We start from the raw sequence: 57671 nt of genomic DNA on the forward strand, positions 1-57671 counted from the left end.
GATGGAGAGAAAAAAATTGAGAAAATAGTTGTTGATACTTGGGAAGGGAAATTGGTGTCAGATGAAAGAAATGAAGATAAGATATTGACTAAAAAAACTGTTGAGGAAATTATTACAAGATATCAAACTGAAAAATATTATGATTTAGGGAATTTTAAAGATCAAAAAAATTATTTTTACAAAGAGTATAAAAGTATTTGCAGAGGGGAGGATGAAGTAGGTGATGAGGAAGAATAATATAATTTTAAAGGCTAGTGCAGGAACAGGGAAAACATACAGATTGTCGCTAGAATTTATAGCTAACTTAATAAGAGGTGTTAATTATAAAAATATAGTTGTAATGACGTTTACAAAAAAGGCGACTGCTGAAATTAAAGAGAGAATTTATGATTTTTTGCATCAAATTGCTTTTAATGAAGGAAATAGGGTAGAATTAGAAAAAAACTTAAAAGAAATTTATAAATTTGATAATTTGAATAAAAAGGAATTGCAAAATATTTATTTTGAGATGATAAAAAATAAAGAGGATATTCGGATTTCCACGATAGATGGTTTTACAAATCAAATTTTTAAAAATGCGATTGCACCGTATTTTAATACTTATAATTATGAGATTCTAGATAAGGAAACTGATGAATTTTATTCAAAAATTTTGATTAAAATTATTGAAAATAAGGAAATTTTTAAAGATTTTGAATTTATTATTGATGAAAAAAAAGAGAAGAAAAATATTAAAAAATATATGGAAATTATTGAAGAGATATTGGGGATGCAGTCTAATTTTGTTTTGGCTAAAGATTTTGAGATGATGGAAAATGAAGAGAAAGTATCGTATAATTTTTTAAATAATCTAGATGATATTGTGGATACATTAAAAAAAGCACATGATAAAAAGAAAAGTAAAAGCATATACAGAAAAAAGTATGAAAATTTCTTTTGTGAATATATAAAAATTTTAGAAAACCAAAAGTTAAATGAAAATGAAAAATTAAAAGAAAAAATAAAATTAGTTGAACAAAATGATGCTCTTTTAGTGATGGTTGAAGATAAAGAACCATATTGGATAAATGCTGTTGTAGGTGATACTAAAAAAATAGATATGTCGGATGAAAGGGAAAGTGCTGAAAAAAGTAAGGATCAATTAAAAGAGAGATTGTCTAAATATATCTATTTAACAAAAATTTTGCCATTAGACAAAAAATTAAAGAATATAGCCCAAATAATATTTAATATCGCTAAAAAAATAAAAATTTCTTCCAAAAGACTTACTTATAATGATATTCTAGTGTATACGTATGAATTTATTTTCAATAAAGATTTAAAATTTGTAAAAGATGATAAGGTAACGGAAGACTTTCTTGAATTAATTGGTGGAAAAATAGATACGATTATGATTGATGAGTTTCAAGATACGAGTGTTTTACAATGGAAAATTTTGAAATTGCTGATGAATACTTCGGAAAATATTATTTGTGTTGGTGATGAGAAACAGAGTATTTATAACTGGCGTGGCGGTGAGAAGGAGCTATTTGAGAAATTGGAGACGATGATCGAAGGAAATGTTCAGAATTTGGATAAATCGTATAGAAGTTATAAGGCTATTATTGAAAATGTTAATAAAATCTTTAATGGTTATGATGCAAAATGGAATTATGCTGATTCAAATTACAGAGATGACAAAGAGTACCAGAAGGGATATTTTGGATATTTTATTCAAAATACAAAAGAAGAAGCACCAAGAATTTACATGAAAATTATTGAAATGATAGAAAATGGTCAAATAAAAAATTTAGGAAAAAGTGCAATCATTTGTCGTACGAACACACACCTGAAAGAAATTGCAGATGTGCTGAATGAGGCGAAAATTCCGTATACACTTGAAAGCAAAACAACAATTTTAGAGTATAAGCCAATTGTTCCGATGTATCAGCTAATTAAATTTTATGCATTTGATAATTTCAAATATCTGTTGGAATTTATGAGAAGTGATTTGATAGGTGGATTGAATAGCCATGTAAAATATTTGCTTGAAAATAAAAATGAGATTATTAAGTATATTAATGGAAATAGCTTTGAGAAGGTTAATAAAAATTCAAAAATAATTAGTTTTAAAGAGTTTATTGATATGCAGGAAGATGAAAATACAAAAGAAGAACTTTTGAAATATGAAAGAATTAATATTCTAGAAAGAAACGGCTTGATTTTTGAGAAAATTCTTGAAAAAGTTAAGGAATTGAGAGCATTGTCGATTGACTTGAATAATAAATATGAAAAGGAAAATTTTTCGAGAAAACTTGTTGAGAACTTTGAGATAACGAAATTTTATTCGACAAATAGTGATTTAAAGAATATTTTCATATTTTTTAACATTTTGAAGAAATACAGTAATTTGTATGAATTCATTACGTTTATTGAGGAAAGAAAGGACAATTTTAGACAGGTCAGCAGTAAGGATATTAATGCAATAAATTTGATGACAATTCATGCTTCAAAGGGATTGGAATTTGATACGGTATTTTATTATAAGCGTAAATCAAACAAGGGAAATAACGATAAAGAAAATTTAAAAAGCTATTTAGATTTTGATGAAAAATTTTCTGATGTGAAAAAATTTATATTATTGTTTTCAGGTTATGATAAGAAAATGATTAAAAATGACTTGAGTAAAATTATAGATAAAAATGCTCAAAAGGAAGAAATGGAAGAAATTAATAACGATTATGTCGCATTGACTCGTGCCAAGAAAAATTTGATATTGTTATTCGATGCTGAAATTACTGACAAAAATGGATATACAGATACTCTAGCAAAGAGAATGATTGATGTCTACGGAGATGAGAATAGATACAAAATAGGTGAAATCGTAGAATCAGAAATTCCTGAAGAAACAACAGATACTTCAGATGTAAAAATTAGCAATAGTTTATTTAAGACATATTTTGACGATGATAAGTTTATTGTAAAAACATCGCTAAATACGTTGGAAAATGAGTTTAAGCGTAAAAAAGGTCTTGCAATGCACTATTATTTCGAACATATTCTGAATGATTTAGAAAATGAGAAAAAAATAGCAAAATCTGCACTTTTGAGCCGATATGGGAATATGCTGGGGAAAAAAATTGTGGAAGAACTGATTGTCAGAATGGATAAATTTATTGAAAAGAATAGCGGTATTTATGATGAGAAATACAAAGTTTATACAGAATTTGAAATCTATGATTCTGATGGAAAAAAGCGTATTATTGATAGAATTAATATTGATGAGAATAACAGGAAAATTTATATTTATGATTACAAGACTGGATTTGAGCCTGAAACGAAAAAAGAATATCAGGAGCAAATTGAGGAATATAAGAATATTTTAAGGGGAAAAGTTTCAGAGGATTATGAAATTGATGTAAAATTATTGGAAGTTTAAAAATATACTTGAACCCATTCAAAATTAAATTATTAAAAATTATATAAACTTAGGATTTGAGTAAAATAGTCATAGTTTTTGAAATTCAGTTTTAATTCAATTCAGTCTTACTATAAATTATAAAAGTATTTGATGAACTAATTAACAAAGAACGAGAACTCTTGCTTTAGAATATCTATTATTTTAAGTTTTTTTCAAAAAATGGCTTTTTCTATTTCAAAAATAAGATTAATAGGTTATAATAATATAAAATGATTAAAATTTAGGAGGAAAAAAATATGTCAATATTAGTTTTTGGACACAAAAATCCAGATACAGATACAATTTGTTCGGCAATTGCTTATGCGGAACTGAAAAATAAATTGGGAAAAGATGTAAAGGCTGTAAGACTTGGGGAAATCAATGAAGAAACTAAATATGCCTTGAATTATTTTAAAGTTGAAAAGCCTGAATTGGTAAAAAATGTGGCTGGAAAGGAAATTATTTTAGTAGATCATAATGAAAGAACTCAAACTGCTGATGGATTTGAAGAAGCAAAGGTTTTGGAATTGATTGATCATCACAGAATTTCAAACTTTAATGTGGATGAACCATTGTACGCAAGAGTAGAGCCTGTTGGGTGTACTGCAACTATTATTTTAAAATTATTTAAGGAAAATGGTCTTACACCAAGTAAAGAAACTGCTGGACTTATGTTAAGTGCCATTATTTCAGATACATTATTGTTCAAATCTCCAACTTGTACACAATGTGATGCGAAGACTGGAAAGGAATTAGCTGAAATTGCTGGAGTAGATTTAAAGGAATATGGACTTGAAATGTTAAAAGCTGGAACTGCACTTGGAGATAAATCTGAAGCGGAACTTCTTAATATGGATATGAAAATCTTTGAGATTGACGGTGCAAAAATTGGTGTGGCACAAGTTAATACTGTAAATGAAGCAGAAGTTTTGGAAAGAAAAGAAAAATTATTAGCTGAAATTGATAACATTATTGCAAAAGAGGGGCTAAAGTTCTTTATGCTTGCAATTACAAATATTTTGACAAATGATTCTGCTGCTTTAATTTCTGGTGATGGAAATGATATTGTTGAAAAGGCATTTGGAGAAAAAGTTGACAGTAATTTAGTAACTTTGAAAGGTGTAGTTTCAAGAAAGAAACAAATTATTCCGCCATTGACAAAAGCAATTCAAGGATAAGATTACAAAAATAAAAAATAAGGATTTTAAAAATGGCAATAATAAAATTTAAAAAAAGGGAAGAGCTAAAAATCTTGTTTGCGATAAAACTTCCAATGATAATTTCTGAACTTTATAAAGAAGCTAGAAATAAAAGAGAAGCAAATGAAATAATAAGAAATTCCCTTAACATGAAAAAAAATAGAGTAATTAACACATTGGAGCTGGTTGACGGATTTGGAAACCAGTTTTCCGTCCTTGTAATTTATGATAATATTATGGAGGAAAAGGAGCTTCTAAAATATAATCTAGATGTAGAGGAAATTAATTTTAGGATTTTAGAATTTGACTTTAATAATAAAATTGAAGTTGAAGAAACTATAAAATATATAAAAAGGACACGTTAGTTTTTTGGATAATTATATAAATTTTAAAAATATTATTTAGCAAGGGGCGACTCCTTGTTATGATGTAAATAAAGTTTAAAGTAGCTAATAATAACAATTTTTGTTAAATTTAGTATAGGCATTAAGTAGGTCATTTATTAAGGTTATAAAAAATCTTAATAATAAACTTGAGAAATAGAATTTCTTGAAATTCTCGTTTTTTAAGAACTGTAATTTAAAATAAAAAAGTGAGGGAGAATAGTGAAGAAAATAACGATATTGGTTAGCATGTTAATGCTTTTAATGGTTAGTGTTGTGAATGCTAAAGGACACAGAAATCAGCAAAAAAAAGAAGATAAAAAATTTGAGAAAGCAATGAAGGATTTTCAGATGGAAGCTGTAATGAAAACTACAAAGGGGGATATTACATTTTTTTTGTATCCTGAAGCTGCTCCAAAAAATGTCGCAAATTTTGTATTTTTAGCAAAAAATGATTTTTATAATGGTTTGAAATTTTTTAGAGTTGTTCCAAATGGGCTTGTTCAGGGGGGAGACCCCGCTGAAAATGGAACTGGTACAACAGGATACCTTATTCCAGATGAAATAAAAAAATGGTTGAATTTTGATGTTGAAGGAATATTAGCAATGTCGAATTCAGGTCCAAATACTAACAGCAGTCAGTTTTTTATTACTATGCAAGCAATGAAGGAATTAAATGGAAAATATACAATCATTGGAGGAATAAAATCTCGTGAAGATTTGAGTATATTAAGAACTTTAAGAGAGAATGACAAAATATTAAATATTGATATTAAAGGAAAAAAAATAGACAAGTTCTTAGATTATTTTCCTGATGAAGTTAGTGAATGGGAATCAAAATTAGAAAAAACATCAAATCAATAAATACATGAAACTCCTGATTTTGATTGGGAGTTTTAAAAATTTTTTATTTATTCCAAAAAATGAATATTCTTGATTTTCATCAGTTTGATATTAAGAAAGGTTCAGTATAGAGTTAAAAATTCTTGATATATTTAAAAAAAAATGTTAAAATTCTAGTGTAAAATAAAATAATGAAAGGATAAAAAAATGAATGAATTAAGAAAAATGTTAAAAAGTGAAAAACTAAGTTTATCTCAATATTTTGAAGAAGCATATAAACTTTTTAATGAAATGATTAGAAATGATAATAAAGATATGATAATTATTATAGTTTTATCATTAATATCAATATTGTTTAGTAAAATTCAGTCATTAGATTTTATTGGAACTTTAGTATCATTTGCTACTTTAATCAGAACATGGATTTTTTACAGAAAAGTTATTTTTAAGATTGAGGAAAAAGAATACGAAGCAGGTAATGTAACTGTAAAATCATTCATATTGCTTGGAATCGTAATATTAGCAGGATTTTTGTCAGCTCTTCTTCTGCTTCCGTTTATGGGCGGAATAATAGGAATGGCATTATATGGTAGAGCAGGTATTGGATTTTTAGTGGCTATAATTATTCCAATTCTTATTCTAATAGCTGTTTTTATTATTATATCACTATTTATATTATATTTTATACCTGCATATATGTCTAGAAGAGGAAGTATTGGCGAAACATTTAAATATAATCTTTTTCTTTGTCGGGGAAATAGAATTAGAATGTTTTTACCTTTGGTCATTTTATCTGCTATAGGACTTTTAATAGGAGTTATATTGGGGTTTTTAGGAACTATAGGAACTATTATAGGAACACTTATAAGTTCAATTGTTAGTATACTTCAAGTAATAATTGTTTCAATAGTTTATTTAAATGTAGAATATAATACTGAAATTCCTTCAGAATTTTATTTTGCTAGAGAAAATTATGAAAATGAAGCAAATAAAGTGGAAGATGAAAGTAAAAGAATAGAAACACAGTTATTAAATGAAAAAAAAGATGAGGAAAATAATTAATAAAAAAAATACTTGATTTTATGAAAAAGCTGCTTTGACTATTTATTAGTGAATTAAGGTGGTTTTTTTATACTGAACTTTACTTGAATAACGAATATATTTAGATCAAACCTAATATTTATTTTCAAATAATTAAAATAAATATTTGCTTTTTAAATGGGGAATAGTATTAATTATATCTATTCTTGACATTCCTAATAATTGAAGGTATAAATACATATTTAGGATTGTATAATTTTAGAAATATAAAAAAGCGAGGTAGAAGCTTATAAACAGAAATTTTGACAGTATGGATGATCTTTTTAACCAATTGATGGGAGGTATGGGGATTCAATTCTGAAAATCGTCGTTATATGATAAATGGAAGAGAAGTTACACCTGAAGAATTTGCACAGTATCGTGTAACTGGAAAGTTACCAATGAGTAATGAAGTACAGGTTCAATCACCGAAAGGTCAAGGTGTGAAAAAAGACGTAATTCTTGCGCTTGGACGTAATTTAACACAGGAAGCTCGTGATGGGAAATTAGATCCAGTTATTGGACGTAATAAAGAAATTCAAGAAACGGGAGAAATACTTTCACGTCGTACAAAATTTCCGTCCAGAATTTTTAAACCGTTTTAACGCTGTGATTGAATTTTCTCATTTGAATAAAAAAGATTTATCACAAATTGTTGACTTAATGCTTATTGAAGTAAATAAAACTCTTTCTAAAAAAGAAATTGATTTAGCAGTTTCTGATGCAGCAAAGGAATTTTTAACAGAAGAAGGATGGGTGTACAGCCATTACGTCGTGTTATCGAACAACAAATACGTGATAATGTAACTGATTTTCATCTTGAAAATCTTGATGCAAAACATCTTATAGCTGATTTGGAAGACGGAGTTTTAGTTATTAAAGAAAAAAATTAAAAATCAGAAGAAAAGAAAAAAGATGAAGTTAAAAAATCATCAAAAAAGGATAATTAACAGTAAATCATTTGAAAGGAAACATAATAAAGACTCCAGTTAAGATTAACTAGCTGGAGTCTTATTATTATATTATTATTGGGGAATAGTATAAGATTTTTTATTTGTTTTCTCAAAGACAAAAAATTTGAAACATTTTGTTACTTATGATATAATAAAAACAATAATTAAGTATGTCAAATACGGATGATTTTGAACTGGAACGGTAAAGGAATTAAGGAATTAAGGATGTTTTCTAGAATAATATAAATAGCCAAAAGGCTTATTGATTTAATTGTAGCAGATTCAAAACATAGAGGTGTGATATAATTTTAGTGATTGATAAGATATTATATAAAAAAGGTTGAAGAAATGAAAAGAATGAAGAAATATAAAGTATTGTTTATTTTGCTGTTTTATATCATACTTTGTGGCAAGCTGAACGCTGCTGGGGAAGTAATAGATTTGGAAACAGAAAAATCTAGAATAAATCTGGAAACAGAAGAGATAGAAACAGAAGGTAACGTTACTGTAAAATATGGAGATTATACAATAAATGCTGATAAATTAAAAAAGATTGCTAATAAAAATATTCTTTCAGGTTCTGGAAACGTTGAATTTTCTCAAGGTTCTCAAATAATAAAGGCTGATAACCTTATTTTTGATATGGATACAAAGCTAGCGAAAATATTTAATTCTGAAAGTTATAATGCTGACCTGAAATTACGTTATGGTGGTGAAGAAACTTTAAGTTTAGGAAATAAGGCAATTTTTATAAAAAATGGATGGTTTACTACGAGTCCTTATGAGAATCCAAGTTATAAAATAAATGCAGAAGAGTTGGAAATTTATCCAAATAGAAAAGCTGTTGCAAGAAATATCGGTTTTTTTGCAGGAGGAAAAACTTGGTTTAAATTACCATATTATGTAACTTCCCTAAAGCCATCAACTCAAAGGGCTACACTATTTCCTTATGTTGGGATGGATAGCGACAGAGGGCTTTTTGGAATTATGGGATTTGACTATGATTTAGGTCCACTTGCACAGGGATTTGTTGATTTTGAGCTAAGTACAAAGCAAAAGCTAGCTTTAAAAATTTCAAATGATTATTCTTTCTGGGGGAATAATTCTGGTAATATATTTGTAAATAGGGTTGTTGTTCCAATTGGAAATCATAAAAAGGAATGGGATTTTAAGTGGAATCATAAAGTTATAAATGTACCCAAAAAGGCTAAAGAAGATAGAAAATTTTATGATGTAGGTTATGGAATCTGGAATTTAAATTATCAAAATATTACAACTAATTTAATGTATGCGGTTGATGGTGCAAAATTAAAGGATGACTATACGGCATTTGTAGATAAATACAGACATATTGGTTTCTGGGATATGAATATTAATCAGGAGCTTGGTCAGAATGGAGAATTTAATGCAAAATATTACTGGACACAGGATAAACATGCATTAAAGGCATTGACTGATATAAATGACAAGATTATGAAGGATGATGATCTTGATCCACGTAGAACAGATGTTGATTTGTTTAAGAGCATAAAATATACAAATGGTAATAAAGATGTGGAAATAACAGTAGATAATGAAGATTTTCGAGATATTAATCCTGGATATGTTGGAGATTTGAATTCGTATAGAAAGAAAAGGAATTATGGAATTAACTTTAGAGGTCCAAAAATAAAATTTGATTATCTTAATACAGATAAGGATGAATATGGTGAACTTTTAGGAATGCGTGATCGTGGCGATGATAAAACTATTCATTGGGTTCAAAATATTGCTTATGATAAGAGAAAGGAATGGGGATTGACATTTGGAAATTATTATCCATTTAGAGAAAGTGACTTTTTTGGATATCAACCTCGTACTGGTTATCAAAATTTAACAAATACATTATATTTTGGGGTACAGGCAAAACAAGTTGAAATAATAAAAAAAGAATATGAATATGATTATACAAGAGATAATGAAAATTATAATTCACTATTTTTAAATCCAGCAACAACTGATGAAAGCCGTATTTATAAAGTCTATGAAGATAATGGGAAAATACGTCGTCCTAAAAAAATTGTTTATGAAAAATATAGGGCACAAAAATTTAATATGGGTAATGACAGAATTGATATTCCATTACGAAATTCATTTATTGGGTATAACTTAGCATTTGAAAATCGTGATTATAGCAGTTTGCCAGTACCTGAATTTAGAAATGGAAGAAAAATAGAAGATTTAAATTCAAAAACAGGATATAAAGTTGTAAGAGATGCAAGTGGAGATACGATAAAGCAAAGTCCATCAATGAAAATTTTTACATTGGATACAAGATTATTTACAACAATTTTTGATAATACATCTAAAAATAATAACAAGTATGATGTAAAAATTACAAATGATGCAACAATCAGTTTTCAGCGGACAACTGCTGATAGTGCAACTTATGGAGGATATGACATTGTTGAAATTCCGACAAATGCGATTGGACTTAGAAATGATTTTAATTATCATATAGGAAATATAACATTTAACTATAATTTATCAATGAGAGATGATAGACATTTCATGGATCACTGGTTAAAAAATAGATATGTGAGAAATTATTTTAAAGCAGATATCGCAAATAAACGTTTTGTAAGTCTTAATTTTGAAAATAATGATGAATATGAATTTAAAGATTTTAAATCTGAAAGAGATTTTAATAGGGAAATTCAATATGGATATGTATCAGATGATGGAGATAACTTCCTATATAAATTTTCTGATAAAAATAAACAGTTATTTCCGTATAATACTAGTCTCGGATGGAATCAGAAAATATACAAGGAATCTCTAAAGGAAAGAAGTTTTGGGGTTAATTTTAATGAATGGGGATTTGAATACACAAATACATTAAATAAAGTAAATGATATTTATGGAAATATTGCAACATTTGGATATCCAGCATTAAAATTAAAAACGAACTATCATAAATTAGGATTTGTTTATGATACTTCAAAAATGAAAAATAAAAAATTTGAGTCAGACCATTATTTTAGAATAAATCTTGGATTTGGTAAAAAAATATACAGAGATTTGAAAAATACTCCAATCATTACTTCAGACGATAGATATATACGTGGAAATGACTATACTACAATTGGATTTTTATATAAATATGAAAATAATGCTAAACCTAGATATGCTGCTGATTTAGATAAAAAGGAAAAAGATAGAGGAGCAGAAATTGTAAAATCAGAAAATCAAATTAAAGATATAAATATGGTAAAAAATTCAAATATACAGGAATTTTCTATTAATAACGCCAATAAATCCAATATAGATAATATTGTCGTAAATAGTGATGATAGACTATTTTTAAGTAGTGAAGAGGAAGAAGCATATAAAAGTTATGTGGAAGAAGAAAATTATCGTCAAAATAAGTTTAGTTTAAATGATTTTAATGCTAAACTTCAAAATTTGAGAAGTCATAAAAAATATTTTCAAATTGGGATGGATATGCAAATAGATGGTTCTGATGCGGCTAATCCTAGTGGAATGAAGGGATTTGACAAAATTAATGATTTGACTTTTAAAGTTGAGGCTGGATATTTGGAAAAAATGTTTGTGAGATATGCTTTTATAATGGAAAGACCAGATAGAATATACCGTAGAGATTCGACTCGTAACAGTACTTTTGACTTTAGAAAACATGAATTTGAAGGAAAATATATGTTTTCGCGAGATCCAGATAAGCCATGGTGGGTTGGAGGAAAGATCCAATATGTGCAAAATGGAGCACCAAAATCTTCTGATCCTGAAATTTATGAAAGTTCATGGTATGCTAAGAAAGTTAATAAATTAACTTTGGGAATGGCAACACTGACACATAGATTTGAAAATGTCGAATGGGAAATTGGAGCAGGAATGAAATGGGATAAACCTAATAATAAAAAATTAGGATATTATCCAGTAGTTTCACTAAAATTTGGAGTAACTCCATTCCCAGAAAAAAATGCACAGTTTAATTATTCTGGAAAAGGATTTGAATTTGGAGCAGGATTATAGTCAAATATATTTATTGTTTAACAAGGGACTTTGGTTCCTTGTTATTTTTTTGCAGTAAAATCAAGATGTTTTATAAGGATTTAATACTATTTCCCATCTAAAAATCGAAGGTTTGTTTCATTATTTAAAAATAAATATCAGATTTAACCTACTAAAAAGATTTATAATAAATTCATTATTTAAATAGGGTTATTAATAAATATAAAAAAACGCCAATTACCATTGTAATATAGGTATTTTGGCGTAATTTGATAATCGTATGGGATATTAATTTATAAATTGAATTTCAATACGTCTATTTGCAGTTCTGCCTTCTTCCGTGTCATTTGAAGCTATTGGATTGCTATCTCCTTTTCCTTTTGTTTCAATAACTTTTTCAGGAGGAAGTCCAAGTTCAATTAATTTTTCTTCAACACTTTCAGCTCTTCTTAAAGATAATTCTCTATTGTACTCTTTAGTTCCTTTAGAATCAGTGTATCCAGTAATTGAAATTTTACAATCTTTAGATTCAATATAATCTTTTAATTTTTCCAATATAGGATTATATTCTTCTTTTATTGTGGCACTATTAAAGCCAAATTTCAATTTACTTGTATCTAATATGACAACATTAGGATCATTTTCACTTTTTGATATTTCCAAATCATCTATGTTTGTTCCATCAACTTCAATTGCGGTTGATCTCATTGTATTGTCACGTAGATTTGATGTTGTAATTTTTTTAGCTGTAGTTGGAGCTGAAACTAATAATACAGATAACATTGCTGTTATTTTAGATTTTTTTTCCATATTAAACCTCTCTTCCTTTTTAATTTTTTGCAGTATATTAAATTTTAAAAATCTGATTTTTTTTATAATTTTTAGTAATTAAATAAAAAAGTATAAACATATTTGAATTATACTTTCCTTTATTTAGTATAACATATTTTTTTTAATTTTCATAGATTTTTTTTTGATAAAAGTTTCAGAAAAAGTAAAAGTAAAAAATGAATTGCCTTGTTTTTTTGTATAGAATATGATATTCTAGTAATATGATTTTGAAAGCATAATTAAATTTATTTAAAATCAAATTGATAAAAATTAATACTATAATGTAGTGTTAAAATAGAAGAGGGATGTAAAAAATATGGAAAAATCAAAAATAATTAGAGGTACAAGCAAATGTGCAAGATTTTTTGTTTGTGATACGACAGAAATTGTGAGAGAAGCAAAAAAAATACACGATCTTGATCCAATAGCAACTACAATTTTTGGAAAATTGCTGACTGCGACTGCTATGATGGGGAAGGATCTGAAAAATGAAAAGGATTTGGTGTCGGTTAGAATTAATGGGGACGGGCCTTATGGAAATATGCTTGCAACTGGGAATATAAATGGAGAAGTAAAAGGTTATATTGCAAATCCTGAAGAAAAATTTCATCAGATTGTGGATGAAAATGGTAATTTTATAAAGGATGAAACAGGGCAAATAAGATTTATTGGAAATGGAACAATGCAGGTTATAAAGGACTTGGGATTACGTGATCCGTTTTCTGGCGTTACTAAAATAAATGGAGAGGATATTGCTGATATAGTTGTCCATTATTTTCTTTTGTCTGAGCAAATAAAATCCGTTGTTACACTAGGGGTGAAATTGGATGAAAATGGCGAAGTAAAAAGGGCTGGCGGTTATTTAATCCAGTTATTGCCAGGAGTGGAAGATGGATTTATTGATAAATTGGAAAATAAATTACAGCAAATTAGAACAATTACTGAACTTTTAGAAGGTGGAATGAGCCTTGAACAAATTGTGGAGCTGCTTTATGAGGATATTTCAGTATTTGAAGAAGAAACTGATGTTGATGGTGCCCATAAAAAAGTTTATGTGGAAGATTTTGAAATTTTGGAAAAATCAGATTTGGAATACAAGTGTAACTGTACAAGGGATAAGTTTTACAGGGGATTAATTACACTTGGAAAAGATGAAATTAATAAGATTTTGGAAGAAGAAGGAAAAATTGAGACTGAATGTCATTTTTGCAGAAAAAAATATGAATTTACAAAAGATGATTTTAATTGGGATTAATTATAAAATAAGAAGGAGATGAAAAAAATGTCAAAATTAAGAGTAGGTGTAATACGTGGGGGAGTTTCGACTGAAAGGGAAGTGTCGCTTAAAACAGGAAGTGAAATTGTAGCAAATTTAAATAGAGATAAATATGAAGTTTTTGATATTGTTATTGATACTGAAAAGGAAGTTTATGAAAAAATAAAAGACTTGAATCTAGATTTTGCGTATATTGCTTTACATGGTGTATTTGGAGAAGATGGAAGAATACAAGCAATTTTACAAAGTTTTGGAATTGCTTACAGTGGACCTGGAGTAATGTCAAGTGCGGTTTGTATGGATAAGGAATTTTCAAAAAGAATTGTTTCTGAATACGGAGTTAGAATTGCAAAATGGAAAAGTGTTCGTGTAGGAGAAACAGTTGATTTTGAAACAGTAAAAAAAGAATTAGGAGATCATCTTATAGTAAAACCAAATAACGGTGGTTCAAGTATTGGAGTAAGTTTTGTGGAAACTGAAGAAGAATTGAAAAAAGGGCTAGAACTTGTATTTGGAATGGATAAAGAGGCTTTAATTGAAGAAGTATTGCATGGAGTGGAAATAAGTGTGCCAGTAATTGGTGGAAAAGTTTTCCCAACAATAAGAATTGAAGCGCTTGCTGGAGATTACTTTGACTATGAATCAAAATATGCAAAAGGTGGAGCAAAAGAATATGTGTTTGAATTTCCAGAAAAAGTACAAGCTGAAATTAACAAATTTGCACAAGATAGCTATTATGGATTAAAATGTGAAGGATTCGCAAGAATTGACTTTATGGTAGTAAACGAAGAAACACCATATTTCATGGAAGTAAACACATCACCAGGAATGACAGCTGCAAGTTTATTGCCAAAAAGTACAGCTTCAAAAGGATACAGCTACTCAGAAACACTAGATTTATTAATTGAATCTTCGTTAAAAGTGGAAAGATAAACTATAGTAAATATTCATAAAGCAAGGGGTTTTATCCCCTTGTTATTAAATATATCAAAAATATGGAGGAGAAAATATGGAAAGAATAGCAAGTTTTACAGTAGATCATAAAAAATTAAACAGAGGAATCTATGTGTCAAGAATTGACGAAATTAATGGAAATTACATCACAACTTTTGATGTGAGAATGAAGTTGCCAAACAGGGAACCAGTAATAAATATCGCAGAACTTCACACAATGGAACATTTAGGAGCGACTTTTTTAAGAAATCATCCAACTTGGAAAGATGAAGTTATATATTTCGGACCAATGGGTTGTAGAACTGGATTTTATGTAATTTTAAAAGGAAAATTAGAATCAAAGGACATCATTGACTTAATGAAAGAACTTTACAAATTCATGGCAGAATTTAAAGGTGAAATCCCAGGAGCAACTGCAATTGAATGTGGAAACTATTTGGATCAAAACTTGGCGATGGCTAATTTTGAATCGAAGAGATTTTTGGAAGAAACTTTGGAGAATTTGACGGAAGCGAATTTGGTTTATCCTGAGTAGAAATACTATGAGCATCTTTAAGAAGTATTTAAAAATAAGGTGGTAAAAGGATGGAAGAACTAAATACATTTGAAAAAACTTTACTAGATAAATTGGATTTTCTAATTAAATTGAAGCAATTTGTGAGTTTAGAAAAAAATAGTTTGGAAAAAGTTAGTTTAGCAGTTATTTTTTTAGAATTAATGCAGAAAAATGGAAAAAGTGCAGAAATAAAAAAGATTAATGGACTTGAATATGTTTATGAAAATTTAACAGGATATTATTTTTTAGTTAGCTCAAAAAAATCAGGAAATTGTTATGATTATATTATAAAAATTTTTCATGAAAAGTTATTTCCAAATGGAGTAATTGATAAAATAATAGGAGATTATTTTTCTTTTGATAGTATAAAAGAAAGAGCAGAATATTTGTTAAGTAGATGGATAGAAATTGGGAAATTAGATTTTTATGTTTCATTACTGGATTTTGAAAATATAAATTTAAAAATGGAAAAATTAAAAGTTGAAAATAAATGGAAATTAATTATATATGAAAATATAAAAACTTCATACATTAAAGATTATTATTTGGCTACAGAAGAAGCACTGTATTGTGATATTTTTTTGGAAAAATTAAAAATAGAACCTTTGTATGATAAAATTCAATATAATGAATTTTTGAAAAATATATCTCCTTTATTGAAAAAGGAATTATTAGATACAGCTGAAAATTATGAAATTGAAATATTAGTTGACAAATATCCGATCACAAATAATAAAATGCAATTTTTAGATGATGAAATGGATATTTATATTACTAAAAATGATTCAAATATGCATCCTTTGGAAAGTTATCCTGAAATATATTTTAGAGATACAGTAAATTCTTGGAAAAAATGTGAGATTGTAAAAAGCCGAAAGCAAAAAATATTTATTCTAAATATAGAGCTTAGTGATGAAAAATGGGAAAAATTGCCAGAATTTAAGATAATGCCTAAAATAGAGCATAAAAATGTATTCCCACCTGTTTTTAAAAAAATAGAAAATAATATTTTCGATATAGTTTATATTCCTAGAGAATGGGATGATGATGACCTTGGATTTAGTATATCAGAAGAATTATTAAAGAAAATGATAGGATTGGGTTATGATGTTGAAATTATAAGTAATAAGGATAGGTTTTTTAATACGCATTCACCATATAAACTAAAAACGGAAAAAGATATTTTATGGATTTATGATTATGAAAATAATTGGTATATATTGCCACTACTGGATTTTGATACATTAGAACGAAAGGTTGTAGATGGAGAAGTTATAACATACACGACTACCTCTGTACAAGTATATCATGAAAAATATTGTCCAGACGGGAAGTTGTATTTTCAAAAATCAGAGATAAAAGATTATGGGATAAGCGATGCAATTCATTTGGGATTTGGTGAGTGGGTCGTTAATGAATATCAAAAGCTGATTGAAAGTTATAAAAGTAAAATTTAACAAAAAGATAGCAAGAAGTCGTAGGCTTTCTACAAGTGGGAGATGAATTGCTTTTTTTGTAAAAAAAATTGAAAAAAGGATACATCCATGATACAATTTTTGTATAAAATATCGAAGAGAAATCACTAATGATAAATTTCTAAAGAAATAATTAAAAATAATATTCAAAATCAAAAGGAGGTGTAATTTTATGAAATATAATTTAGCATTCAGATACAGAATTTATCCAAATAAAGAGCAGGAATTATTGATAAATAAGACTTTTGGATGTGTTCGTTTTGTTTACAATACGATTTTGTATGCTGCAAATAAATTTTATGAAGAAACGGGAAAAAATAAAATAATTACACCTGCCAGTTTAAAAATTGAAAACCAATTTTTGAAAGAAGTAGACAGCTTGGCACTTGCAAATGCTCAATTAAATGTAAAACGATCGTTTATGAATTTTTTTCAGAAGAGAGCGAAGTTTCCAAAGTTCAAATCTAAAAAGAATAATATTAAAAGTTACACAACAAATTGTGTAAATAATTCGATACGAATTGAGGAAAATAAATATTTGGTTTTGCCAAAATTGAAAAAAGTAAAATTGAAATATCATAGAGAAATACCAAAGGATTATAAAATAAAGTCGGTAACATTGACAAACAGTAATGGAAATTACTATGTTTCTGTTTTGACGGAATTTGAAAAAGAAATTCAAAAAATGCCAAGTAATGATAAAGTGATTGGACTTGATTTTTCAATGTCTGAATTATTTGTCAGTTCTGAAAACCAAAGGGCTGATTATCCAAGATATTTTAGGATGTTGGAGAAAAAATTGAAGAAATTACAGAAATCATTGTCAAGAAAAGTGAAATTTTCTAAAAATTGGTATAAGCAAAAAGCGAAAATATCAAAATTGCATGAATATATCAAAAATTGTCGAAGGGATTTTTTGCATAAATTATCGAAAAAATTGTCTGAAGTGTATAATGCTGTGGTTGTTGAGGATTTGAATATGAGAGGGATGAGCCAAACATTAAATTTTGGTAAAAGTATAGGAGATAATGGGTGGGGAATGTTTTTGAGGATGGTTGAGTATAAACTGATATTTTTAGGAAAGCAATTTTTGAAGATAGATAAGTGGTTTCCATCATCGAAAATTTGTAGTAAATGTGGAAATGTTAAAGAGGAACTGAAATTATCAGAAAGAAGTTATAAATGTGAGTGCTGTGGAATTGAAATTGATAGAGATTACAATGCGGCATTGAATATAAAAAACATTGGAAAAGCGATGTTGGAATATTAAGAAAATAAAAGAAAACAGGGCAGGGACTGCCCGAAGAGCTTGGTAAATATATTTGGCTAGCAAAAGCAGATACTTCCCAAGAAGCTCCCGCTTCTAAAAGCGGGAGTAGTTCACTTTTCTAAATTAAATGAAGTAAAAAAAGAGCATCTTGTTGAGGAATTGAAACATTATAATTTTTAAGTTTGATTTCAAAAGTGAAAAGGAGAGATTTTTTATGAAAAAACTAATAATTGTAGTTGTAAGTTTAATGGTTACAACTAGCAGTTTTGCTGGTTATACGAGTGATATGATTAATAGAATGGAAATTAAAGAGAAAAGTGTGGAGAAATCCTTTGGAGGAAGTAATGCTGAAATGAAAGAAGCGACTTCGGTTATTTTGGAGGGGTGGGATAGCGAATTGAATAAAGTTTATAAGTTGTTAATGAAGAAATTATCAAAAAGTGGGCAGATAAAACTTATAAATGAAGAAAAATTGTGGATAAAAAGTAGAGATAATAAGGCAAAAGAAATAGCCAATGAATTTTGTGACACTGTAAATGGAGAAAGACTTTGTGGAACTGGTTATGGTTTGGCGTACACGCAATCATTAGTAGAGTCAACTAAAGATAGAGCGGTTGAATTGTCAAAAAGATATGAAAAATTGAAATAAAAATATGATAGGAATTAAAAATTTTTTGTAACAAAGGAAGGATTGAAATGGCAAAGATAATAGACACACATACACACATTTACGACGAGCAATTTGCAGAAGATTTTGATGAAGTTTTGGAACGGATTGAGGAGCAGATGGAAAGCGCTGTTGTTATTGGATGTGATTTGGAAACTTCGCTTACGAGTGTGGCTCTTGCGAATAAATATCCGTTTATTTATGCGGTGATTGGAGTTCATCCTGTGGATATTAAGAAGTATAATGATGAAGTGGAAAAAGAATTGGAGCAACTGGCTTTGAATGAGGAAAAGGTTGTTGCGATTGGGGAAATTGGACTGGATTATCACTGGATGGAAGATCCAAAGGATGTTCAGATTGCTGTGTTTAAAAAACAGATGGAACTTGCTGAAAGGGTTAAAAAGCCTGTTGTGATTCATACGAGGGAAGCGTTGCAGGATACGATTAATGTTTTGAAGGAATATCCGAATGTTGGCGGGATTTTACATTGTTATCCGGGATCGCTTGAGGCAGCGAAACCTCTTTTGGATAGATATTACATCGGAGTTGGTGGGACTTTGACATTCAAGAATAATAAAAAGACGAAAGAGCTTGTGCGAGAACTTCCTTTGGAAAAGATTGTCCTGGAAACAGATTGTCCGTATTTGACGCCAGTTCCTTTTAGAGGAAAAAGAAATGAGCCGATTTACACAAAATATGTAGCAGAGGAAATTGCTAGAATTAAAGAAATTTCTGTGGAAGAAGTTATAAAAGTGACTACGGAGAATGCAAAGAGAATTTATGTAATGAAATAAAGGAGAGATGAGTGAAGAAAACAAGATTTTCAATAATTCTTGCAAGTATTATTTTAAATATAAATATATTTGGAGCAAAGTTGGTTTATACTGATAAAAAAACAAAAGTATCTGATTATGATGTAAAAGAAAATTTGGTAAAATATCAAAAAAATGAGTATAGAAAAGGTAAAATTTATTATGCTATAACTGATAATACGACAGGCTATGATAATTGGAAAAAAGAAGTTGGAGATGAAATGCCACGAACTTATCTTCCTGAAAATTGGGAAAAAATAGCAAAACATTCGTTAAAGGATCAGGAAGGTGAAGATCATACGACACTTGCCACGAAAACTTTTCTTGAAACAACAGGATTTGATGCGGGTCAAGTAATAAATTATGGTGCTGAAAATGAATGGAATATGTTAGAAGGAATATTTTCCTATAGTACAAGTACACCATATTATTCGCAGTATTTATTAACAGACAATGCTTGGTATTTTGGAAATGTAATAAATGAAACACTTTTAAATAATTATATGCCCAGACTTGTGACAACGAATACAGATGATAGAAATTTATTGGTATTGGCTGTTCCTAATGCACAAAAAAAGGAAAATAATTCTAATGCTGAAGTATTGCTTAATGATGCAACTGCAAAACTTCCCTTGTATAGCGATGAAGTAGCAAAATTGTTTAGAAGTCAGCGAATAATGGTTGATGCTGCAAATTGTTTTGTTTATGGGAAAAAAGATGTGACAAATTCTGTTTTGCTGAATGAAAGTTACAAAGGTGGAAAAATATCAGATTTTTCAGAAAAATGTACAATGTCTCAAACAGATGATGAAGTCAGTGCAGATGCATTATATGCACGAAGTAATACAGTAGTAGCACTTGGTAACATATATAGTAAAACGGAAGAGGAAGATAAATTTGGAACAAGTTTTGCAACACCTAGAACTGCTGGATATGCGGCACTTATTTTGAATAAATTTAAGGGGCTGACTTATCATCAGATTAAAGAAATTCTTTTGACAACGGCTTATCGTGAAAGAGATAGGCTTGACAATCAGATGGGCTGGGGAATTGTGGATATAAGAAAAGCACTTAATGGTCCGACAAATTTGAATGCGGGATTGATTGAAGAAAATAAATTTTATACTGGAATGTATGATAAAATTTTCAATAAAAAAAGTAACGATATTTATTTTTGGGCTGAACCTGAAACTGACTGGGTTTGGACTAATGACATAAACAGCGGATTAAGCGATAAGCCAAGTGGGACATCTACTTATGTTATGGCTTTAGATAAAGATGATAACAGTAAAATTGGAAGAGTGACTATACAAAATTATTTGCCAAGTGAAGAAAATTTTTACAAAGAAACTAGTAAATATGTGCCAGGGCTTAGAAAAGCTGGAAAACATAAGTTGACTATAACTGGGGATTTGCTTTATGGCGGAGAAACTCAAGTCTTGGAAGGAACGCTAAAACTTACTGGAAATATACCTGACAGTAAAATAGTTGTTTATGAAGGGGCGACTCTTGAACTTTGTGGAAATGCGAATAAGGTTGTACTTGCTGGCGGGAAAATTGAAGCATGTCCGAGTGCTAAATATATGCTTGTGAATGAAGACAGGGAAGATATTGAAGTAAATAAAACAAAAGTGATTGATATTCCAAAACTTTTCTACTTTACTCAGAGTAATAAAATAGAAACTAAGAATTTTAAAAATTATGATAAATATAATAAATTTTTAAATAAGCATTACAATCACATAAAAAGTAATTATAATTTTGGAAAAATGCCTAAAGATGAATTTTTTGCTGGGAAAAATCAAGTTTATGCACACGATTATTCTTATAAGCTGACTGGTAAATGGGATTTTATTGATACTTATGAATTTTATAAATATATGAAAGGAAGATAAAAAATATAATAAATTAAAATAAGAAATTATACTGTTCCCCATTAGAATAATAAATTTGTCATAAATTCTATTTAACAAGGGGTCTTAACCCCCTTGCCAGAAAATAAATAAAATATATTTTTTAATTTTTTAAATTTCTTCTTTTAATTTTTTTAATAAAGCCTGACAGCCTTTTGTAACATCGACAAATGTTTGCTCAAAATCCCCTGTAAACCAAGGATCAGCAATATCACGGGCCTCTCCGGCATATTCTAAAAGTCTTTTGACTTCTCCTGTTTTTTTGTCATTTATAAACGAATTAATATCTTTTATATTATTTTCATCCATTCCAATGATATAATCGGAATCTAAATCTGAATCTTCAAGAGTTCGAGAGTACATTCCAGCAGTTGAAATTCCTTCTTTTTTTAGTCTTTCACGAGTACCGTGATGAACAGGATTTCCGTGTTCCCAAGAACTTGTTGCCGCAGAGTCAATTATAATTTTATCTTGTAAATTCTCATCTGCAACCATTTTTTTAAAGACAGCCTCAGCCATTGGAGAACGGCATATATTTCCAAGACAGACAAATAATACTTTTTTCATTTTTTCTCCTTTTGATTTTATTTTTACTTTTCGTTATTTTTCATAAATTAGATTTCATAAATTAAATTTTTCATTTTAAAATCATAAATTTTAAAAATAAAAAATAAAATTAATTGTTGTAGGTTTCACAACGATTTAACCAGCCTCTAAGCCATTTTTGCTCATTCTTTGCACCAGAATTTTTTACTCTTCTTTCAAGCACAGATTTTGCCGACTGACTAAATTCTTCAAGTGCCGCTTTCCCAGTTTGAGAACCTTTCATATTTTCCAAAACTTGCAGAAGTCCCCATCCTTGCCCATTGTAAGTTTCTGATGGCAAAATTCCTTCACCTTTGAAATTTACATAGTCAATTAATGGATATAAGCCATTTGGCGAGTTTGCAACACGGTAAAATTGCTTTTTGACATTTTCTTTATTTTTTGCAACTTTTAGCATTTTTTCCAGCGAATCTTCCAGACGGTTGAAAATAAACTCAATTTGTGTATCCTGCGTGTTGTAAAGAAAATTAATCAGTTCGGTAATTTCTGGATTATTATTTTGTTTTAATTTCAAAAACTCTTCTCGGCTTTTCCAAGGTGCAAATTTGTTATCTTTAATAATTTTTGGCAATTCAATATTTTTAGATTTATAAAATTCCACAAGTGGCGGAAAACTTTCTTCAAATTTACCTTTTTCACCTTTTTTATACCAAATAAAATGCCCTATCCCAAGCGATGGGAAATTTTCTCCGCTATTCCAAACAACCAAGTCATTTTTTTTCCCCGCGGCTTCATTTTGAAAAATTCTTTTAGCCACACGGTTAAGTTCTTCTTTTGAAATTGACAATTTTGGTCTTTCACTTAAATTTTGAGAGTTTTTATTTTTATCTTCATTGTTATTGATATTTTTATTTTGATTCAAATTATCTACTTTTTTAATATTTTCTTTTTTTGTTTTCGGTGATTTTTTGGAAAATCCAAAAGATGTCAAAGAAGCTGATAATGCTCCAAGTAAAATAATTGTTTTTATTTTTTTTGATTTCATGACCTTTCTCCTTTTTTAGTAATTTTATCATATTTTTAGGATTTTATAAAGAGAATGTTTTTTGTTGTTATTCAGTTTGAAAAGTGATATAATCTTGTTAATTCCTTTTTATTTTTTAAATGGAGGTTATTTATGAAAAAAATTATAATAATATTTTTATTATTTAGTAGTTTAAGTTTTTCTTATACACGAAAGGAGCAGATTCAGGAAAATTTGTCAAAAGTTGGGATAAAGCAGGAGATAATTGATGAAACTCAAAAAATGGATTTTGAAATTAGAGATCTTGTGACTTTTGAGAATAACGAAAATGTGATTGGAGAAAAATTAAATAGACTTCTTGCACTTTTGAAAAAAGATGAACGGAATTATATTGTATCAGAAGATATTATTACAATTTATGAATCAAAAATTGGAAAAGATTATGAGAAATATTTAAATTTATTTACAAAATACACTCCTTACGATTATGAAAAACTGTTTGCAAAAATGGTATATTATCGTGGAATAGGTGAAAAAGATAAGAGTGACAGTTATTATAGGGAAATAGAAAAAAAATATAGCAATACTCCAATTATGGAAGTTATAAAAATTTATAATACTGCAAATGAAAAAGATAGATTGCTTCAAACAAAAAAAGTTTTAGATATACTAAAAAATGAAGAAATAAAAAGACAATTTGGAATTCCAGATGAAGAAGTTCATTCAATGAATTTAACTTATACTTTGACAGAAGTAAGAAAAAATTATAATAATGGTGAAATTGAAAAAGCAGTTTCAGAATATATAAACAATATTGTAAATTCTAATGTTTCAAATGAGGTTCGCGAGTATAATCGACGAAAAGAAATATTGTTATTGTTAAATGTTTTGATGATCAATGAAGAAATCACGAATAAAAAACTGCGTGAACAAAATAAGAAAAAAATGGAAGGTACTTATATTTCTAAAGAAATAAAAAAAGAAACTATGAAAAATACAGATTATTTAGATAAATATTTGAATGAAATACAATGAAGTAAATTTTAGGAATTTTATAGAGTATTTTTATTTATCTAATTTTAATAAATTTTATTAATTTTTTTTCAAAAAATTGAAATTTTGTTTTGAAAATCGGAACACATTGTGATATAATTAGAGTTGAGAAATGCTATAATAAATAAATTTATGGAGGTAATTAGAAATGACTAGAATTGAAGATATCTATGCAAGAGAGATACTTGATTCAAGAGGAAATCCAACTGTGGAAGTTGAAGTTTATTTAGAAGGTGGAGCAATGGGAAGAGCTTCTGTACCGTCTGGAGCATCAACTGGAGTGCACGAAGCGGTTGAATTAAGAGATGGAGACAAATCTAGATATTTAGGACAAGGTGTTTTAAAAGCAGTTGAAAATGTAAACAAAATTATTGCTGAACACTTAATTGGATTTGACGCATTAGATCAAGTAGCTATTGATAAAGCTATGATCGAATTAGATGGAACTCCAAACAAAGGAAAATTAGGAGCAAATGCTATTTTAGGTGTTTCATTAGCAGTAGCTAAAGCAGCAGCTAATCAATTAGGTATACCTTTATATAGATACTTAGGTGGAGTAAATGCTAAAGAATTACCAGTACCTATGATGAACATCTTAAATGGAGGATCTCACGCAGATTCGGCTGTTGACGTTCAAGAATTTATGGTACAACCAGTAGGGGCTAAAACTTATAAAGAAGCTTTAAGAATGGGATCTGAAATTTTCCACCACTTAGGAAAAATCTTAAAAGCAAACGGAGATTCTACTAACGTAGGAAATGAAGGAGGATATGCACCATCTAATATTAATGGAACTGAAGGAGCTTTAGATGTAATTTCTCAAGCTGTTGAAGCTGCTGGATACAAATTAGGAGAAGATGTTACATTTGCAATGGATGCCGCTTCATCTGAATTTGCTACTCAAAACGCTGACGGATCTTACACTTATACATTCAAAAGAGAAGGTGGAGTTGTAAGAAGCTCTGATGAAATGATCGAATGGTACAAACATTTAACTTCTAAATATCCAATTATTTCAATTGAAGATGGATTGGCTGAAGATGACTGGGACGGATTTAAAAAATTAACTGAGGCTCTTGGAGATAAAGTGCAATTAGTAGGAGATGATTTATTTGTTACTAATACTAAGAGATTAGCTGATGGAATTGCAAAAGGAGTTGCAAACTCAATCTTAATCAAAGTTAATCAAATTGGTACATTAACTGAAACATTAGATGCTATTGAAATGGCTAAAAAAGCAGGATATACTGCAGTAGTATCTCACAGATCAGGAGAAACTGAAGATGATACAATTGCTGATATTGCAGTTGCTACAAATGCAGGACAAATTAAGACTGGATCTGCTTCAAGAACAGATAGAATGGCTAAATATAATCAATTATTAAGAATCGAAGATGATTTAGCAGAAGAAGCTATTTATGAAGGTAAAAAAGCATTCTATAACATTAAACTTAAATAATAGACTAGTAATAAGATTACAAAAATTATATTATTATAAATTTTCAGGGTAGGGGCATACCGAAGAGCTTGGTAAATATATGTGATTGATAAAATTGTATACTTCCCAAGAAGTCCCCTTTTCAATATAATTTTTTTTATTAGTTTATATAAAAAATTGACAATTATTGTTAAATGATATATAATATATAAGATAATTAAAACTAATAACTAATTAGGAGGAAAAAAAATGAAAAAAGTTGGAATTTTATTTGTACTTTTAAGTGCTTTATCATTTTCAGCTAATTCTGCAAAAACTACTAAAACTACAAAAACTAGAACTACTAAAACAGTAACTACTCAATCAGTAACTGGTAGATTTAACCAATTGGAAGCAGAATATGAAAGATTGGTAAATATGGAAAATCAAGAGTACAACAAATTAAAGGCAAATGCTGACGCAGCAGCAGCTAGATTAGCTGAAAAAGAAGCTCAAAAAGCTCAAATTGAAGAAAGAATTGCAAAAATTGAAGCAGCAGCAGATTCAAAAGCATTTAAAGCTCAATATGCTGACTTAGCAAAACAATATAAAGCTGTAGTTAAAGCATTAGATACAGAAATCAAATCTTTAAATACAACAGTTGAAAATTTTGCAGCTATTGAATCTTTAAAAGGAAATCAATAAAAATAAAAAAGTGAAAGGAGATATGGGAAGTGAAAGCAGAATAAATAATTTGTATTTAATTCCCATAGAAAAAAGATGAAAAAGAAATTAGCAGTATTATTAGGAGTATTAGTATTAAGCAGTGTTTCATTTGCAGCACCTGCAAAATCAACATCAGGTGGATCAATTGAAAATAGTTTAAATAACTTAGAAAATCAATTAACTAAATTACAACAAATGGAAGATGCAAAATATAGACAACAAGAAGCTGAAGCAAATGCAGCAACTCAAAGATTAGAAAACTATACAGCAATGCAAGCTAAAATTGATGAAAGACTTGCTGAAATTGAAGCAAATGAAGATACTAGTATCTTCGGAAAAGAATTCAAAGCTAAAGCTACTGAATATAGAAACTTAAGAAATCAATTAGACAAAGAAATTGCTAAAGAACAACAAATTATTAGTAACTTTGAAGTAATTAAATCTTTAAGATAGTAAACAGGTTTAATATAAAAAAGATGCTTTTACAAGTTATTTGGAAAGGCATTTTTTTTGTGTAAAAAAATAAAAATAGAATATGTTAAAGTAATTTATATTGTCATTTATTAAAATAGTAAATTTCTTATTAATTTAGAATATTTAGTGAAAAATCAAAAATATTTGTATTTGCTAAATAGGATATTATTCCTATTTTTATAAAGTTTGGTATAAATTAGGGTTGTAGAAAAATATTTTTGTGGAGAAATGTTATGAAAGAAAAAATGAAATTACGAGGAATGTTGCTGGCAAGTTTAGCTTCAAGTTTATGGGCTATATCAGGAATTTCTGGAGAAATTTTATTTAAAAAATATAATTTTTCATCAGATTGGCTAGTGTCTATTAGAACATTGATTTCTGGAATACTACTTTTTGTGATAGTCATTTTTATTGAAAAAAAATCTGTTTTAAAGCCATTAAAAAATAAGAAGGATTTCATTGGAATAATTTTATTTGGAACTGCAGGAATGTATTTGGTTCAGTATACTTATTTTAAGACAATCGAGCTAAGTAATGTTTCGTTTTCAACAATTTTACAGTTTACAGCACCGTTTTTTATATTTATTTATGAATCTATAAAAAATAAGAAAATTCCAGCATTTTCAACATTGATTTTACTTTTTATGACAATTTTAGGAGTTGTATTTATAGCTACAAAGGGAAAAATTTCAAGTTTGTCTGTTTCGCCAGAAGCATTATTGCTTGGACTTATTTCAGCGATTATGATTGCTTTTTATTCAATTTATCCAAAAAAACTTTTGAAAAAATATGGAAGTATAACGGTAGTTGGATGGGGAATGATTGTAGGAAGTGTAGTTTCAAATATTGTTCACCCAATTTGGAAGATACAAGGGAATGTAAATACAGAATCTATTATTCAAGTGACAGTTGTTGTAATTTTAGGAACTTCTGTTGCATATTTGATTTATATCGCAAGTTTAAACTACATTTCTTCTTCACTTGCAGGAATTTTAACAGCTTTTGAACCAGTACTTGCAGCGATTTTATCAGTGATTATTTTTAGATTGAAATTTTCTTTTGTTGAATTAATTGGATTTATATTGGTTTTTGTTTCAATTTTTATTTTGGAAAAAAGATTGTGATTAAAGATTTGCTATAAATTTTGAATATAATTAATTAATTAAAAAATGCTTGCAAGGAACATTGTTTATTCAGTTTCAGTGTTACATTAAATAAGAATTATTTAGCGAGGATATCTCATAAGTCAAAAATAATTTTATTAACATAAATATTATATATTTTTTAAAAGTAAAAAGTATCATTTTTATTGATTTTATAAATATAGTAAAATATATGAAATTTATGATTTGATAATTTTATTTATCTTATGAGACAGTCCCGTTTTTTTCTATTTTTAAGATAAGATAATTAATTCTTTGTTACTTTTATTTAATACTTCTCTACCATCTTTTTTAACTACAACATCATCTTCAATTCTGACTCCGCCCCATCCATCAAAATAAAGTCCAGGTTCAGAAGTAACAACCATATTTTCCTTTAACTCAATTTGAGAAGCAGAAGATAAGTAAGGCAATTCGTGAATTTCAGCACCAATTCCATGTCCTAATCCGTGTCCAAAATATTTGCCATATCCTTTTTCATTAAAGAAATTTCTGACAACTTTATCAACTTCATCTGACATTACACCCTCTTTTATTGTTTCTATTCCCAATAATTGAGCTTCCAGAACAGTATTGTAAATTTCTTTATGTCTATCTGTAATATTATTTCCATAGTAAACAGTTCTTGTTATGTCTGATACATATCCTTCATAGTATGCTCCGAAATCCATTGTAATAAATTCTTCCTTTTGAATCTTTTTATCAGAAGCAACTCCATGTGGCATAGCTGAGCGGTAACCGCTGGCAAAAATTGTTGTAAATGAACGGTCATCAGCTCCTAATTTTCTTTGAATGTATTCCATATATGAAGAAACTTCCTTTTCAGAAACACCTTCTTTAATAATTTTTAAGGCTTCTGAAAATGCTGCATCACTAATTTCTACTGCTTTTTTAATAAGGGCAATTTCTTCGTCAGATTTTACCATTCTTTCCATCACAAGTTTATTTCCAACAGGAACTAATTCCACTTTGAAAATGTCTTTAATTGTTTGATAAAGCGAGAATGAAACATTAATATCTTCAAATCCGACATTTTTTAATCCAAATTTCTTTATATATTCCCCAACTGTCTGAAGCGAACCACGAGAAACTTCCACAAATTCAAATCCCATTTCAGTAACTTGTTTAGTAGCTTGTGTTTTATATCTGAAATCTGAAAAGAAAAAATTTCCATTTTTTGTTGCAAGAGCAACTCCGGTAGTCCCTGTAAATCCAGTAAAATATCGAAGATTATACAAATCTGTAATAAATAATCCGTCAATATTCAGTTCATTTAAAATTCTTGATAATTTTTCAGTTCTTTTTTCCATGTTTTTCCCTCTTTTTTATTAAAATTTTTTACTTTTAAAGTGTAACATAAATTTAAAATTTTTTCTATTTATTTTTTCTTAAATATTTTACTTCGGTATAAAAATAAAAAAATAGCCAAAAAGTTATTAATTTAATGACTATTTTTTAAAAGTTTATAATAACTTGATAGTATGAAGTCCTATAAAAACGAATTTGTGAATTAATAATATTATGCTAATGTTAAAATCAAGGAAGTTTAAATTTTAAAATTTATGTGTGTATCCCAATGTGAATACATTTACATTTTTATCATATTTTACTTTTGATTTATCAATAGTAATTCCTGGAAGTGAAGTTTTCTCACGTTTTCCGTTGGAAGAATTAAAGTTTACGTGTGCTAGTCCAAATTTCCATTCTGAAGATTCCGTTGGCTTGTAGGTAAGTCCAGTTGCATAAATTTGTGAATTTATTGCATATTCTACATCAGAGAATGATTCTTTTTTTGCTCCGGTATCCGCGTAGTTGAATCCAGCGTGCCAAGTAAATTTGTCATTAATTCTGTAATCTGCTCCAAAATTTACTTCATATCCGTCATTATATTTAAATCTGTCTATTTTAGCAGCTTTGTTGAAATAATATGTGTATCCGCCAGAAAAAGTCCATTTGTTTACATCTTTTGAAACTCCTAATGCCAGAACTCCTGGCAAATCACGTCTTGAATGAACTCCATCTGCATATTCCGGATAGAAGAATGAAATTCCTAAAGGTCGTCCTGCAAGAAGCATTTTATTATTTTCCTGAGCTTTTGACTTAAATTTTAATTTTACAGGTGTTTCATATTTTACTGCAAAATTTAAAGTATCAGTTGGTCTATAGTCAAATCCAATTATTCCTCCAATTCCTTCGGAATTACGTTTTGAATTCATTGATAAATAATTTTTATTAAGACCAATAGCTGCTCCCACAAGTGGATTATAACTGTATTGTGCTTCTCCATCTAATTTTCTATGGGCATAAACGTATTTTAGACCACCTGACATTGAGAAGGTATCATTGAATTTATAGACACTTCCAAGCATTAACTGGTAATAACGGTTTTGACCTGTAAAACGGTTTTTTGTAACTTTTGCTCGAAGTCTTCCTCCTGTAATGTTATTAAAAGTTTCTCCAGCCAGTTCAATTCCAGCAACTCCGTCATTATAACGTAAAGTGGCTCCACCTGCAATAACACTTAGATTTCCAAAAAGTGAATAGTTATTTTTTTTGTATAAAAGGTTAAATGAAGGTGCTCCAGCATATCTATGAGATTTCAATTTTTTTCCTTTTAATGTCATTGATTCATCAATCATTGAATTTTGTAAATTTGCGTTAATATAAGTTCCATCATCTAAAAAAACAGTTCCTGCTGGATTATAAAAAATGCCTTCCACTGAAATCTTTCCTGTTTGAGATGGATTTTGAAAGTATGAGGCTGAATTATTTGACAAATAGTCGATACTTGCCGCATTTGCAAAAATTGCAGTTAAAGCAGATAGAATAGCTATTTTTAATTTCATAATTTTTTTCTCCTTATTTTTTAATTTTTTTTATTCATTTGTAAAAGTCTAAAATTTTCAATAATTACAATGCTTTTATAATTCTAATTCTTATTATTTTTCTTGCAGTAAAATTTTAATATTTTTGTTGAAACACTGTATTTAGTTGTATTTTTATATTATTACTTTTACAATTGCCTATTTTATCTTTTGATTTTCTCCATATTTTTTCTTTTACTTTTAAAATTATCTATTCAAATTAATATATTTGTTTGATAAAATTTTAAGTATAGATAATATAACATGTGTTACATAAAAAGTCAATAGATTTATTTTGATAATAAAAGTTTTTTTATATAGGTGTATTGTATAATTAAGTGCAACATCTAAAACATATAAAAAATTTCAATTTTCGCAATTTATTATCTGTTTTACCTAATGATTAAGTATAAGGAATGGGGCTCATAGTTTAAGTTTAATTTTTTCTAAGTGAAAAAATCGTATATAATAATAGATTTTTATGTAAATTTATGCTAAAATAAAAAAGATGTTTTCCTTTGAACATAAAATTTGAACATAAGAAAAAAATAAAGAAAACATAAATGGGAATTAGGACAATGAAAATAATTATCCTTTTCAAAAATAAAGAGAAGAGGAGGTAAAAAACGTGAAATGAAATACATAAAGAGATCTTTGATTGTATTTATTTTTCTTTTAATGTCTTTATTTGCACTAAAGTTTTATATTTCAACGAAAAACTTTAGAGGCGTACTGACTTTGATTTTGAAGAGCAGTGGACTAAATGTTGAATTTAGGAATGTCAAGGTAATTGGATTTAGTAAAATTCAAATTGACAACTTAAAAGTTAAAGATCTTGCGGGAAATGTAGTTATTGATGCTAAAAAGACTACGGCTGGGATAAGTCTTCTTATGCCAACTAGGCTTAATAGAATTGATGTGTATAATGGAACTGTTAATTTAGAACGTAGAAAAAATAATGATTTTAATATTCTTCATGTGATAAAAAAAGATCCAAAAAAACCAGAAACGTTTGATCCAACAAGCAGAATTGGAAAACTACACATTCACAATGCAATTTTAAATTATACAGATACAACTTATGCTAAAAAAATAAAAAAAACATTGAAAAAGGTAAATGGAAGACTGGAAGTAGCAAAATCACGTGGTTTCTCACTTTTTGCAAAAGGTTTTGGAAATAAAAACGAAGATGGAACAACAGAAGTTCTAAAGGTTGAATTAAAACAGTTGATAAAATCTAAGCAGTCAATTTATTCAATGTTTGATAAAATAAAAAATAGTGATGTGAGAAGGAAGGATACACGTCTTAATTTTGGTTTTGAAAATATTAAAATAACTGAAGAACTAGGACAATATGCTCAGGTTGAAATGATAAAGGTAAAAGATGGAATACTTACAGGTGCATTAAAAATGGAACAAAATAAAATTCGAAAAAAAACATATATACTGGGAAGCTTGAAAATCAAAAATGGAAAATTGTCTTATGTTGATTTTGATGGAGATATTGAAGGTGTTAATGCTGTAGTTGATATGAAAAAAGATAAAATTACAGTTAATGCGAATACTAAATTAAGTGAAAGTCCAGTAACTTTGACACTAGCTTATTTTATACAAAATCAAAAAATGAACTTAAAATTGGTTGCAGATAAACTTCCATTTAATCAAGTTGCGCGTTATAAAATGATTAAAAATACAAAAATTGAAGCTGATGGTGCAGTTTCAGGAAGACTTGAGTTAAATATTGATACAAAAACTAAAAAAGGGACACTTGATGGAAAGTTTTCTTCAGATAATATAAGAATTTCAAATTCTAATTTTCAAAATATAAAGACTACTATGAAAATTACAAATGAAAAACTGACTTTAAGTGATACATCATTTGTATTTAATGAAGCTTTTTCAGGATTTAAAGTAAACGAAGATGTTAAAGTTGGAAAATTTGTGTATGATTTGAAAAATAAAACTGGTACAGCAAATTATGTATTAAATAATCTTGGTTCTGATTTTAATATTAAAAAAATTACTGGAAGTGTTAAAATATCGTCTAAAAATATTATAACAGGTACAGTACGATCTAATGTTTTAAAAGGTAGATATACGGTAAATCCAAAAGTACAGACAGTTGTAATTAATGCAAGAAGTAATGGATATTTTACTGTGAATTATGGGGGAAAATCTTATAAAATCAGTCCAGATGTTGATAACCTAATCATGAAATTTAAAAATAAAAAACCACTTCGTTCTGGAAGAATTAGGGTAAGAGTGAAGGATTTGTCAGTTCCTTTTGTAAAAGTTATAGATGTAAATATAAAAATTCGTAATGGAAATTACAAAATAAATGGAACAGCTGGAATAAATGGTGGGGGAGTATTAAATATAAGCGGAATGACAACTTCTGATATGAAACATTCATACTCCCTCAATTTACCGAAACATGTTGATATTGCAAAGTTATTAAGGGCTAATGGATATAATTTTAATGGGCTGAATAAGGCAAAGCTGCCTGCAACTGTTACAGCCAATATTAAAGGTGTAAATAATAAGTTTTTCGGGACTTATGAAATTCATAGCCCTTATGGTGAATACATGGGAAAATATAAAAATTTGCATGTTAAAGGTAAAATTAATGATTTGACAAATTTGGATATGACAATCAATGCGAAAGTAAATGAATTACAGTTTGAAAATCAGCGTTTAAGAAATGTAACAGGTAATCTTGAAATAAAAGACAATGTTGTCAATATCGCAAGTATAAGAAATGAAAATTTGAATGCAAGTGGTAAATATGACATTAAATCTGGTAAAATAGATATAAATGCAAGATTAAAAAATTATATGCTTTCAAGTAATGAATTACCATCAAAAATGGATGTGAAAATTGGAACATTGAATGCCAACTTATCAGGAACAGCGAATAAACTTTCTGGGAATTATGAACTTTATAGTCCCTATGGAAAATATATAGTGGAATATGAAAAATTACATGCCAATGGTAAAATAAATAATTTGTTAAATTTAGATTTGACGGCTAATGCAAAAATGGATGAATTATGGTTTAATTATCAGCGTTTGAAAGATGTAACTGCTAATCTTAAAATAAAGGATAATGTCGTAAATATTTTAAGCGCTAAAAATGAAAATTTGGATGCAAACGGTAATTATAACCTTAAGACTGGTAATATGAATATAAATGCTGGATTAAAGGATTATATGATTTATGACACTTCTCCATATAAATTAAATTTAAAAGTTAAAAATTTGAATGCGAATTTGACAGGAACTGTAGATAAGCTTTCTGGAAGCATAATAATACCATCTGCACCTACAACAATAAAATCAACTTATGTGGGTGATACCAATGCACATATTACCATAAAGGATGGAATTATGAGCTTTGATGATGTAACTTTACGTGATAATAGATTATCTGGGACTTATAATTTAAAAACAGGAATTTCAGATATTGGACTTACTTTAAATGAGCCTGATATTCCAAAACTTCTAGAGTTGAAAGATTTGACATTTGGAACAAAATCAAATCTTAATCTTAAGGGAGATTTAAACAACTTTAATCTTGAAGGGCAAATAATCTTGGGAAATATGAGTTTTAAGACTTATAAAATACCGCACATTGTTGCAGATATTAAGTATTCTAATGGGAATATTGATAAATTATTTAAATACGGAACATTTGATTTACAAAAGTTGAGATTTGTTGGGGATAATCAGGAAACTTTGTTTGAAACACAAACTAAATTTGATTTGGCAAATGTAAATATTGATTATCAGCTGGAAAAACAGAAGTTTTCACTTGATTCAATACAGGATTTAAAGAATAAGGGATATAGTGGTGATATAGACTTTGGATTTATGTATCGTGGAAGTTTTGAAAAATTTATATCTGGAGTTAAAATAAAAGCGGATTCGATTAAACTTAGCGGGTTTCCAGTGAAAAATGTGGATATTGATTTACAAGCTAATGAAAAATCTTTAAATATTGGGCAGTTTTATTTGGAATATGAAAATAATCCACTTCTTGTAAATGGATATGTTCAATTTACACCAATAAAATATAATGTTTCTATGTTGGCAAAAGACTTTAACTTAGATTTTCTAGGAATCAATAAAGGTGTTGAGCAGGCAGGAGGAATTGCAAATGTAGATGCGATCTTTTCAAATGAATCTACAACGGGACATATTCTACTTGATAACTTTAATTATAAAACAAGAGATAAATTAACGCTTGTAGATAATGTAAATGCTAATATTGATTTGAAAAACAGTAAACTTATAGTAAATCGTCTAGATGGAGGATATAATGGAGGAACTTTTAAAGTAACAGGAGATTTAGATGTTCCTACAATTCCTGCTGATTTTATGAAAACTAAACGATTGGAACTTGGAAAATTTGAATTAAATGCAGATCTTAACAATGTAGGGATTCATTATGGAAAAGGAATAGATTTTGCTCTTAGTGGAAATGCAGTATTTACAGAAAATAGATTATTTGGAGATCTTGTAGTAAATAATGCTCAAATACGTGAAATTCCAAATTTTAATTCATCAAAAACTAAAACAGGAGAACCAGCACAGGAGGCTAAAAAGGAACAAGATAAGTCAATTGTAGAAGGAATCGTGGAAGAAGTAATTGATAAAATAATGAAGCAGTATACAGTTAATATAGGTGTACAAGCTGGAAATAATGTAAAAATTAATATTCCAAATGTAAGTCTTGTAAAAAATATAAAGGGTACAGTAAAAGGTTCATCTGAAATTACTTATGAGGATGGTCAGATTGGGATAGATGGAGAGTATAGAATTACAAAAGGGTCTTTTTCCATAAATGGAAATGACTTTAAGATTGACGGAGCAGAAATAAGATTTGTACCATCAGTTAATGGTGTTACAGCTTCTGTATCAGATCCATTTGTAATTTTCGATGCTAGTACAAGAGTAGATGGTGATAGAATAGAGATAAATGTAAGCGGAAATGTAAGTAATCCTAAAATAAGATTTTCATCTTCTTCTGGAAAAACAAGAGAAGAAATAATATCATCTCTTGCACTTAATACTTTAGTTGGAAATAGTGGCAACCCAGGTGAGAATGGAGATAATTCAGTCGATGGGCTAGTAGTGGCAGGTTCTTTAATCAATACTGCATTAAATGAGCTATTTCTTTCATCAGTAACTGGTAAGATCAAGGATGCATTGGGAATGTCTAAAGTAGCTGTTTCTACAAATGTTGATCGTTCTAATAAGACGGGGGAATATAGTGCCGCAACAACACTTACATTACAGGATAATTTATACAAGGATAAGCTATTTTGGAATGCTGCATTTAAGTTTCCATATCAGACTTCAAAAAATGATGAAAAGAATCCAATTGGATATAATGCATGGCTAAGTTACAGTGTTTCAAATGGATTAGACTTAAGAATCGGAGGAGAAAGTTTAAAAAGATCTAGTTCTAGTGCAAACATGGGTAATGGTACAAGGATAAACTATTATTTTGGAGTCGATTTTTCAACAAGAGCTGATACATTCGGAGATATTTTAAAAAAGATATTTAGGAAGAAAAAATTAGATACATTAAAAAAATAGGAGGAAAAATGTCAAAACGAAAAGTAAAAAATAAAATTTATGCTTTGATTATTGTGGTAACATTATTTGTATCTGTTAATAATTTGTCACAAGCTGAAGAAAAAAGCACAGTAGCTGGAATGATGCTGGCGGATAATGCAGGTAGAATATCAACCAAAGAAGAGTTAGACAATGAAGGGATTTCAGATATTAAGAGTAGATATTCTGCTGAAGAAGTGGAAATAGGTAGTGAACCAGGAAGTAAAAGAGTCAAGAGAAGCAGAAGAAATGCAGCACGTCAAGCAGCAAAGGGAAAAGGTAAAACAAATAATATATTTGAAACTGACAGGGGAACAAGAGATGATTTAAAAGTTGGTTCAATTGAAATTTCAAATTTAAAAGAATTATCTCCAGAATTCTTATTATCAAAAATACCTGTAAAATCAGGAGATAATTATACAAATAAAGATCTTAGTGATATTTATCTTGCATTAAAGAGAACAGGATATATATCAGATGCGAATGTTTATCCAAAAATTCGTGGAAATACTGTAAATATAATGGTTGAAGTTTCAGAAGTTGAAAATGCTGCAGCACTTGTTCAAAGAAAACAAATGCAGGAAGAAATGAAAAAAGAAACAGAATATACTGTGGCAAATGTTGATATTGAAGGATTGCAAGTTCGTAGTCAAGATAAAGAAAAATACTTAAAGAGTCTACCAATTAAGCCAGGAGATATTTTCATACCACAAAAGGCAGTCGATGGAGGACAAAAAATATTTGACACTGGATATTTTTCAACAGTTGAGCCAAAAATTGACAGAAAAGCAGATAATACTGTTTCTATAATTTATGAAGTGAAGGAAAATCCAGCTATTCGAAGTATTAGCTTTGAAGGAAATACACTTTACAAGGATGCAGTACTTGAGAAGGCTTTAGGTATAAAAAAAGGTGAAATCTTAAATGGTAATTTATTAAATCCTGATGAAAATGGAATAACAAAATTATATAATAAAGATGGATATACTGTTGCAAGAATCGAATCAATAAATGTCTCAAATGAAGGGGATATAAAAATTGGATTGACAGAAGGAGTTGTTGATTCTGTAGAATTTCTAAAAGCTTCTTCTAGAAAGGATAACGAAAGACTGTCTGAAAAACATTCGACTTTAAGAACAAAACCTTATATATTTGAAAGAGTTCAAAAAATAAAACCTGGACAAATTTTCCAAACTAAAAATATAAAGGATACAGTAGAAGAACTTTATAGAACAGGAATGTTTACGTCGATAGAGCCAGTTCTTGAAGGAAAAGAAGATGATCCAAATGCAAGAGTTGTAAAATTACTTGTGGAAGAACGTCCAACTACAACAATTAATGGAAGTATTTCCTATGGAACTTCTGTTGGGCTAGTAGGAGAGCTTAAATTGTCAGATTCAAACTTCTTGGGAAGAGGACAAGATGCTTCAATTACTTTATCAGCATCAAATAAAGGAGATAAAACATTTGATATTAGCTGGTTTGATCCTTGGTTAAGAGGAACTGAACGTGTTCAATTGGGAGGAACAGCTTACTGGAATGTATCAGTTGATGATAATGCTGATCCAGATGAAGTGGAAAAGGTTAAGAAGATCGGAACGCGTTGGACAATTGGTAAAGGGCTTAACAGTGATCTTTATGTAAGAATGGCAGCAAGATACGATCATTATGAAGAATTGTTCTCAAATAAAAAAGTAAATGATAGATATAACCTGTTTGCAATAGGACCGTCATTAATTTATGACACAAGAAACAACCAATATAGTCCTACAAAAGGAATCTATTCCACACTTTCCTACGAAAGAGGAGAACTTATAAATGATCCTAGAAGTTATGATCAGTTTGAAGCAGATTTAAGAGCTTATCATAAAACATTCTTTGGTGATAAGAATGTAATGGCATATAGAGTGGCTTGGGGATCAACAGGAAGTGGAACTCCAGAAGCATTAAGATTTAGTATTGGTGGAGCAGAATCAATTCGTGGATATGATTATGGTGCATTTGACGGATATGATAAATTCCATGCAACTATTGAAAATAGAACAAAAATTAATGACACCTTACAGTTAGTAGCGTTCTTCGATATAGGAAACGCTTGGCAAAATGAGTCAAGAGATCCTCGTACTGGTAAAAAAATCTACAAACCAAACAGAAAAGATGCTCATGACTTTAAAGATCTTAAAAAAGGTTATGGAGTTGGTGTGAGATTGAATACACCGATTGGACCGTTAAGATTTGATTATGGTTGGCCTATGGATCCTGAGAAAAAAGGTGAAAAGAAAGATAAGGGTAAATTCTACTTTAGTTTCGGACAATCATTCTAATTTTTTCAGACAAATTAAAATAAAAAATCTAAAAATATAATTATACGGGATGATTGATTTCATCCCTATAATTTTATAAAAATTTTGTAATTAGGCTTGTCTTGAAACTAAAAGATGATAAAATAAATATTTTGATATATAAAAATGGATAAGGAGATGTTCAGAATGTATGATATAAAAGAAATTACAAAATTAATTGATGGAAAAATAAATGGAAATGAAAATTTGACTTTTAAAAGATTGTCACCATTTTTTTATGCAACAGAAGAAGAATTAACTTTTGCAGCAGATGAAAAAATGTTGAAAAGTATTGATAAATGTACTGCTGGAGCGATAATTGTTCCACCATTGGAAAATTTACCGAAAAATAGAACATATATTGTGGTTGAAAAAAATCCAAGAGAACTGATGCCGGTTTTATTAAATTATTTTAAGCCAAAAATAAAACCGTTTGAAAAGGCAATAGAAGATTCAGCGGTAATAGATGAAACTGCAAGTGTTTCTAAAATTAATACTTATATTGGACATAATGTGAAAATTGGAAAAAATGTTGTGATTTATCCGAATGTTTCAATTTTTGAAGGAACAGAAATTGGAGATGAAACAATTGTTTACTCAAATGTCACGATTAGAGAATTTTCTAAAATTGGTAAAAAATGTATTTTTCAGCCAGGAGCAGTTATCGGGTCTGATGGATTTGGATACATAAAAGTAAAAGATAACAACGTGAAAATTGAACAAATTGGGCATGTTATCTTGGAAGATGAAGTGGAAATTGGAGCGAATACTTGTGTTGATAGAGGAGCAATTGGAGATACGATTATAAAAAGAGGTACAAAGATTGATAATTTAGTTCACATTGCTCATAATGATATAATTGGTTCTAACTGTTTTATTATTGCACAAGTGGGAATTTCTGGAAGTGTTGAAGTAGGAGATAATACAACACTTGCAGGACAAGTTGGAGTAGCAGGACACTTAAAAATCGGAAATAATGTTATAATTGCTGCGAAATCAGGTGTTACGAATGATGTTCCCGATGGAAAACAAATGTCTGGATATCCATTAAGAGACCACATGGACGATCTGAGAATAAAAATGTCAATGGGAAAAGTACCTGAACTTGTAAAAAGAGTTAGAAAGTTAGAAAAAATAATAAAATAAATTTATGATACTATTTGCCAAAATTTCAAAACTCCCTTGACTTATTAATTCAAATGATGTATTATTAAATAATAAAGAACAAATTATATTATAAATAGAAAGAGAAGGGAGTTATAGATGAAAAAATTATTACTAGGAATTTTTATGCTTTTATGTTTAGTTAGCTGTGGATCAGGACCTAGTGACACAGTTTCAAAATTTATTAATAACATAAAGGCGGGTAAGCCAAAAGAGGCAGCAAAGTATGCTATTGACGATGGTTTTGAAGGAAATTTAGAAGTAACTTATACTAATAAAACTCAAGAATTACTTTTTAAAACATTGTTAAAAAATCTTGAATATAAGATAATTGGAACGGAAAAACAAGATAGCGATACTACTATTGTAACTGTGGAAGTGACAAATTTAGATGTACAAAAAGTATTTTTACAAGTTTTCCAAAAAATGTCACAAGAAGTTTTTACAAACAAAGATTCTAAACCACTTTCAGCTGAAGAAAGATTTAAACAGGAACTTGAAGCAAAAGATAAGCCAAAAATAAAAAATACAACTAAATTTGTAGTTAAAAAGACTCCACAAGGGGAAAAAGTAGTGGTAACTGCTGAAAATGTTGATGTGTTACTTGGAAAACTTAATACGACATTATTAAATTTGGGTAATCTTGGAAAAACTGATGAAGAAACATCAGTAGAATTACCAGAAACAGGACCTTCAACAGGAATATCGCAAAAGCCAGAAGAACTTAGAAATCAAAATAAATAAAAAATCTAGTATTAAAAAACAATCTTTCTTTTATTATATATTTTAAAAGTTTGGTTGTTTTTTTATTTTCCAAAGAAAAAAATAAATATATATAAATTTGTTTATAAGAGTAATAATGTATAATAAATTATCATTTAAAGTTAATAACTTATAAAATGATAAATGCTATATTTAAAAATTTTCAACAAGAATTAAAAGGAAATCTTTTTTCTATATAATAGAAAATAAGTTAACAAGGTGTTGATAAAATAGTAAAAATATAGTATAATATTATTACAGGGTATGAACTACCCATAGAGCCTTTAGAATATGTAAAAAAATTATATTTCTTAAGGAAGTTCCTGTTTCTATAAATGGGAGCAGTTCAAAGGAGATTTCTAGAAAAGAAAGGTGATTAATTATGAAAAAAACATTAATTGGTTTATTCTTAGTTTTAGGTGCAGCTTCATTTGCAGATGCAGGAAAAATAGAAGCTAGAGGTGGAATAGACCTTGGTGGACAATACCATTATGGAAAAGATTGGAAAAATCAAAAAACTAAAAACAGTTCAGGAGAAGTTGGAATTGAATACAGAAATGAAGTAGCTCCTGGATTAGAAATTGGTGGAGGTACTGCTTTCCAATTCCACAAAGATTTGAAAGATAAAGTAAATGGACAAAACGAAAAAAACTTTAATTCTATTCCAGTGTATACAACAGCTAAATATACTTTTGATACACAAACAGTTGTAAAACCTTATGTTAAAGGTGATTTAGGATATTCATTTAATAATGGAAATCACGACTATGGTTCTTTAGGAAAATTCACAGCTAAAAATGGATTATACTATGGAGTTGGTGGAGGAGTTAACTTCAACAATGTAAACGTAGAACTTATGTATAAAGAAAATCAAGGTGAATACAAATATGAAGGACCTTTAAGAGCTTCTAAAAAATATGATGCTAACTACAGAAGAGTATCTCTTGGTGTAGGTTATGATTTCAATTTAGGAGATTAATAATAGTTTAGTATTTTAATAACAAAAAAAATAATTTTTTACTACTACGAAATGTAGTAGTTTTTTTTGTATAAATTTTTAAAAATAATTTCAATTCTTTATTTTTTTGTGATATAATAATAAACATAAATAAGTGTATAAATAATTTTTGCTATTTTCCATTTGAATAGCGGGTTTATTATAAATTTTTTTTAAAAAACAAATAAAATATATTTAAATGGAGTTTAGCATTAAAATAGAAAGGAAGATGACGATATGAGAAAAGTATTTTTAATGATGCTATTAGCTACAGTGTTTATTGTTGGATGCGGTAAAAAGGCTAATGATGGCAATGTCATAAAAATTGGAGTTATTGCGCCGCTTACTGGGAATTATGCACAATATGGAGTAGCGGTAAAAGAAGGTGTGGAACTGAAGGTTGATGCTATTAACGATGCAGGTGGAATCAATGGGAAAAAAATCGAACTTGTAACTGCAGATAGTAAAGGAGATGTTCAAGAAGCAGTAAATGCCTTTAAAAAGATGGTTTCACAAGATAAGGTTAATGTTGTGATTGGAGAAGTTGTATCAGCTACTTCACAAGCTATTTCAGGACTTGCGCAACAGGCAAAAGTACCTTTAATTTCAGCAACAGCTACAAGCCTTGATGTTACAAAGGGAAAAGATTTTGTATTTAGAACAACATTTACAGATCCTTATCAAGGAACTGCCACTGCGAAATATGCAAAATCTAAAGGCATAAAATCAATTGCAATATTGACAAACTCTTCAAATGACTATTCTGTAGGAATTGCAAATGCATTTAAGGCACAAGCTGCAAAAGATGGAATAACTATTACTGAAGAAAAATATACAAACGATGATAAAGACTTTAAAGCGATTTTGACAAAAGTAAAAGGACAAAATCCACAAGCTATTTTTATACCTGATTATTACAATACAATTGGGCTTATTATCTCACAAGCTAAAGATTTGGGAATTAATGCACAGTATCTTGGTGGAGATGGATGGGATGGAATCCAGACTAATTTTGGAAAGGTTGCAGAAGGAGCAATTTTTGCAAGTCAATTTTCTCCAGATGACAAGGCTGAAAATGTTCAGAAATTTATGAAGGCTTACAAGGCTAAATATAACAAAGAGCCAATAATGTTTGCGGCACTTGGTTATGATACTGTGCAAATTGTAGAAACTGCTCTAAAATCTACGAAAGATATGTCTGGAGCATCTATAAGAGAAGCTATGAATAATGTAGGCGGTATAGATTTGATAACTGGTAAATTAAAATTTGATGCTGATAGAAATCCTGAAAAGGCAGTTACATTTATCCAAGTAAAAGGTGGAAAACTTACATTAAAGGAAAAATTCTAAAAGTAAAAAAATTCAAGAAAATAAAAAATTTTAAGTAAGTTATTTTGAATATAAAAATAAATTTTGTAAAGGAGAACAATTATGAAAAAGACATTATTTTTAATTTCATTATTGGCATTATTTGTATTTAGCTGCGGAGCTAAAACTGCAAAAGATAAAAATGTTATAAAAGTCGGTGTTATTGGAGCTTTGACTGGAAATGTAGCGCAATATGGAACAAGTACAATTAATGGATTTAAGTTAAAAGTAAAGGAAATAAATGCCGCTGGTGGAATTAACGGTAAAAAAATCGAACTTGTTGTGGCAGATAGTAAGGGAGATGCACAGGAAGCAATCAATGCATTTAAAAAAATGGTTTCACAAGATAAAATTGATATTTTTATGGGAGAAGTTACATCTGGACCATCTCTTGCAATTGCACCGCTTGCGCAACAAGCAAAAGTTCCTATGATTACAGCAACTGGAACTGCATTTGATATTACAAAGGATAAGGATTTTGTATTTAGAACAACATTTACAGATCCTTATCAGGGTGTTGTTGTTGCAAAATATGCAAAATCTAAAGGCTATAAAAATGTTACAGTATTGACTAATACAGGTAGTGATTATTCAGTTGGACTTGCAAATGCGTTTAAGGAACAAGCTAAAAAAGAAGGAATTCAGGTTAAAGAAGAACAATATACTGCAGATGATAAAGATTTTAGAGCATTACTTACAAAAGTAAAAGGATATAATCCTGAGGTAATTTTTGTACCTGATTATTACAATACTATTGGATTAATTTTGACACAATCAAAAGATCTTGGAATAAATGCCCAATTTATGGGTGGAGATGGATGGGATGGAATCCAAACTAACTTTGGAAAAGTTGCTAATGGAGCAATTTTTGCAAGTCAATTTGCGCCAGATGATCCTGATCAAAATGTTCAAAAGTTCATTACTTCATATAAAAATGAATATAAAACTGATCCGATTATTTTTGCGGCTTTAGGATACGATACTGGAACAATTTTAGAAACTGCATTGAAAAATGTAAAAGATCTTTCTTCAAAAGATGAAATTAAAGATGCAATTAAGAACTTTAATGGAACAAACCTTGTTACAGGCTCATTAAAATATGATTCAGAAAGAAATCCTGAAAAGAAAGTTACATTTATTGAAGTAAAAAATGGAAAACTTACATTAAAAGAAAAATTCTAGAATAATAGAATTATTCATAAATTTAGAAAAATTTAAAATTTAATAAAGTAAATGTTTTGAAGCAAGGGGTTTTTACCCCTTGTTAAAATAAAAAATTAAATTATCGAATACATCTAAATGTGAAAAATAATAATTATTATAAAGTTCGGTTGTTAGGGATTTTTTCTTTCTTCTAACAATCGAGAACTTTTTTTATCAAGAGTTTTTATTTAAGAATTTAAAATAAATTAATGAAATTTAGTAAATAAAAATATACGTAAGCAACTTTAAGATTATATAAAAGTTTGAATAAAATTAAATATAGTTTTTAGGTTGCCTAAGTATTAAATTAAAAGGAAATATAAAATAAAAATGAACTGTATAAGTAGAAAGTATAGGAGTTTAAAATTATGTTAAAGAGTTTTATCGAGCAAACTATTAACGGACTGCAAACTGGAAGTATTTATGCCCTGATTGCTTTGGGGTACACAATGGTTTACGGTATCGTTAAACTTATAAATTTTGCACATGGTGATATACTTATGGTGGGAGCTTATGCCACACTTATTGCTGTGTCAAATGGGATGCCATTAATACTGGCTATTACTTTATCAATCGTTTTGTGTGCTATTTTGGGAGTTGTAATTGACTTTTTTGCATATCGTCCAATTAGGAATGCACCTAAGATTTCGGCATTAATTACAGCGATTGGAATGAGTTTTTTATTAGAAAGTCTGGCACTTATAATATTTGGTGCAAATCCAAAAGTTATTGATCCAAAATATATACCAGCATTTTTATCAAATGATAATAAAATGAAGCTAGGATTTTTACAAATTAGCACACTTACAATATTTGTAATTGCAATTACAGTAATATGTATGGTGGCTTTAAACTTATTTATTAAAAAGACAAAATTAGGAAAAGCTACAAGGGCGGTTTCACAAGATACAGGAGCGGCACAGCTTATGGGAATTAATGTAAATAAAACTATTGCCATAACATTTGCAATTGGTTCTGGACTTGGTGCATTAGGTGGAGCATTATATGCGATTGTTTATCCGCAAATTGAGCCATATATGGGAATGTTGCCTGGACTAAAGGCGTTTATTGCAGCTGTATTTGGAGGCATTGGAAGTATTCCTGGAGCTATGGTTGGTGGATATGTCTTAGGACTGCTTGAAGCGTATGTAAAAGGTTCATCGCTTACAACTTGGGCAAATCCGATTGTATTTGGTGTGCTTATATTAATATTAATTTTTAGACCAAATGGATTGTTTGGGAAAAATATGAAGGAAAAAGTATAATTGGAAGGGAGGAAGATGGAAAAAATGGAAAAAAATAATAAAGATGTAAAAGAAAAAAATATAAATAATTTAGAAAAAAAACAAGATAAACAGCCTAAAAAAGATAAAGAAATAAAAAATTGTAAATGGAACGACTTAAATTATTTTAACAAATTAAATGTAAAAAATTATATTGCTACGTTTCTTTTAATAATTATATTTTATTTTGTTTTAAGTTTTACTTTTGATCCAAATGATGCCTTCAGTTATACAAGGGGAATTTATATAAGTATCTTAATTTATGTGTTATTTTCAGTAAGTTTAAATATAACAGTCGGACTTATGGGACAACTTAACTTGGGACAAGCTGGATTTATTGCAATTGGTGGATATTCAGCAGCTTTTATCTCAAAAATATTAGTCCATTATAATTTACCGCCATTTTTACAATTAATCTTAGTATCACTATTTGGTGGATTAGTTGCAGCTGTATTTGGGCTTTTGGTTGGTGGTAGCACACTTAGGCTAAGAGGAGATTATCTTGCAATTATTACACTTGCCTTTGGAGAAATTGTAAAATATATTATTCAAAATTTGGATTTTTTAGGTGGAGCAACTGGACTTAGTGGTATTCCGACACTTTTGAGTTTTTCAAATACATATTTCATCGTAGTTATTTCAATTGTTATAATTGCAATGGCTATGACTTCACGAAAGGGAAAGGAAGTTTTGTCAATTAGGGAAGATGAAATTGCGGCTGAAAATATTGGAATTGGATTAAATCGTGTAAAACTTTATGGATTTGCATTTTCAGCATTTTTTGCTGGAGTTGGAGGATCACTGTTTGCACATAATGTGGGAATTTTGACACCTGATAAATTTGGATTTTTATTCTCGATAGAAATTCTTGTTATGGTAGTGCTTGGAGGACTTGGAAGTATTACGGGAGCGATTGTTGCTGCGGTAATTTTGACATTATTAAATGAAAAATTAAGAGATGTTTCACAATTTAGATACTTAGTTTACGCAATTATATTAATTTCATTGATGATTTTCCGTCCAAAGGGAATTTTCGGTACGAAGGAATTTACATTTGCAGGAACAAAAAGAAGAATTAAGCGGATTAGAGATCATAAAAATAGTAAAAATGAAAGTGATGAAAATTAAAATTAAGTATTTTTAATAAATAAAAAAAAGAAGTAAAATAGGAGATATAAATATGTCATTATTAAAAACGACAGATTTGGGAATATCTTTTGGAGGGCTAAGAGCAGTTGATGATGTAAATATTGAAATAAAAGAAGGCGAGCTAGTTGGGCTGATTGGACCGAATGGAGCTGGAAAAACAACAATATTTAACTTGCTTACAGGTGTTTATAAACCTACAGATGGGGATATTTCTATAAATCAGATTAGTATAAATAAAAAAACTACTCCACAAATAGTTGCTTTAGGAGTTGCCAGAACATTTCAAAATATTAGACTTTTTAAGGAACTAAGCGTATTAGACAATGTAAAACTGGCATTTAACAACAGTATGAGTTATAATACTTTTGAAGCGATTTTTAGACTTCCTAGATTTTGGAAGGAAGAAAAGGAAGTGACTGATAAGGCGCTTGATTTACTGGATATTTTTGATATGGCTGAAATGGCGAATATTACTGCTGGAAACTTGTCTTATGGACAGCAAAGAAAACTGGAAATAGCAAGAGCTTTAGCTACAAATCCTAAATTGCTGCTGCTAGATGAGCCGGCGGCTGGAATGAATCCGAATGAAACGAAGGAATTAATGAATACAATTAGCTTTATAAGAAATAAATTTAAAATTGCAATTTTGTTAATTGAACATGATATGGATCTGGTAATGGGAATTTGTGAAAGATTATATGTGCTAAACTTTGGAAGAATCATTGCTTCAGGGCTTCCAGATGAAATTCAGAATAATAAGGAAGTTATCACAGCTTATTTAGGAGAATAAAATAAATTTGAGCTGCAAAATTAATAAAATTAGCAAAAAGGAGGAAATGTGAATATTTTAAATGTAAATGACTTAAATGTCTACTATGGCGTAATCCACGCTATAAAAAACATTTCATTTCAAATAAAAAAAGGTGAAATCGTTTCCCTAATTGGTGCAAATGGAGCTGGAAAAACATCCACACTTCACGCTATTTCAGGGCTTGTACCAATAAAATCAGGAGAAATTTCCTTGAGTGGAGAAAATATAACCAATGCTGATGCTTATAAGCTTGTCAGCCGTGGAATGGCACACGTTCCAGAAGGTCGTAGAATCTTTACAGAGCTGACTGTGCTGGAAAACTTGGAAATGGGAGCATACACAAGAAATGATGTAGATCAAATAAAAAAAGACATGGAGCATATGTTCTCGCTATTCCCAAGACTTGCTGAACGTAAAAAGCAGTTGGCAGGAACAATGAGTGGAGGAGAACAGCAAATGCTGGCAATGGCAAGAGCCTTAATGTCAAATCCTTCGTTATTATTACTGGATGAGCCGTCAATGGGACTAGCGCCGTTATTAGTACAGGAAATCTTCAATATCATTGAAAAAATCAACAAGGAAGAAAATGTAACTGTATTGTTGGTAGAACAAAATGCCAATATGGCGCTTTCAATCGCAGATAGAGGATATGTTCTGGAAACTGGAAAAATCATTCTGGAAGGAACAGGGAAGGAACTGCTTACAAATCCTGAGATTAAGAAGGCCTATTTGGGAGGATAAAAAAGAATATTTGTTTTTAAGAACTGTCTTGAAAAGTTTATGGTTTTTTTGAGATGGTTTTTATTTTGAAGAATTTTTTTGGAAAGTATGAATTTTGAAAAATAAAAAACTGGGAGAAATCCCAGTTTAACAAATTTATGATTTAGAATTATGCTTCCTTATTAATTCTTGTAACGTTTCATCGTAATTTTCCAATACATCTTTCAATAATAATTGATTTAAAATCCCATACATATTTTGGCTTTCTTTAGTTTGATAATTCATTAATTTTTCATTAGAGACATCTATAATTTCTTGTAACATATTTATTCTTTGATTAATAATTTCTTGCTCTACTATCATTTTATCTAATCTCATTAAAATTTTTTTCTCTAAATCTTTTCCTTCTTTTTTAGAGAAAAATAAAAAATTTTCTAACACATTTTTCCTTTCCACTATGCAAATATTTCATCAAATAACTTTACTTCATTAAGTAATTCTACATAACTATTTTTTAGTTGTTGTTTCTCTTTTTCTCCTGTTTTAATACTATTTAAAATTTCATTGATTTTTTCAATAGAACGTTTAGTCTCTTCTTCTCTTAGATTCATATAATTTTCTAACTTTTTATCAACTAAATTTTGTTGCTGACTAATAGAACTTTTTAATTCATCAAATAGGAATTTATTTGCATTTTTTAAAGTATTTATTGAAAATTCGTTTATTTTTTTCTTTTTTTCTCGTCCCTTCTCCATTTTTAGAATATCAAGTAATTCGTCATTAGATAATGAATAAGCATCTTTAATTCTATTTGAATAAATTTTATCTAAACTTTTTAAAGTAGATTGTCTATTTAGTTCTAAGCTATCAAAAATGTAATCTTCAATTACTTTGTCAAAATTTTCGGTATTATTTTGAGATATTTCGTTTATATCTGTTAAACCGTTTTTTATTTGCGAAAAATACTTATTTATCTGCTCTTTTGAAATATCATCATATTCTTTCGAAATATTAAGAGAATTTTTAATATAAGTTTGTAGAATTTTATTAATTTTTTTGGTGTCATCAATAGTAGCATTATCCTTATCATAACTTGGAGTATCACCAATATTAAATATATTTTTAAACCAGTCTACTATTCTTTCACCAATTTTAATTATTTTATCAATAGCCTCTGCATTTTCTGTTACATATTCAATTAGATTCTTGATTAAATTGTTTTTTTTCATCTATTTAACCTCACTTTCTTCTTCAAATTTGACTTTTCTAATATTTTTCATAAGTTCATTAAAATTTGTATTTAATTCTTCAAAATCTGTATTAAATGCTTGGGTAATTTCTTTTATCTTTAATTTTAATTTTTCATTTAAATTTTTTAGATTTTCTTTTTGTTCTTCATTTTGTAAAATTTGTTGTTTTAATTCATTTTCACTCTGCGTAAAACTATTAATATTTCCTTGAATTTTTTCAATATGTTCATTTTTAAATGTTTCAATTTTATTTTTTAAATAATTGTACCTATTGATAAAATCAATCTTCAAACTTTCATTAAATCCCAAAATTAGTTTATTTTGAATATTATCTTTCAAAATTTCTATATTAGAATAATTAATTAATCTTCTTTTTATTTGGTCAATATCTTTAGGAGTAAGATTATTTTTATTATATAATTTTAATAATTCACGTCTCTCTTGTTTTGACATTTCTTCTATTTTTACTAAATTATCGAGAACATCTTCCAATGAATCAATATCAGTATTTGATGATAACTTTATAGCATTTGAATAAAAATATGAACTAACTCCAATTAATTGCTTTTTAGCCATTTCTAAACTTCCATAAAATTGTTTTTCTTTTAAGTGTTTTAACCATTCTTCTTGTTGTTGTTCCCAGTCAGCTTGCGAATTCATAATGTCAATTTGCGTTCCCAAGATATATACCTTATCTTTTTTGTCCTGAGCTTTTGTCAATACTTCTAAAATCGTTGTAATTTCTTCATTTCTCAATGTTTTGGAATTTACACAAATAATTACTGCATTTGCACTGTGAATATATTCAGAAGTAATATTTGAACGATATTGTACAGGATCATTTAACCCAGGAGTATCTACTAGACAAACTTGTGGTGGAAGATTTAATTTTTCTACACCAATTTCAATTTCTTTGACAAAATAATGCTCTCTAGCATGCGAGGAAGTCCATTTTTTTATTTCATTTTTCATAGAATCTAAATTATCAAATTCTTTAAAAACATCTGATTTTTCTAACATTTCACATTCTATTTCTTTTGCTCTTAAGTTATCAAATTCTTCTTTAAAAATAGTTGCATTTGTACTTTTTTGAGCATCATTCCAGATTTTTTTCCAATCTTTCTTTGAATAAAATTTTACTGTAATTGAATTTTTGTCTGTTGTTTTTATTTTTGTTAATGTTGCAGTTTCTGGGGTTACATTTGTACTGGCTAAGTCGTAACCAATCAGAGCATTAATTAATGTTGATTTTCCTGCTTTTACAGCTCCTACAATCGCAATTTGATAGCTTGGATTTTTTGAATCAGAAATATATCTTGAAATTTCGCTATTTATTTCTTTAAAAAATATATTTTCTTTTAAAGTATTTGAACTTTTAAAATACTCCTTTTCTGATAATTTCTTAAATAATATTTTTGAACCATTTAATCTTTTTACATATTCGTTAATAGTTTCATTCCAATGAATATTAACTAATTCTTCATTATTGCTTCTAATATACTGTTCTAAATTTAACATTTTCATACTTCTCCTTATAATTTTCTATTTTAACTATTTCAAAATCAAATTTTTAAGTTTAGTATTAAAATACATTTAATATAATACGAGTATATCATAATAAAATTATATTATGTTTTTTTTTTTTTTTTTTTTTTTGTATTAGAATATTAAAATGTAATAAAATAAATATGTAAGTAAAGAAGAAATAAGAAGTAAAATTAGAAAATAAAATATTTAAAATGTTTAATTTCAATTTTTTTAGTATTGTGATTTATATTTTTTGTTTGATTTAACATTTTAATCTATATAGACATTTTTTACTATTTCTTGTATAATAATTATAGATTAAAAATTGTAGGAGAAAACGAATTAATAAAATTAACATAAATAAAGAAAGCGAGAGGATTTTATGAATTATAAATTGATTGCGACTGATATGGATGGGACATTGCTTGATGAGGAGCATGGGATAACAAGCGAAAATATTGAGGCGATTGTGAAAGTTCAAAAGGAAAAGGGTGTTAAATTTGTGCTTGCGAGCGGTAGACCTAGTTATGCTATGTTTGATTATGCAAAAGAGCTTCAAATGGATAAGTATGAAGGTTATGTTTTGGCATTTAACGGTGGAGAATTAATTGATATGAAGACAAATGAAGTGATTTTTCACGAAGGGCTGGATAAACCGGATATTGAAAATGTTTATAAAGTTTCAAAGGAAATAAATGTTCCGATGATTTTGTATGTTGGAGATACGATTTATGGGACAGAGGCAACAGAAGGAGTAATGTATGAAGCAGATCAATGTAAAATGAAATTCCAAAAATTTGATTCGCTTGAAGAATTAGAAAAAAAAGGAATTGATAAAACTACAAAATGTATGATTATTGGAACGCCTGAAGAAGTATTAATGGCAGAAAAACATATGAATAAAGTTCACGGGAATGATTATTTTATCGCTATTTCAAAGCCTATATTCTTGGAAATTGCAAATAAAAATGTGGATAAAGGAAAAACATTGAAAAAATTGGGAGAAATTGAAAATATAAAACCTGAGGAAATGATTGCAGTTGGTGACAGTGCGAATGACAAGCCTTTATTGGAACTTGTGGGAATGCCTGTGGCTGTGGAAAATGCTATTCCTGAAATCAAAAGCATCTCTAAATTTATTTCAACTTCAAATGTGGAGCATGGATTAAAAACAGTAATTGAGAAATTTTTTGAAATATAATACTATTTCCATTAGAATAAGAGATTTGTTATAAATTCTGTTCGCCAAGGAGTCTTAATTCTTGTCAGAAATAGATAAAACTTTTTCAAATTCAAATGGGATTCAGTGTAAATAAAAAGGAAAGGAAATTATTATGTTCATAGACATTATTAAAGTATTTATTTTAAGTCTTGTGGAAGGGCTTACAGAGTTTATACCTGTCAGCAGCACAGGACATATGATCATTGTAGATCAATTTTTGCAATTGTCGAAAAATGAGGAATTTGCAAATGCGTTTAAGATAATTATACAGCTAGGGGCAATTTTGTCGGTAGTTGTGTATTACTGGAAAAGAATTTTTCCGTTTGCAAAAGGGCTTAGTCAAAGTCAGCGGATGGATATTGTTCAAATGTGGATAAAAATAGTGATTGCAGTACTTCCAGCAGTTGTTTTGGGACTTTTGTTCGATGATGTTATTGATAAAGTGTTGTTTAATTCAGTAGTTGTGGCAATAACGCTGATTATTTACGGAGTTATACTTATTTGGCTGGAATCTGGCGAAAAAAAGGAAGGTAAAATTACTTCAATTACTCAAATGCCTATAAAAACTGCAATTGGAGTGGGGCTATTTCAATGCCTTGCGATGATTCCAGGTACTTCAAGATCCGCTGCTACTATTATTGGAGGAGTTTTGCTTGGATTAAATAGGATTTTAGCGACAGAATTTTCATTTTTCCTTGCAATTCCGACAATGCTTGGAGCAACACTTTTAAAACTGGTAAAACTGGGAACAGCATTAAGCGGGTATGAATGGTTTTTAATTGCATTAGGTTTTGTACTTTCATTTATATTTGCCTATGCCGTTATTAAAGTCTTTATGAGCTATATTAAAAAGCATGATTTCAAGGTATTTGGATATTATCGAATCATTCTTGGAATAATTGTACTGGCACTTTATTTTGTAGGAGTTATAAAATAGATGATAAGAGCAAATATTGAGATTAATCAGAATAAACTTGAGGAATTTGTGCGTGTACTTCTGCCTGAAAATTATGGCATTATCTTTGAAAATAGTGAAAATAATGTGGAAATTAATGTAAATTTTGAAAAGGGTAAAAATGTGGAAAACTTTTCAAAAGATTGTGGAAAACTAGAAAATAATAAAAATAAAAATGCTGAATTAATTACTGTAAATACAGCATTGATTGACAAAAATAGTGGCAAAATCTTAAAAAAAGTGACATTTTCACATAAGAAGATAAATGATGAATATTTTGATCAGGCAGAAGTTATGGCAAAGGCCTCATTAATGGAATTGTTTGATAAAAAAAATAAATATAAATGGGGAATTTTAATAGGTGTACGTCCTACAAAGATTGTGGGACGATTTTTAAAAATGGGATTGAGTTATGATGAAATTGATGAAATATTGGAAAAAATATATTTTGTAAGTGATGAAAAGCGGAAACTTCTGCTAGACATTGTAAAACGTCAAGCACCATATTTAGACAAGGAGACAATAGGAATTTATATTGGGATTGCCTTTTGTCCTACAAAATGTTCATACTGCTCATTTCCAGCCTACCTGCTACGTGGAAAATATGCCGAAAGATATGATGAATATATAGGTTCAATTTATCATGAAATCCGTGAAATTGGGCAATTAACACAGGAACTGGATTTAAAAATTAACACAATTTACATTGGCGGAGGAACGCCTTCGATTTTAACAGCAAAAGAAATTGACAAACTTTTAAAAACAGTAAAGGAAAATTATAATTTAGATTATTTAAAGGAATTTACATTTGAAGCTGGAAGAATTGACACGATGGATGAGGAAAAATTATCAGTTATTAAAAATTATGGAGTAAATAAAATCAGCATAAATCCCCAGTCTTTTAATGAAAAGACGCTAAAAATCGTAAATCGCTACCATAATAGGGAACAGTTTGACAACGTTTACAAAATTGCTAAAAATCTTGGATTAGAAATAAATATGGACTTGATTTTGGGACTGCCGCGTGAAAATACAGAAGATATTCTGTATACGATGGACGAAATTTCAAAGTATAACATGGAAAATCTGACAATTCATAATTTGGCAATAAAAAATGCAAGCCGTCTTAATAAGGAGAATTATGCTCATAAAGATGTGCTGGATTATGGGAAAATTTATGAAAAAATTGGAAATATTACTAAAAATAAAGGGCTTTTTCCATATTATATGTATCGCCAGAAAAACAGTTTTCAATGGGGAGAAAATCTTGGATATTCATTAAATGGATGTGAGTCGATCTATAATATTGAAATGATTGAGGAAAATAAGACAATTATTGGAATTGGGGCTGGGGCGATTACAAAACTTATCTGGTTTGACGAAGAAAAAAATCGATATAATATAAAAAGGCTTGTAAATCCCAAAGATCCGCTGGTATGGATGAATGAGCTGAAAGATCGGCTGGAACAGAAAAAGTTTGAAATTAAAAGAGTATTTAAAAAAGATTTTCTGTAATAATATTCAAAATTTTAACGATAAATTTATGTTTTAGGAACTGTAAATTAGTTATAATGATTGATAAAACAAAAAATATATGAAAAAAACTATATTAATTATATAAAATATATGATAAAATAAAGTGTATAATAAAAGATATGTAAAATAAGGAGGTATTTTGATGAATTATCAAAATTTAGTGAATGGAGAATGGAAAGACTCTAAAAATACAATAACTATTTATTCGCCTGTAAATGGGGAAGAACTTGGAACAGTTCCAGCTATGTCAAGAGAAGATGTTGATTATGCTATGGAATCTGCTAGAAAGGCTTTACCTGCTTGGAGAGCTTTATCGGCTGTAGAAAGAGCTGCGTACCTGAATAAAGCTGCAGATATTCTTGAAAGAGATAAAGATAAAATTGGGGAAAATTTGGCAAAGGAAGTGGCAAAAGGAATTAAAGCCGCTATTTCAGAAGTTGTGAGAACTGCTGATTTAATTAGATACGCCGCTGAAGAAGGGCTTAGAATCACTGGAGAATTTGTAAATGGTGGCGGATTTGAAGCAGGAAGCAAGAGAAAATATGGAGCCGTAAAAAGAGAGCCAGTTGGGGTTGTACTTGCAATTGCACCGTTTAACTATCCAGTAAACTTGTCAGCATCTAAAATTGCACCAGCTTTAATTGGAGGAAATGTAGTAATTTTCAAACCGCCTACACAAGGGTCAATTAGTGGATTATTACTGACAAAAGTATTTGCAGAAGCTGGAATTCCAGCGGGAGTATTTAACTCTGTAACTGGAAAAGGTTCTGAAATTGGAGATTATTTGATTGAGCATAAAGAAGTAAACTTTATAAACTTTACAGGAAGTACGCCAATTGGGAAAAAAATTGGAAAACTTGCTGGAATGCGTCCAATTATGCTTGAATTAGGTGGAAAAGATGCTGGAATCGTGCTAGAAGATGCTGATTTGGAAAATGCCGCTAAAAATATCGTAGCAGGAGCATTTAGCTATTCTGGACAAAGATGTACTGCCATTAAAAGAGTACTTGTAATGGATTCAGTTGCAGACAAATTAGCAAACTTGATAAAAGAAAAAGTTGAAAAATTAACTGTTGGAGATCCTTTTGACAATGCTGACATTACAACAGTAATCGACACTCCATCAGCAGACTTTATTGAAGGATTAATAAAAGATGCACAGGAAAAAGGTGCAAAAGCATTGACTACAGTAAAAAGAGAAAAAAATCTAATTTGGCCAGTAGTTTTTGACAACGTAACAACTGATATGAGAATTGCCTGGGAAGAACCATTTGGACCAGTATTGCCAATTATTAGAGTAAAATCTGTAGATGAAGCAGTAGAAATTGCAAATAAATCAGAATACGGACTTCAATCAGCAGTATTTACAAAAAATTTCCCATTAGCATTTGAAATCGCTGAAAAATTAGAAGTAGGAACAGTACATATAAATAACAAGACTCAAAGAGGACCTGACAGCTTCCCATTTTTAGGAATCAAAGGTTCAGGAGCAGGAGTTCAAGGGATAAAATACAGTATAGAAAGCATGACAAGAGTTAAATCTATCGTATTTGATATATAAAATTGAAGAGATGTTTTCTTTCGTGAAAGCATCTTTTTTTTAAATTTTAAATAATACTATTCCCATTTAAATATCAAATTAGTTATGATTTTTTCAAGAGTCAAAATATTACCAAATAACTAAAATATAATCTTTGTTTTTAAATAGGATTTAGTATAAAAGTTCATTAGAGGAGGGTTTTTCATGAAAAAGACAACAATGCTTCTAACATTAGTTTTAACAGTGTTATCATCTACAAGCTGCTCTTATTTTAAAATTCCTAAAGGTGATGGAAGAGAAAAAGCAGGGAATTTATGTACTTATACGGCAAAGGGAAAATTTATAGGCTGTGAACCTATAAGATAGAAAAAAATTTGTAAAAAAATATATAGGAGGAAATGTTATGAAAAAAGCATTATTATTTTTGTTTGCTGCATCTGTAATATTTGCGGCAGGACCGAAAGTTCCTTATACTCACGAAGGATTTTATTCAACAGATAAAGTTCAGAAGGCTGTTCATTTTGTATCTGTTGACGACATTAAGAAAAGTTTGGAAGGGAAAGGACCAATTAATGTAAGCTTTGATATTGACGATACATTGCTGCATTCAAGCGGTTACTTTAATTATGGGCAATATCATTTCCAAATTCCAGGAGATAAAAGAGGAGCGGTAAGTTATCTGTATAATCAGAAATTTTGGGATTATGTGGCTGAGAATGGAGATGAACACTCAATTCCAAAACAATCTGCAAAAGATTTAATTAAAATGCATTTGGAAAGAGGAGATAACGTATTTTTCATCACAGGAAGAACAAAACATTCAAAAGATAAAAACTATACTTCAACAAAATTGTCAAAAACATTGCAAAGATATTTTGACTTACCAAAGGAAGTTTACGTAGAATATACAGCCGATACTCCAACAGGTGGCTACAAATACGATAAATCATTCTACATTAAAAAACATAATGTTTCAATCCATTATGGTGATAGTGACGATGATATTTTAGCTGCAAGAGAAGTAGGAATACGTGGAATAAGAGTTCAAAGAGCTTACAATTCTACAAATCCGCAAAAGATGAATGGTGGTTATGGAGAAGAAGTTTTGATAAATTCAGCATGGTAAAACTAAAAAAGTAAAAATTCATATTTTCTCATTTTTCTTTAATAAATATGTGATATTATTTAATTAGAAAAGAAAGAAAGAAATCAGAAAAGAGGTATTTAAAATGAAAAAGATGTCTATTTTAATTGGAATTTTTACAGTATTTTTACTAAATTGTTTTGTTTTAAG

The 57671-nt window shown here is 28.8% G+C and carries 49 protein-coding genes (2 of these 49 running past the window's edge); 41 read left to right on the plus strand and 8 right to left on the minus strand.

Annotated elements, in window-relative coordinates; genetic code table 11:
- The 10 genes from FVE73_RS01155 to FVE73_RS01195 form a co-directional block, all read left to right on the plus strand.
- On the plus strand, window positions 1-237 hold the 3' end of the coding sequence (locus tag FVE73_RS01155) for a PD-(D/E)XK nuclease family protein (protein ID WP_018499179.1). It extends 2637 nt beyond the left edge of the window; the window shows 237 of its 2874 coding nt (coding positions 2638-2874); its start codon lies off the left edge, out of view; its stop codon occupies window positions 235-237.
- Window positions 224-3418 (plus strand): UvrD-helicase domain-containing protein, encoded by a 3195-nt coding sequence (locus tag FVE73_RS01160; protein ID WP_018499178.1) that lies wholly within the window; start codon window positions 224-226, stop codon window positions 3416-3418. Before FVE73_RS01155 ends, FVE73_RS01160 begins: the two co-directional genes overlap by 14 nt.
- Window positions 3419-3696: 278 nt before the next feature.
- On the plus strand, window positions 3697-4617 hold the full coding sequence (locus tag FVE73_RS01165; RefSeq protein ID WP_018499177.1) for a manganese-dependent inorganic pyrophosphatase: 921 nt from the start codon (window positions 3697-3699) through the stop codon (window positions 4615-4617).
- A 32-nt stretch (window positions 4618-4649) separates the two neighbouring features.
- Window positions 4650-5003, plus strand: coding sequence for a hypothetical protein (locus FVE73_RS01170; protein WP_018499176.1), 354 nt, complete (start codon window positions 4650-4652; stop codon window positions 5001-5003).
- 240 nt (window positions 5004-5243) lie between these two features.
- Window positions 5244-5885 carry a peptidylprolyl isomerase gene (locus FVE73_RS01175; protein WP_026239093.1) on the plus strand — a complete coding sequence of 214 codons (642 nt, stop codon included), beginning with the start codon at window positions 5244-5246 and terminating at the stop codon, window positions 5883-5885.
- 186 nt (window positions 5886-6071) lie between these two features.
- Window positions 6072-6926: a hypothetical protein gene (locus FVE73_RS01180; RefSeq protein ID WP_018499174.1), complete on the plus strand. Its 855-nt coding sequence runs from the start codon at window positions 6072-6074 to the stop codon at window positions 6924-6926.
- Window positions 6927-7279: 353 nt separating this feature from the next.
- The gene (locus tag FVE73_RS01185) at window positions 7280-7549 is read left to right on the plus strand and encodes a hypothetical protein (RefSeq protein WP_026239092.1); all 270 of its coding nucleotides are present in this window, start codon (window positions 7280-7282) and stop codon (window positions 7547-7549) included.
- A 58-nt stretch (window positions 7550-7607) separates the two neighbouring features.
- Window positions 7608-7751, plus strand: a complete 144-nt coding sequence (locus FVE73_RS10785) for a hypothetical protein (protein WP_232058543.1) — start codon at window positions 7608-7610, stop codon at window positions 7749-7751.
- The gene (locus FVE73_RS10790) at window positions 7697-7837 is read left to right on the plus strand and encodes a hypothetical protein (protein WP_232058551.1); all 141 of its coding nucleotides are present in this window, start codon (window positions 7697-7699) and stop codon (window positions 7835-7837) included. The genes FVE73_RS10785 and FVE73_RS10790 overlap by 55 nt, the downstream gene beginning before the upstream one ends.
- 417 nt (window positions 7838-8254) lie before the next feature.
- Complete coding sequence (locus FVE73_RS01195) at window positions 8255-11929, plus strand: LPS-assembly protein LptD (protein WP_232058520.1); 3675 nt, start codon at window positions 8255-8257, stop codon at window positions 11927-11929.
- A gap of 267 nt (window positions 11930-12196) precedes the next feature.
- Here FVE73_RS01195 and FVE73_RS01200 read toward each other — a convergent pair whose 3' ends face one another.
- Complete coding sequence (locus FVE73_RS01200; RefSeq protein ID WP_018499172.1) at window positions 12197-12718, minus strand: OmpA family protein; 522 nt, start codon at window positions 12716-12718, stop codon at window positions 12197-12199.
- 337 nt (window positions 12719-13055) lie between these two features.
- Here FVE73_RS01200 and FVE73_RS01205 point away from each other — a divergent pair, with 337 nt between their 5' ends.
- From FVE73_RS01205 to FVE73_RS01240, 8 genes are all read left to right on the plus strand, one after another.
- A complete protein-coding gene (locus FVE73_RS01205) occupies window positions 13056-13994 on the plus strand; it encodes an Hsp33 family molecular chaperone HslO (RefSeq protein ID WP_018499171.1) in 939 nt (312 codons plus the stop codon).
- A gap of 27 nt (window positions 13995-14021) precedes the next feature.
- Complete coding sequence (locus FVE73_RS01210; protein WP_018499170.1) at window positions 14022-14948, plus strand: D-alanine--D-alanine ligase; 927 nt, start codon at window positions 14022-14024, stop codon at window positions 14946-14948.
- 76 nt (window positions 14949-15024) lie between these two features.
- Window positions 15025-15504, plus strand: coding sequence for an S-ribosylhomocysteine lyase (locus FVE73_RS01215; RefSeq protein WP_018499169.1), 480 nt, complete (start codon window positions 15025-15027; stop codon window positions 15502-15504).
- A gap of 50 nt (window positions 15505-15554) precedes the next feature.
- Window positions 15555-16982 (plus strand): hypothetical protein, encoded by a 1428-nt coding sequence (locus FVE73_RS01220; protein WP_018499168.1) that lies wholly within the window; start codon window positions 15555-15557, stop codon window positions 16980-16982.
- A gap of 190 nt (window positions 16983-17172) precedes the next feature.
- Window positions 17173-18270: an RNA-guided endonuclease TnpB family protein gene (locus tag FVE73_RS01225; RefSeq protein WP_146997817.1), complete on the plus strand. Its 1098-nt coding sequence runs from the start codon at window positions 17173-17175 to the stop codon at window positions 18268-18270.
- Between the two features lie 214 nt (window positions 18271-18484).
- A complete protein-coding gene (locus tag FVE73_RS01230) occupies window positions 18485-18919 on the plus strand; it encodes a lysozyme inhibitor LprI family protein (protein WP_018499282.1) in 435 nt (144 codons plus the stop codon).
- Window positions 18920-18966: 47 nt separating this feature from the next.
- Window positions 18967-19731, plus strand: coding sequence for a TatD family hydrolase (locus FVE73_RS01235; protein ID WP_018499283.1), 765 nt, complete (start codon window positions 18967-18969; stop codon window positions 19729-19731).
- A gap of 11 nt (window positions 19732-19742) precedes the next feature.
- Window positions 19743-21644 carry a S8 family serine peptidase gene (locus FVE73_RS01240; protein WP_018499284.1) on the plus strand — a complete coding sequence of 634 codons (1902 nt, stop codon included), beginning with the start codon at window positions 19743-19745 and terminating at the stop codon, window positions 21642-21644.
- A gap of 129 nt (window positions 21645-21773) precedes the next feature.
- On the opposite strand, the gene FVE73_RS01245 is transcribed toward FVE73_RS01240, so the two are convergent.
- Both FVE73_RS01245 and FVE73_RS01250 read right to left on the minus strand, forming a co-directional pair.
- Entirely contained in the window at window positions 21774-22229 is a 456-nt protein-coding gene (locus tag FVE73_RS01245) for a low molecular weight protein-tyrosine-phosphatase (RefSeq protein ID WP_018499285.1), read from the minus strand.
- Between the two features lie 109 nt (window positions 22230-22338).
- The gene (locus FVE73_RS01250) at window positions 22339-23253 is read right to left on the minus strand and encodes a hypothetical protein (protein WP_018499286.1); all 915 of its coding nucleotides are present in this window, start codon (window positions 23251-23253) and stop codon (window positions 22339-22341) included.
- A 132-nt stretch (window positions 23254-23385) separates the two neighbouring features.
- On the opposite strand from FVE73_RS01250, the gene FVE73_RS01255 reads away from it, so the two are divergent.
- The 5 genes from FVE73_RS01255 to FVE73_RS01275 all read left to right on the plus strand — a co-directional run bounded on the left by FVE73_RS01255 (window position 23386) and on the right by FVE73_RS01275 (window position 28026).
- A complete protein-coding gene (locus tag FVE73_RS01255; RefSeq protein WP_018499287.1) occupies window positions 23386-24267 on the plus strand; it encodes a hypothetical protein in 882 nt (293 codons plus the stop codon).
- A gap of 166 nt (window positions 24268-24433) precedes the next feature.
- A complete protein-coding gene (gene eno, locus FVE73_RS01260; RefSeq protein WP_018499288.1) occupies window positions 24434-25744 on the plus strand; it encodes a phosphopyruvate hydratase in 1311 nt (436 codons plus the stop codon).
- A 228-nt stretch (window positions 25745-25972) separates the two neighbouring features.
- A complete protein-coding gene (locus FVE73_RS01265) occupies window positions 25973-26407 on the plus strand; it encodes an adhesion protein FadA (protein WP_018499289.1) in 435 nt (144 codons plus the stop codon).
- 75 nt (window positions 26408-26482) lie between these two features.
- Entirely contained in the window at window positions 26483-26881 is a 399-nt protein-coding gene (locus tag FVE73_RS01270; protein WP_018499290.1) for an adhesion protein FadA, read from the plus strand.
- Between the two features lie 254 nt (window positions 26882-27135).
- Window positions 27136-28026, plus strand: coding sequence for a DMT family transporter (locus tag FVE73_RS01275; protein WP_018499291.1), 891 nt, complete (start codon window positions 27136-27138; stop codon window positions 28024-28026).
- Between the two features lie 272 nt (window positions 28027-28298).
- Here FVE73_RS01275 and FVE73_RS01280 read toward each other — a convergent pair whose 3' ends face one another.
- Both FVE73_RS01280 and FVE73_RS01285 read right to left on the minus strand, forming a co-directional pair.
- Window positions 28299-29375 (minus strand): M24 family metallopeptidase, encoded by a 1077-nt coding sequence (locus tag FVE73_RS01280; protein ID WP_018499292.1) that lies wholly within the window; start codon window positions 29373-29375, stop codon window positions 28299-28301.
- A 243-nt stretch (window positions 29376-29618) separates the two neighbouring features.
- A complete protein-coding gene (locus FVE73_RS01285; RefSeq protein ID WP_018499293.1) occupies window positions 29619-30911 on the minus strand; it encodes an OmpP1/FadL family transporter in 1293 nt (430 codons plus the stop codon).
- Window positions 30912-31562: 651 nt separating this feature from the next.
- Between FVE73_RS01285 and FVE73_RS01290 the strand changes: the two genes are divergently transcribed.
- The 11 genes from FVE73_RS01290 to FVE73_RS01340 all read left to right on the plus strand — a co-directional run bounded on the left by FVE73_RS01290 (window position 31563) and on the right by FVE73_RS01340 (window position 48368).
- Complete coding sequence (locus FVE73_RS01290; protein WP_018499294.1) at window positions 31563-36530, plus strand: translocation/assembly module TamB domain-containing protein; 4968 nt, start codon at window positions 31563-31565, stop codon at window positions 36528-36530.
- A gap of 8 nt (window positions 36531-36538) precedes the next feature.
- On the plus strand, window positions 36539-38872 hold the full coding sequence (locus tag FVE73_RS01295) for a BamA/OMP85 family outer membrane protein (protein ID WP_018499295.1): 2334 nt from the start codon (window positions 36539-36541) through the stop codon (window positions 38870-38872).
- Between the two features lie 165 nt (window positions 38873-39037).
- Entirely contained in the window at window positions 39038-40036 is a 999-nt protein-coding gene (gene lpxD / locus FVE73_RS01300) for a UDP-3-O-(3-hydroxymyristoyl)glucosamine N-acyltransferase (RefSeq protein WP_018499296.1), read from the plus strand.
- Window positions 40037-40153: 117 nt separating this feature from the next.
- Window positions 40154-40798, plus strand: a complete 645-nt coding sequence (locus FVE73_RS01305; protein ID WP_018499297.1) for a DUF4878 domain-containing protein — start codon at window positions 40154-40156, stop codon at window positions 40796-40798.
- Between the two features lie 400 nt (window positions 40799-41198).
- The gene (locus FVE73_RS01310; RefSeq protein WP_018499298.1) at window positions 41199-41795 is read left to right on the plus strand and encodes an outer membrane beta-barrel protein; all 597 of its coding nucleotides are present in this window, start codon (window positions 41199-41201) and stop codon (window positions 41793-41795) included.
- A 255-nt stretch (window positions 41796-42050) separates the two neighbouring features.
- Window positions 42051-43163 carry an ABC transporter substrate-binding protein gene (locus FVE73_RS01315; protein ID WP_018499299.1) on the plus strand — a complete coding sequence of 371 codons (1113 nt, stop codon included), beginning with the start codon at window positions 42051-42053 and terminating at the stop codon, window positions 43161-43163.
- Window positions 43164-43244: 81 nt separating this feature from the next.
- The gene (locus tag FVE73_RS01320) at window positions 43245-44363 is read left to right on the plus strand and encodes an ABC transporter substrate-binding protein (protein WP_018499300.1); all 1119 of its coding nucleotides are present in this window, start codon (window positions 43245-43247) and stop codon (window positions 44361-44363) included.
- 389 nt (window positions 44364-44752) lie between these two features.
- Window positions 44753-45649 carry a branched-chain amino acid ABC transporter permease gene (locus FVE73_RS01325; RefSeq protein WP_018499301.1) on the plus strand — a complete coding sequence of 299 codons (897 nt, stop codon included), beginning with the start codon at window positions 44753-44755 and terminating at the stop codon, window positions 45647-45649.
- 24 nt (window positions 45650-45673) lie between these two features.
- Window positions 45674-46795, plus strand: coding sequence for a branched-chain amino acid ABC transporter permease (locus FVE73_RS01330; protein WP_051070822.1), 1122 nt, complete (start codon window positions 45674-45676; stop codon window positions 46793-46795).
- Between the two features lie 52 nt (window positions 46796-46847).
- Complete coding sequence (locus tag FVE73_RS01335; protein WP_018499303.1) at window positions 46848-47606, plus strand: ABC transporter ATP-binding protein; 759 nt, start codon at window positions 46848-46850, stop codon at window positions 47604-47606.
- A gap of 48 nt (window positions 47607-47654) precedes the next feature.
- Window positions 47655-48368, plus strand: coding sequence for an ABC transporter ATP-binding protein (locus tag FVE73_RS01340; protein ID WP_018499304.1), 714 nt, complete (start codon window positions 47655-47657; stop codon window positions 48366-48368).
- A 135-nt stretch (window positions 48369-48503) separates the two neighbouring features.
- Here the strand turns inward: FVE73_RS01340 and FVE73_RS01345 are convergent, their stop codons facing one another.
- Genes FVE73_RS01345 through FVE73_RS01355 form a run of 3 tightly spaced genes read right to left on the minus strand, consistent with a single transcriptional unit; the run spans window position 48504 to window position 51115 of the window.
- A complete protein-coding gene (locus FVE73_RS01345) occupies window positions 48504-48788 on the minus strand; it encodes a hypothetical protein (RefSeq protein WP_018499305.1) in 285 nt (94 codons plus the stop codon).
- A gap of 14 nt (window positions 48789-48802) precedes the next feature.
- The gene (locus FVE73_RS01350) at window positions 48803-49576 is read right to left on the minus strand and encodes a hypothetical protein (protein ID WP_018499306.1); all 774 of its coding nucleotides are present in this window, start codon (window positions 49574-49576) and stop codon (window positions 48803-48805) included.
- The gene (locus FVE73_RS01355; RefSeq protein ID WP_018499307.1) at window positions 49577-51115 is read right to left on the minus strand and encodes a dynamin family protein; all 1539 of its coding nucleotides are present in this window, start codon (window positions 51113-51115) and stop codon (window positions 49577-49579) included.
- Between the two features lie 391 nt (window positions 51116-51506).
- On the opposite strand from FVE73_RS01355, the gene FVE73_RS01360 reads away from it, so the two are divergent.
- From FVE73_RS01360 to FVE73_RS01390, 7 genes are all read left to right on the plus strand, one after another.
- Window positions 51507-52325: a Cof-type HAD-IIB family hydrolase gene (locus FVE73_RS01360; protein ID WP_018499308.1), complete on the plus strand. Its 819-nt coding sequence runs from the start codon at window positions 51507-51509 to the stop codon at window positions 52323-52325.
- Window positions 52326-52458: 133 nt separating this feature from the next.
- Window positions 52459-53283: an undecaprenyl-diphosphate phosphatase gene (locus FVE73_RS01365; RefSeq protein ID WP_018499309.1), complete on the plus strand. Its 825-nt coding sequence runs from the start codon at window positions 52459-52461 to the stop codon at window positions 53281-53283.
- Window positions 53284-54816, plus strand: a complete 1533-nt coding sequence (locus tag FVE73_RS01370; protein ID WP_018499310.1) for a coproporphyrinogen III oxidase — start codon at window positions 53284-53286, stop codon at window positions 54814-54816. It begins immediately after the preceding gene.
- A 163-nt stretch (window positions 54817-54979) separates the two neighbouring features.
- Window positions 54980-56398 carry an NADP-dependent glyceraldehyde-3-phosphate dehydrogenase gene (locus FVE73_RS01375; RefSeq protein ID WP_018499311.1) on the plus strand — a complete coding sequence of 473 codons (1419 nt, stop codon included), beginning with the start codon at window positions 54980-54982 and terminating at the stop codon, window positions 56396-56398.
- A gap of 183 nt (window positions 56399-56581) precedes the next feature.
- Window positions 56582-56743: a hypothetical protein gene (locus FVE73_RS01380; RefSeq protein WP_018499312.1), complete on the plus strand. Its 162-nt coding sequence runs from the start codon at window positions 56582-56584 to the stop codon at window positions 56741-56743.
- Between the two features lie 37 nt (window positions 56744-56780).
- Window positions 56781-57503 (plus strand): acid phosphatase AphA, encoded by a 723-nt coding sequence (gene aphA, locus FVE73_RS01385; RefSeq protein ID WP_018499313.1) that lies wholly within the window; start codon window positions 56781-56783, stop codon window positions 57501-57503.
- Window positions 57504-57606: 103 nt separating this feature from the next.
- A protein-coding gene (locus FVE73_RS01390) for an META domain-containing protein (RefSeq protein WP_018499314.1) crosses the window boundary here: on the plus strand, window positions 57607-57671 show its 5' end (the start). It continues 718 nt past the right edge of the window; only the first 65 of its 783 coding nucleotides appear in the window; it begins with the start codon at window positions 57607-57609; its stop codon lies beyond the right edge, outside the window.

This window comes from Leptotrichia wadei, from assembly GCF_007990545.2.
In the GTDB taxonomy this organism is placed as follows: domain Bacteria; phylum Fusobacteriota; class Fusobacteriia; order Fusobacteriales; family Leptotrichiaceae; genus Leptotrichia; species Leptotrichia wadei.

What these genes read in the sequence shown, in the direction of transcription:
- FVE73_RS01160 (WP_018499178.1), top strand. Translation starts at nt 224, where the DNA reads ATGAGGAAGAATAATATAATTTTAAAGGCTAGTGCAGGAACAGGGAAA.
- FVE73_RS01165 (WP_018499177.1), top strand. Translation starts at nt 3,697, where the DNA reads ATGTCAATATTAGTTTTTGGACACAAAAATCCAGATACAGATACAATT.
- FVE73_RS01170 (WP_018499176.1), top strand. Translation starts at nt 4,650, where the DNA reads ATGGCAATAATAAAATTTAAAAAAAGGGAAGAGCTAAAAATCTTGTTT.
- FVE73_RS01180 (WP_018499174.1), top strand. Translation starts at nt 6,072, where the DNA reads ATGAATGAATTAAGAAAAATGTTAAAAAGTGAAAAACTAAGTTTATCT.
- FVE73_RS01185 (WP_026239092.1), top strand. Translation starts at nt 7,280, where the DNA reads ATGATAAATGGAAGAGAAGTTACACCTGAAGAATTTGCACAGTATCGT.
- FVE73_RS10785 (WP_232058543.1), top strand. Translation starts at nt 7,608, where the DNA reads ATGCTTATTGAAGTAAATAAAACTCTTTCTAAAAAAGAAATTGATTTA.
- FVE73_RS10790 (WP_232058551.1), top strand. Translation starts at nt 7,697, where the DNA reads ATGGGTGTACAGCCATTACGTCGTGTTATCGAACAACAAATACGTGAT.
- FVE73_RS01195 (WP_232058520.1), top strand. Translation starts at nt 8,255, where the DNA reads ATGAAGAAATATAAAGTATTGTTTATTTTGCTGTTTTATATCATACTT.
- FVE73_RS01200 (WP_018499172.1), bottom strand. Translation starts at nt 12,718, where the DNA reads ATGGAAAAAAAATCTAAAATAACAGCAATGTTATCTGTATTATTAGTT.
- FVE73_RS01205 (WP_018499171.1), top strand. Translation starts at nt 13,056, where the DNA reads ATGGAAAAATCAAAAATAATTAGAGGTACAAGCAAATGTGCAAGATTT.
- FVE73_RS01210 (WP_018499170.1), top strand. Translation starts at nt 14,022, where the DNA reads ATGTCAAAATTAAGAGTAGGTGTAATACGTGGGGGAGTTTCGACTGAA.
- FVE73_RS01215 (WP_018499169.1), top strand. Translation starts at nt 15,025, where the DNA reads ATGGAAAGAATAGCAAGTTTTACAGTAGATCATAAAAAATTAAACAGA.
- FVE73_RS01220 (WP_018499168.1), top strand. Translation starts at nt 15,555, where the DNA reads ATGGAAGAACTAAATACATTTGAAAAAACTTTACTAGATAAATTGGAT.
- FVE73_RS01225 (WP_146997817.1), top strand. Translation starts at nt 17,173, where the DNA reads ATGAAATATAATTTAGCATTCAGATACAGAATTTATCCAAATAAAGAG.
- FVE73_RS01230 (WP_018499282.1), top strand. Translation starts at nt 18,485, where the DNA reads ATGAAAAAACTAATAATTGTAGTTGTAAGTTTAATGGTTACAACTAGC.
- FVE73_RS01235 (WP_018499283.1), top strand. Translation starts at nt 18,967, where the DNA reads ATGGCAAAGATAATAGACACACATACACACATTTACGACGAGCAATTT.
- FVE73_RS01245 (WP_018499285.1), bottom strand. Translation starts at nt 22,229, where the DNA reads ATGAAAAAAGTATTATTTGTCTGTCTTGGAAATATATGCCGTTCTCCA.
- FVE73_RS01250 (WP_018499286.1), bottom strand. Translation starts at nt 23,253, where the DNA reads ATGAAATCAAAAAAAATAAAAACAATTATTTTACTTGGAGCATTATCA.
- FVE73_RS01255 (WP_018499287.1), top strand. Translation starts at nt 23,386, where the DNA reads ATGAAAAAAATTATAATAATATTTTTATTATTTAGTAGTTTAAGTTTT.
- eno (WP_018499288.1), top strand. Translation starts at nt 24,434, where the DNA reads ATGACTAGAATTGAAGATATCTATGCAAGAGAGATACTTGATTCAAGA.
- FVE73_RS01265 (WP_018499289.1), top strand. Translation starts at nt 25,973, where the DNA reads ATGAAAAAAGTTGGAATTTTATTTGTACTTTTAAGTGCTTTATCATTT.
- FVE73_RS01270 (WP_018499290.1), top strand. Translation starts at nt 26,483, where the DNA reads ATGAAAAAGAAATTAGCAGTATTATTAGGAGTATTAGTATTAAGCAGT.
- FVE73_RS01275 (WP_018499291.1), top strand. Translation starts at nt 27,136, where the DNA reads ATGAAAGAAAAAATGAAATTACGAGGAATGTTGCTGGCAAGTTTAGCT.
- FVE73_RS01280 (WP_018499292.1), bottom strand. Translation starts at nt 29,375, where the DNA reads ATGGAAAAAAGAACTGAAAAATTATCAAGAATTTTAAATGAACTGAAT.
- FVE73_RS01285 (WP_018499293.1), bottom strand. Translation starts at nt 30,911, where the DNA reads ATGAAATTAAAAATAGCTATTCTATCTGCTTTAACTGCAATTTTTGCA.
- FVE73_RS01290 (WP_018499294.1), top strand. Translation starts at nt 31,563, where the DNA reads ATGAAATACATAAAGAGATCTTTGATTGTATTTATTTTTCTTTTAATG.
- FVE73_RS01295 (WP_018499295.1), top strand. Translation starts at nt 36,539, where the DNA reads ATGTCAAAACGAAAAGTAAAAAATAAAATTTATGCTTTGATTATTGTG.
- lpxD (WP_018499296.1), top strand. Translation starts at nt 39,038, where the DNA reads ATGTATGATATAAAAGAAATTACAAAATTAATTGATGGAAAAATAAAT.
- FVE73_RS01305 (WP_018499297.1), top strand. Translation starts at nt 40,154, where the DNA reads ATGAAAAAATTATTACTAGGAATTTTTATGCTTTTATGTTTAGTTAGC.
- FVE73_RS01310 (WP_018499298.1), top strand. Translation starts at nt 41,199, where the DNA reads ATGAAAAAAACATTAATTGGTTTATTCTTAGTTTTAGGTGCAGCTTCA.
- FVE73_RS01315 (WP_018499299.1), top strand. Translation starts at nt 42,051, where the DNA reads ATGAGAAAAGTATTTTTAATGATGCTATTAGCTACAGTGTTTATTGTT.
- FVE73_RS01320 (WP_018499300.1), top strand. Translation starts at nt 43,245, where the DNA reads ATGAAAAAGACATTATTTTTAATTTCATTATTGGCATTATTTGTATTT.
- FVE73_RS01325 (WP_018499301.1), top strand. Translation starts at nt 44,753, where the DNA reads ATGTTAAAGAGTTTTATCGAGCAAACTATTAACGGACTGCAAACTGGA.
- FVE73_RS01330 (WP_051070822.1), top strand. Translation starts at nt 45,674, where the DNA reads ATGGAAAAAAATAATAAAGATGTAAAAGAAAAAAATATAAATAATTTA.
- FVE73_RS01335 (WP_018499303.1), top strand. Translation starts at nt 46,848, where the DNA reads ATGTCATTATTAAAAACGACAGATTTGGGAATATCTTTTGGAGGGCTA.
- FVE73_RS01350 (WP_018499306.1), bottom strand. Translation starts at nt 49,576, where the DNA reads ATGAAAAAAAACAATTTAATCAAGAATCTAATTGAATATGTAACAGAA.
- FVE73_RS01355 (WP_018499307.1), bottom strand. Translation starts at nt 51,115, where the DNA reads ATGTTAAATTTAGAACAGTATATTAGAAGCAATAATGAAGAATTAGTT.
- FVE73_RS01360 (WP_018499308.1), top strand. Translation starts at nt 51,507, where the DNA reads ATGAATTATAAATTGATTGCGACTGATATGGATGGGACATTGCTTGAT.
- FVE73_RS01365 (WP_018499309.1), top strand. Translation starts at nt 52,459, where the DNA reads ATGTTCATAGACATTATTAAAGTATTTATTTTAAGTCTTGTGGAAGGG.
- FVE73_RS01370 (WP_018499310.1), top strand. Translation starts at nt 53,284, where the DNA reads ATGATAAGAGCAAATATTGAGATTAATCAGAATAAACTTGAGGAATTT.
- FVE73_RS01375 (WP_018499311.1), top strand. Translation starts at nt 54,980, where the DNA reads ATGAATTATCAAAATTTAGTGAATGGAGAATGGAAAGACTCTAAAAAT.
- FVE73_RS01380 (WP_018499312.1), top strand. Translation starts at nt 56,582, where the DNA reads ATGAAAAAGACAACAATGCTTCTAACATTAGTTTTAACAGTGTTATCA.
- aphA (WP_018499313.1), top strand. Translation starts at nt 56,781, where the DNA reads ATGAAAAAAGCATTATTATTTTTGTTTGCTGCATCTGTAATATTTGCG.